General features: G+C 56.5%; 46 protein-coding genes, 1 tRNA gene, 1 pseudogene and 1 other annotated feature. Of the genes and pseudogenes, 35 read left to right on the plus strand and 13 right to left on the minus strand.

Annotation, left to right across the window (positions count from 1 at the left end):
• Positions 1-1,284: helicase-related protein (locus G3574_RS15340; protein WP_205609802.1), on the plus strand; the 1,284-nt coding region annotated here is incomplete at its 5' end.
• A 193-nt stretch (positions 1,285-1,477) separates the two neighbouring features.
• On the opposite strand, the gene G3574_RS15345 is transcribed toward G3574_RS15340, so the two are convergent.
• Positions 1,478-1,876 carry a hypothetical protein gene (locus G3574_RS15345; protein ID WP_163964769.1) on the minus strand — a complete coding sequence of 133 codons (399 nt, stop codon included), beginning with the start codon at positions 1,874-1,876 and terminating at the stop codon, positions 1,478-1,480.
• Positions 1,877-3,905: 2,029 nt separating this feature from the next.
• Positions 3,906-4,154 (minus strand): hypothetical protein, encoded by a 249-nt coding sequence (locus G3574_RS15350; protein WP_163964771.1) that lies wholly within the window; start codon positions 4,152-4,154, stop codon positions 3,906-3,908.
• Positions 4,155-4,244: 90 nt separating this feature from the next.
• Between G3574_RS15350 and G3574_RS15355 the strand changes: the two genes are divergently transcribed.
• The 7 genes from G3574_RS15355 (at position 4,245) to G3574_RS15385 (ending at position 9,288) form a co-directional block, all read left to right on the plus strand.
• Entirely contained in the window at positions 4,245-4,949 is a 705-nt protein-coding gene (locus G3574_RS15355) for a hypothetical protein (RefSeq protein WP_163964774.1), read from the plus strand.
• A gap of 110 nt (positions 4,950-5,059) precedes the next feature.
• Positions 5,060-5,509 (plus strand): helix-turn-helix transcriptional regulator, encoded by a 450-nt coding sequence (locus tag G3574_RS28820; RefSeq protein ID WP_163964776.1) that lies wholly within the window; start codon positions 5,060-5,062, stop codon positions 5,507-5,509.
• A 3-nt stretch (positions 5,510-5,512) separates the two neighbouring features.
• On the plus strand, positions 5,513-5,815 hold the full coding sequence (locus G3574_RS15365) for a hypothetical protein (protein WP_163964779.1): 303 nt from the start codon (positions 5,513-5,515) through the stop codon (positions 5,813-5,815).
• Positions 5,812-7,449, plus strand: coding sequence for a DEAD/DEAH box helicase (locus tag G3574_RS15370; RefSeq protein ID WP_163964781.1), 1,638 nt, complete (start codon positions 5,812-5,814; stop codon positions 7,447-7,449). Before G3574_RS15365 ends, G3574_RS15370 begins: the two co-directional genes overlap by 4 nt.
• Positions 7,446-8,381 carry a DUF7146 domain-containing protein gene (locus G3574_RS15375; protein WP_163964784.1) on the plus strand — a complete coding sequence of 312 codons (936 nt, stop codon included), beginning with the start codon at positions 7,446-7,448 and terminating at the stop codon, positions 8,379-8,381. The genes G3574_RS15370 and G3574_RS15375 overlap by 4 nt, the downstream gene beginning before the upstream one ends.
• Before the next feature lie 27 nt (positions 8,382-8,408).
• Positions 8,409-8,939: a DUF5681 domain-containing protein gene (locus tag G3574_RS15380; protein ID WP_205609803.1), complete on the plus strand. Its 531-nt coding sequence runs from the start codon at positions 8,409-8,411 to the stop codon at positions 8,937-8,939.
• The gene (locus tag G3574_RS15385) at positions 8,923-9,288 is read left to right on the plus strand and encodes a hypothetical protein (RefSeq protein WP_163964786.1); all 366 of its coding nucleotides are present in this window, start codon (positions 8,923-8,925) and stop codon (positions 9,286-9,288) included. Before G3574_RS15380 ends, G3574_RS15385 begins: the two co-directional genes overlap by 17 nt.
• An 81-nt stretch (positions 9,289-9,369) precedes the next feature.
• Here G3574_RS15385 and G3574_RS15390 read toward each other — a convergent pair whose 3' ends face one another.
• Entirely contained in the window at positions 9,370-10,830 is a 1,461-nt protein-coding gene (locus G3574_RS15390; protein ID WP_163964789.1) for an MvaI/BcnI family restriction endonuclease, read from the minus strand.
• A gap of 449 nt (positions 10,831-11,279) precedes the next feature.
• Between G3574_RS15390 and dcm the strand changes: the two genes are divergently transcribed.
• The 8 genes from dcm (at position 11,280) to G3574_RS15430 (ending at position 24,512) form a co-directional block, all read left to right on the plus strand.
• Positions 11,280-12,638, plus strand: coding sequence for a DNA (cytosine-5-)-methyltransferase (gene dcm, locus G3574_RS15395; protein ID WP_163964791.1), 1,359 nt, complete (start codon positions 11,280-11,282; stop codon positions 12,636-12,638).
• A 3-nt stretch (positions 12,639-12,641) separates the two neighbouring features.
• Entirely contained in the window at positions 12,642-13,133 is a 492-nt protein-coding gene (locus G3574_RS15400; RefSeq protein ID WP_163964794.1) for a very short patch repair endonuclease, read from the plus strand.
• A gap of 1,376 nt (positions 13,134-14,509) precedes the next feature.
• On the plus strand, positions 14,510-14,893 hold the full coding sequence (locus G3574_RS15405; RefSeq protein ID WP_163964798.1) for a hypothetical protein: 384 nt from the start codon (positions 14,510-14,512) through the stop codon (positions 14,891-14,893).
• Positions 14,890-16,509: a hypothetical protein gene (locus G3574_RS15410; RefSeq protein ID WP_163964801.1), complete on the plus strand. Its 1,620-nt coding sequence runs from the start codon at positions 14,890-14,892 to the stop codon at positions 16,507-16,509. Before G3574_RS15405 ends, G3574_RS15410 begins: the two co-directional genes overlap by 4 nt.
• Positions 16,497-18,218 carry a nuclease-related domain-containing DEAD/DEAH box helicase gene (locus tag G3574_RS15415; RefSeq protein ID WP_163964804.1) on the plus strand — a complete coding sequence of 574 codons (1,722 nt, stop codon included), beginning with the start codon at positions 16,497-16,499 and terminating at the stop codon, positions 18,216-18,218. The genes G3574_RS15410 and G3574_RS15415 overlap by 13 nt, the downstream gene beginning before the upstream one ends.
• 2 nt (positions 18,219-18,220) lie before the next feature.
• A complete protein-coding gene (locus G3574_RS15420) occupies positions 18,221-21,883 on the plus strand; it encodes a helicase-related protein (protein WP_163964807.1) in 3,663 nt (1,220 codons plus the stop codon).
• An 11-nt stretch (positions 21,884-21,894) separates the two neighbouring features.
• Positions 21,895-23,850, plus strand: a complete 1,956-nt coding sequence (gene drmB / locus G3574_RS15425) for a DUF1998 domain-containing protein (RefSeq protein WP_163964810.1) — start codon at positions 21,895-21,897, stop codon at positions 23,848-23,850.
• Positions 23,851-23,891: 41 nt separating this feature from the next.
• The gene (locus G3574_RS15430) at positions 23,892-24,512 is read left to right on the plus strand and encodes a hypothetical protein (RefSeq protein WP_163964812.1); all 621 of its coding nucleotides are present in this window, start codon (positions 23,892-23,894) and stop codon (positions 24,510-24,512) included.
• A 328-nt stretch (positions 24,513-24,840) separates the two neighbouring features.
• Here the strand turns inward: G3574_RS15430 and G3574_RS15435 are convergent.
• Both G3574_RS15435 and G3574_RS15445 read right to left on the minus strand, forming a co-directional pair.
• A pseudogene (locus G3574_RS15435) lies at positions 24,841-25,589 on the minus strand (transposase).
• Positions 25,190-25,308: a sequence feature (AL1L pseudoknot), on the minus strand. Its footprint overlaps the pseudogene before it by 119 nt.
• Before the next feature lie 556 nt (positions 25,590-26,145).
• On the minus strand, positions 26,146-26,541 hold the full coding sequence (locus G3574_RS15445) for a transposase (RefSeq protein ID WP_163964817.1): 396 nt from the start codon (positions 26,539-26,541) through the stop codon (positions 26,146-26,148).
• 163 nt (positions 26,542-26,704) lie between these two features.
• On the opposite strand from G3574_RS15445, the gene G3574_RS15450 reads away from it, so the two are divergent.
• The 3 genes from G3574_RS15450 to G3574_RS15460 all read left to right on the plus strand — a co-directional run bounded on the left by G3574_RS15450 (position 26,705) and on the right by G3574_RS15460 (position 29,665).
• Positions 26,705-27,634 carry a hypothetical protein gene (locus G3574_RS15450; RefSeq protein WP_163964821.1) on the plus strand — a complete coding sequence of 310 codons (930 nt, stop codon included), beginning with the start codon at positions 26,705-26,707 and terminating at the stop codon, positions 27,632-27,634.
• Between the two features lie 437 nt (positions 27,635-28,071).
• The gene (locus G3574_RS15455) at positions 28,072-29,040 is read left to right on the plus strand and encodes a DUF262 domain-containing protein (protein WP_163964823.1); all 969 of its coding nucleotides are present in this window, start codon (positions 28,072-28,074) and stop codon (positions 29,038-29,040) included.
• Complete coding sequence (locus G3574_RS15460; RefSeq protein ID WP_163964826.1) at positions 29,030-29,665, plus strand: MAE_28990/MAE_18760 family HEPN-like nuclease; 636 nt, start codon at positions 29,030-29,032, stop codon at positions 29,663-29,665. The genes G3574_RS15455 and G3574_RS15460 overlap by 11 nt, the downstream gene beginning before the upstream one ends.
• Positions 29,666-30,162: 497 nt before the next feature.
• Here G3574_RS15460 and G3574_RS15465 read toward each other — a convergent pair.
• Together G3574_RS15465 and G3574_RS15470 are read right to left on the minus strand one after the other, a co-directional pair.
• Positions 30,163-30,239: transfer RNA gene (locus G3574_RS15465), tRNA-Pro, on the minus strand.
• 82 nt (positions 30,240-30,321) lie between these two features.
• Entirely contained in the window at positions 30,322-31,332 is a 1,011-nt protein-coding gene (locus tag G3574_RS15470) for a Bug family tripartite tricarboxylate transporter substrate binding protein (RefSeq protein ID WP_163964829.1), read from the minus strand.
• 116 nt (positions 31,333-31,448) lie between these two features.
• On the opposite strand from G3574_RS15470, the gene G3574_RS15475 reads away from it, so the two are divergent.
• From G3574_RS15475 to G3574_RS15490, 4 genes are all read left to right on the plus strand, one after another.
• Entirely contained in the window at positions 31,449-32,573 is a 1,125-nt protein-coding gene (locus G3574_RS15475; protein ID WP_163964831.1) for a M14 family metallopeptidase, read from the plus strand.
• Positions 32,574-32,593: 20 nt separating this feature from the next.
• Positions 32,594-33,058: a CYTH domain-containing protein gene (locus G3574_RS15480; RefSeq protein WP_163964834.1), complete on the plus strand. Its 465-nt coding sequence runs from the start codon at positions 32,594-32,596 to the stop codon at positions 33,056-33,058.
• 181 nt (positions 33,059-33,239) lie between these two features.
• A complete protein-coding gene (locus tag G3574_RS15485) occupies positions 33,240-34,127 on the plus strand; it encodes a DUF3034 family protein (RefSeq protein WP_163964837.1) in 888 nt (295 codons plus the stop codon).
• Between the two features lie 10 nt (positions 34,128-34,137).
• Entirely contained in the window at positions 34,138-34,626 is a 489-nt protein-coding gene (locus G3574_RS15490) for a group I truncated hemoglobin (RefSeq protein ID WP_163964840.1), read from the plus strand.
• 27 nt (positions 34,627-34,653) lie between these two features.
• Here the strand turns inward: G3574_RS15490 and G3574_RS15495 are convergent, their stop codons facing one another.
• The 6 genes from G3574_RS15495 to G3574_RS15520 all read right to left on the minus strand — a co-directional run bounded on the left by G3574_RS15495 (position 34,654) and on the right by G3574_RS15520 (position 41,990).
• On the minus strand, positions 34,654-35,901 hold the full coding sequence (locus G3574_RS15495; RefSeq protein ID WP_163964844.1) for a DUF2863 family protein: 1,248 nt from the start codon (positions 35,899-35,901) through the stop codon (positions 34,654-34,656).
• 262 nt (positions 35,902-36,163) lie between these two features.
• Positions 36,164-36,409: a hypothetical protein gene (locus G3574_RS15500; protein ID WP_163964846.1), complete on the minus strand. Its 246-nt coding sequence runs from the start codon at positions 36,407-36,409 to the stop codon at positions 36,164-36,166.
• A gap of 149 nt (positions 36,410-36,558) precedes the next feature.
• Positions 36,559-39,270: an aconitate hydratase AcnA gene (gene acnA, locus G3574_RS15505; protein ID WP_163964849.1), complete on the minus strand. Its 2,712-nt coding sequence runs from the start codon at positions 39,268-39,270 to the stop codon at positions 36,559-36,561.
• A 91-nt stretch (positions 39,271-39,361) separates the two neighbouring features.
• The gene (locus G3574_RS15510; RefSeq protein WP_163964852.1) at positions 39,362-39,835 is read right to left on the minus strand and encodes a hypothetical protein; all 474 of its coding nucleotides are present in this window, start codon (positions 39,833-39,835) and stop codon (positions 39,362-39,364) included.
• 70 nt (positions 39,836-39,905) lie between these two features.
• Complete coding sequence (locus G3574_RS15515) at positions 39,906-40,877, minus strand: HpcH/HpaI aldolase/citrate lyase family protein (protein WP_163964853.1); 972 nt, start codon at positions 40,875-40,877, stop codon at positions 39,906-39,908.
• A 123-nt stretch (positions 40,878-41,000) separates the two neighbouring features.
• Complete coding sequence (locus G3574_RS15520) at positions 41,001-41,990, minus strand: malate dehydrogenase (RefSeq protein ID WP_163964856.1); 990 nt, start codon at positions 41,988-41,990, stop codon at positions 41,001-41,003.
• Between the two features lie 362 nt (positions 41,991-42,352).
• Between G3574_RS15520 and G3574_RS15525 the strand changes: the two genes are divergently transcribed.
• From G3574_RS15525 to G3574_RS15580, 12 genes are all read left to right on the plus strand, one after another.
• A complete protein-coding gene (locus tag G3574_RS15525) occupies positions 42,353-43,144 on the plus strand; it encodes a GntR family transcriptional regulator (RefSeq protein ID WP_163964857.1) in 792 nt (263 codons plus the stop codon).
• 208 nt (positions 43,145-43,352) lie between these two features.
• Positions 43,353-43,763: a succinate dehydrogenase, cytochrome b556 subunit gene (sdhC, locus tag G3574_RS15530; RefSeq protein WP_163964859.1), complete on the plus strand. Its 411-nt coding sequence runs from the start codon at positions 43,353-43,355 to the stop codon at positions 43,761-43,763.
• Between the two features lie 23 nt (positions 43,764-43,786).
• On the plus strand, positions 43,787-44,161 hold the full coding sequence (sdhD, locus tag G3574_RS15535; protein WP_163964887.1) for a succinate dehydrogenase, hydrophobic membrane anchor protein: 375 nt from the start codon (positions 43,787-43,789) through the stop codon (positions 44,159-44,161).
• A 3-nt stretch (positions 44,162-44,164) separates the two neighbouring features.
• Positions 44,165-45,943 carry a succinate dehydrogenase flavoprotein subunit gene (gene sdhA, locus G3574_RS15540; protein ID WP_163964862.1) on the plus strand — a complete coding sequence of 593 codons (1,779 nt, stop codon included), beginning with the start codon at positions 44,165-44,167 and terminating at the stop codon, positions 45,941-45,943.
• Positions 45,944-45,988: 45 nt separating this feature from the next.
• Positions 45,989-46,699 carry a succinate dehydrogenase iron-sulfur subunit gene (locus G3574_RS15545; protein ID WP_163964865.1) on the plus strand — a complete coding sequence of 237 codons (711 nt, stop codon included), beginning with the start codon at positions 45,989-45,991 and terminating at the stop codon, positions 46,697-46,699.
• 100 nt (positions 46,700-46,799) lie between these two features.
• Positions 46,800-47,069 (plus strand): FAD assembly factor SdhE, encoded by a 270-nt coding sequence (locus tag G3574_RS15550; RefSeq protein ID WP_163964868.1) that lies wholly within the window; start codon positions 46,800-46,802, stop codon positions 47,067-47,069.
• 73 nt (positions 47,070-47,142) lie between these two features.
• Positions 47,143-48,456 carry a citrate synthase gene (gltA, locus tag G3574_RS15555; protein WP_163964871.1) on the plus strand — a complete coding sequence of 438 codons (1,314 nt, stop codon included), beginning with the start codon at positions 47,143-47,145 and terminating at the stop codon, positions 48,454-48,456.
• A gap of 517 nt (positions 48,457-48,973) precedes the next feature.
• Positions 48,974-50,131 (plus strand): hypothetical protein, encoded by a 1,158-nt coding sequence (locus G3574_RS15560; protein ID WP_205609805.1) that lies wholly within the window; start codon positions 48,974-48,976, stop codon positions 50,129-50,131.
• A gap of 120 nt (positions 50,132-50,251) precedes the next feature.
• Positions 50,252-50,533 (plus strand): hypothetical protein, encoded by a 282-nt coding sequence (locus tag G3574_RS15565; RefSeq protein WP_163964874.1) that lies wholly within the window; start codon positions 50,252-50,254, stop codon positions 50,531-50,533.
• A gap of 12 nt (positions 50,534-50,545) precedes the next feature.
• Positions 50,546-52,462, plus strand: a complete 1,917-nt coding sequence (locus tag G3574_RS15570) for a S8 family serine peptidase (RefSeq protein ID WP_163964877.1) — start codon at positions 50,546-50,548, stop codon at positions 52,460-52,462.
• Positions 52,463-52,829: 367 nt separating this feature from the next.
• On the plus strand, positions 52,830-55,685 hold the full coding sequence (locus tag G3574_RS15575; RefSeq protein ID WP_163964880.1) for a 2-oxoglutarate dehydrogenase E1 component: 2,856 nt from the start codon (positions 52,830-52,832) through the stop codon (positions 55,683-55,685).
• A 60-nt stretch (positions 55,686-55,745) separates the two neighbouring features.
• Positions 55,746-56,078: biotin/lipoyl-containing protein (locus tag G3574_RS15580; RefSeq protein ID WP_328804793.1), on the plus strand; the 333-nt coding region annotated here is incomplete at its 3' end.

The following is a 56,078-nucleotide window of genomic DNA, read 5'->3' on the forward strand; positions in this document are numbered from 1 at the left end:
GAAGTGACCGGTCGATCCATTATGTCCATGATGTCGATTGTGGACACAAACCAGGCGTGCCACACCGGTCGAATCATGCCGACGGCACATCACTTCGTCCAGACGGCTCTCAAAGGACGCTTACTGCCTAACCGCCCACGCGATTTGTTTAATCTTCTGCGTTCAGTCGGCCATCCCGCTGCACGCAGTTTCCTTTCATTTGCGAAGCGTTATTGTGGTGCCTATCGAAATGACTACGGATGGGTAACTGACGGGGCATCAAATCTTCACGAACTGAACCTTTTGTTAAAAGAGGTTATGTTGCGTCGTAAAAAGGACGAGGTGCTTTCATTACCACCAAAGATCCGGACGTGGGTACCAGTCGAGCCGGCTGGTGACACAGCCTTGGACGCCTATGCAGAATTTCTGTCGTGGCTGGCGGCGTCTGACCCTTCACGGCCGAACGACAGAGAGTTCTTGGGGCGTCTCACTAAGATGCGGGTCGCGCTACACAGAGCGAAGCACGCAGCCTGCGCCGAGCGGATCAGAGACGTACTACAGAGTGGTCAGAAAGTCGTCGTGTTTACTTGTTATAGCGATGGTCTTTTACGCCACCAGAAGGCACTTGGAGCTACAGCTGTCAGGATTACGGGCGCAGAGAACGGGGAGCAGCGTATGGCAGCGGTGGATGCGTTCCAGAACGACCCGGCAGTCCGCGTGATGTTGTGCAATCTTATTGCCGGGGGGGTCGGGATCACGCTGACTGCAGGTACTCATGTTATCTTCCAGGACCTTGACTGGGTCCCCGCCAATCATTTGCAGGCGGAAGACCGATGCTACCGGTTAGGTCAGGAAAATCAGGTGACAGTCGAATACCTGCTGGCTGACGGGACGCTGGATGGATATATCGCAGAATTACTTGAAGCGAAAATGCAGCTAATCCAGGTTATCGAGTCTGACGAAGTCAGGGACATGTCTGTCCTAACAGAGTTGCAGCAAAAGCTTCATTCACTGGCGCCAGCTTTACTGCAAGAAATAAAAGCAATGAATACAAAGGGCGTAACAGCGGCTCGTATTCAGGAAATCGGTGAACTGGTTTCTGCGCTGGCAAGTGACAGTCCGGTTTGTGAGGCGGGATTCTGGGAATTTCCGAGTTCAAGCAACCCCGAAAAAACATACAGAGTGATATTTGGTCGGGCTGGCCATCTGGAATGCACATGCACCGGTTTTCGTTATCGGGGCGAGTGTAGCCATGTCCGGGAAGTACGGAAAAACGCTATTTCCTCGTCAGGGGAGAATCGGTAACAGATCAGGCAAAAGTAGTTTTATAAATACTGCCTGGGTTCCGCTCCGCCTAAGTTGTATCACTCCAAATATATCTGGAGTGGAACTCAAACCTCAGTCTGACCCAGTCAATGGCATTCAGCATCTGAGCTCAAAAGTATGCAGACATTTATATCCGACCCAGTGAGCAGGCCCGTCATTATGCGCTAGGCTGTTAGGTTTGCAGGCTCGTGTTTCTTGATTCCTGTTTTTCACGAAGTGCGTCGAGCGCGCGCATGATGATCGCTCGGTCATCGTCCCCTGGGTATTCCTCTTGGAGGCTTTCAATCTTCTTTATATCTTCCCGCGTGAATTCGAACTCTCTCCTCACTGGAAGTCCGGATTCAAGGCTTACCCACTCGGCGGGCGGTATTTCATTAATCTTCCCGCGTGCGGCGTACAGACCGACGATCTCCGGTTCGGCTGGATATTCCTTTCCAACGACATCCATAGCGTACTCCTCCCAAAACCTTTTAAGCACTCCGGTAGGTGTCAGGTGTACCTGTTCATAAAAAACGTCATAAACGTTTCCGCCTGCAACAACCACAATCAAGTAATTCGTCGATCTCATCATCGCCTCCAGTTAATAACATCAAGCCGTATTCAGAAACACAACCCGTATTGACGTCTAAAACTATAGCCGTACTCAAAAGTTCATGATCGATGTACTTCACGTCTCACAGCACTAAGTAATTCATGATTCATGAAGTAAATCCGGCATCGGATAAGGTTTGCGTAGACTACGAAAACTGACCTGAGTTTCAAATAAATTGTTACTACGACCAGAGTGGTATCACTACGACCAGAGTGGTATCACTACGACCAGAGTGGTATCACTACTACCTGAGAGGGAGCGACATGAACAATAAAAATAGTCGCGTATCACTGCATTCCAAGAGAGATCTGCTGGGATGCGGCAGCTTATCGCGCTGTGTGCACCGCCAAGGCGTGTGGATGGGGGCGGTTGAAAAGCCATCAAACAAAGTTTTGGATATGTAAGAAGTGGAGTCAAATATATTTATTGTTGCAGCTGTGAATCGTGCTTTGGCGCAGGTTTATGGCAAGCGCTGAGGGGCTGTCGGAGACACGCCTTCCGGGTAAAAGCAGCGAACATTTTCATTTGTCGCTGTGCCCGTCTCTTCCTTGGAGTGCGCTACTCGCCCTTAACGTTCTCTCTGCATCAGGGGTCTTATTCATTCGGCAACTAGTAGCGCTTTCCAGCGTCGCAGAGCCGACGGCTGACCAGTTCGAGGTCTGCATCGCGTCTCAAGCTGATGGCACGTATTCGGTCTATGTCGAAGGCGACTAGGACGAACCCCAGCCAGTCGTCTCAGTCCAAGATCACTCGACATTGCAAGCCAGCTCTTAGCTTCTGAGAATACGAGCCCTAGGCAGAGATAGCCCAGAGGTTGCGATGAACCCAAGGGTGCTGATGAAGCCCATATCTATTGGAAGCAGCTTCCCGCGAGCATAGAACGATGATCTGTCAGCGCCACACGACCATCAACCGCACCCTCACAAGGCTTCGACGCATGGTTGCAATTCTCGGGGATGCACGCCGCATCATGGAGTTTGCTGAGCACTGAATTAAAAAAATATCAGGGGCGACATGACGTAGGTTATGCCGTTCTCCCCGAGGGTTATTAAAGAACTCTTATGCGACCTGAGCCGCCATTGAAAGGGTTGGATCGCGCGGAGTCCGATTTTCCAAGCGTCTGCTTCTGGGCCGGTCTCGTGACTGACGGCTACGGGACGATTTTTGCGTCTCAGGATTCATAATCGACAGGCCGTCATGTGCTCTTTAGAAGCCCCTTGCAAATGCAGGGTCGTAGGCGGCGAACGATCTTGGGTATAAGTAGAACGGCGATGAGAGTGACACAGTGGATTATCTATCGTGCTAAGTTTTACTTGGAGCGCCGTCTTGCTAAGAGTTTGACACTTCGTCTTTTTCCCTCAGTACTTTTAACGCGATGTAATGCCAGGATATTCCAGTATTAACTGTCAGTAAAAATTCGCTTTAGCCTATTTTCAAACATCAATTCAACTGTTTGCCTGCACTCTATTCTCCAGGTATTCTGACAACGTCCACATGCATCCATGCTCTTCTTGGACACATCCTGTCATGTACTTATTAATGGGAATAATATGAAAAACCTTACCGGTGATATGGTTGCATTTAGTCGGAAAAAAGGCGAACAACACGGATCAATTCAGGCCATCCTTATGCAGGTCCATATATCCAGCAATGACACGAATCCGTGGCCCGTTCATTATTTAATTGAAGGTGATCAAAGTCAGTACCAGCATGATGAACGGTACGGGAGCGATGATGATCATTGGACTGCTCTGCAGATTTGCGCTCCGCATGCTGAGGCCCTTTGGCCATCAGCAAATAGAACTTTGGTAGCACCTCACCAACTCGTCGGTTTTTTTGCTGGCGGTGGGTTTGCCTTCGGCAAGAAGGCTAACGGTGTAAGCAGGAGTTCACGCATTCAGTTCCGTCATTTCACAGATTTGGCTCCGACAGCGTGGCCAACTGAGTGTCGTGCTCGGCCGCTGCGCTCTCTCATCTCGAGACGATTACGCGTTTGCGTGGGCGTACGCTAAATAGGCGGTTTGTTGGGCAACGGAGCGCGTTCAGTTTGATCAGCGACGGCAGCGCTGACGATCCAGTGAAGCACCGGCGGGTGACAAACACTCCACCTGGCAAGTGATAAAGAGGTGCTCTGGCAGCGGTGACCGATCTGGCTAAAGTGCCACTGATTATGATGCCGCCCAAGATATTCATCCCCGCCCACATAACGAGTCAATGTATTGACGCATGCCGTTTCAGAAAGCAGCACTTTCATCATGTGTGTAGCTTAAAAGCGCAATGCCCGACGTCGCTTATGTGACGGGCAATACCTGAATAATTTTCGAATATTATCAAAAGGAGCAACTTGATGAGGTATTTAGACCTTACTGGCCTTGATCGGTGTGCAGTTTTTGCGAGCGTTTTTTCTGTAATGTTTCATCCAGAAGATCCATACAGACGAAACGCTCTGAAAGCATGGCTTGAAGTAAATGTCAATTTTTGTCAAGGAACGCTTGAGGAGATATCTCCTGAGACTCTGCGCTTCCTGATTGAGGCCGGCGACAGAGGAGCAGGAAGTGACCTGAGAAAAAAAGACCCGGGGAGACCTGCAGCGGGCCATGCTCTCATCGCGCTCCTCACCATGAAAGCGGCGCATATTAAAGATGCCGGTTTAGATAAGGCTTTTTACCTTGTTAGTGAAATATATCGTGGTGAAAAAGATTACGACGGCAAGCCACTTCGTGTTCGCCGTGAAAGCATGCGAAAGCACTGGCGTAGTTATTCATCAGTGGCTCATTTGTGGGCTGCTTATCTTGTACTTTTAGCCGAAGCAAAAGAAGGCGGTTATCTGAAGGATGTGTGGCGGTGGCTGGATTGTGAAAGACTGGTGGCAGTTGCAAAAACAATACAGGACCAAGCCGAGCAGTGTTCACTCCCACGTCGTCAGGGTCCGCTTCGTCGTGACAGTGCTATCCGTATCGTTGGAATAGCCGGCGAGCCTTGGCGTCCTGATGAGCTGTCGCTTAATCAACGGCAGTTGCTTTCTGAGTTCACATCCCGGTCTAATCAATAGTGTCGGCCAACCGGGGGAAAGTAACTTTCCCCCATTACGCTTGGTGAAGCGGCTCATTAGGATACCTCCACGTTCCCGGGCTGGCTGGGAACAGCGATCAGGAGGTACACATGACTAAGCAAGGCTCTAAAGCACCGGCAATTCTTCGCCGGAAGAGTGTTGAGGAAAGAACCGGTCTTTCCCGTTCAACTATTTATCAGCGTATCTGTCAGGGAAAATTTCCGCGGCAGGTGGGTTTAGGCGGCCAGCGAATTGTGGGGTGGGTGGAGAGTGAAATCGATCGTTGGATCGAAGAGCGGATTGAAGAGAGTAAGCAGACGGTCTCTGCTCCTACTGACGTTCCTGCGACAAATAACCGGGGTTCTGATACCAAGGCTCTCCCACAGTCATATATCGATTGCTTCAGCGAGCCAGTTCTGCTCACTGGTTACGATCAGTCGACTATTTTAAGTCACCTTAGAGATTGTCCTGATTGTCAGGAATATTTGACGAAGGGCGCCTGTCCTGCGTTTCTTAATGTTCTGCTTCCTATGCTCGGCTGCAACTTGGCAAAGGACTGAGCTATGCAAGAAATGTTCGTAATTAAGAACTGGAATTCGTTCCAGCACTACGGCAAACGTAATCCTCCCTGGATCAAACTTCATCGGGCGGTACTGGACGACTATCAGTTCTGCACTTTACCTGACCCGTCAAAGGCGCATCTCATGCTGTTATGGCTGTATGCCAGTCAGAATAACGGGCGAGTGCCTGCAGACGTCCTGTTCCTCGAGAAGAAGCTGAGTGTTACTGATCTGGATCTCCGGATTTTTGTCGACCGTGGCTTTCTGATTCCAGAAAATTGCTCCAAACGAAATGGTGCTTTATGACTGACGATTTTAATGCTAGCAACCTGCCGGCGTCATGCAGCCGGTTGTACTCTGAACCAGAAGAGCCTGCAAGCAGCTCAGGTACATCACAGAAGAGAAGAGAAGATCCGGAAAAAACCTCCTGCCATGCTGATTCCCTCAGCCCGGTATCGGGCGGGGAGATCGTTTTGCGCCCGTATCAGGCGGAGTCTGTACAGCGCTGCTGGTCCGCCATGGACGGAGGGATACGGCGGTTACTGCTTTATTCTCCGACCGGGTCAGGCAAAACAGAAATAGCGATGTCAGTAATAAAAGGCGCGCTAGCGCGGGGGAAGCGCGTGACCTTCCTGTGTAACCGTATTCATCTCGTTGACCAGACGTGCCGGCGTGCGCTTCAGTCTGGTATCGCCTTCGGCGTGATTCAGGGTGAGAACACTGCCCGTCTGTATGAACCGGTAATCATTGCCAGTATCCAGACAGTAGCGAGACGAGGCCTGCCGCAGGTCGATTTACTTATCATTGATGAGGCGCATGCTGTTTCAGGATCTGAAGACTTTCGCAAGCTGCTGCGGCATGCTGAGTGTCCGGTAATTGGTCTTTCTGCTACTCCGTTCTCACACGGACTCGGGCAATGGTGTCATGAGGCAGGAGGCCCACTCTTTGAGCATATGATTATCGGTTCTACGATTCGTGAGCTCATCGACGAGGGTTATCTGGTCGACTGTGATATTTATGCGCCGTCAGAACCTGATCTCAAAGGAATAAAGACGGCACGCAATGCTTTCGGAGAAACGGACTATACCGACGCCGGAGCTGCGCGCGTCATAAATACGCCAGTACTGATCGGGGACATTGTGAGGCATTGGTTAAAACTGGCGCACGGTACACCAACCGTTTGTTTCGCTGCCAGTATTGCGCACTCGAAGCATATTGTTGAACAGTTCATGGCTGCTGGTGTGCCAGCTGAGCATATCGACAGCTATACTGATGATGCAGAGAGGCAAGCAATCCTGATGCGTCTCAGAACCGGTGAAATCAAGATCATCAGTAATGTTGCGATCCTGGCAGAAGGCTGGGATTTCCCGGCGTGTGCCACGCTCATTCTTGCCCGTCCAACCCGGAGCCTCATCCGTTATCTCCAGATGGCCGGACGTGTGTTACGCCCTTACCCGGGCAAAAACAGGGCGCTTATCCTTGATCACTCCGGAACAGTTGCGCGTCTCGGTTTTCCTACCGACGATATTCCGCTTGAGCTGGACACAGGAAAGCAGAGCAGGGCAGGGGGCAAAAACAACTGTGAACGACCTGTGCCAAAAATTTGTCCCCTATGCAAATACATGAAGGCAGTCGGGGTGCGCATATGTCCTAAGTGTGGATTTGTTCCCGAGCGCCAGCCAAGGGTGGATGTGGTTGATAAAGACCTTGTCAGAATTGAGAAAGAGCCCGCGAGGATTGGCAGGCAGGCGTTCTACTCGCAGCTACTTGCTATTGCCAAAGAAAAAGGGTACCAGACGGGCTGGTGCAGACACCGATTCCGGGATCGTTTTGGAAACTGGCCAGGAAGAAGCGTGAAAGATGTTGTGGCAGAGCCGACAAAGGAAGTCAGGGATTTCCTGACTCGACTCCGTATCCGGGATGCGAGGTCAGCGAAATGACTTATACCAACAGCTTCCAGATCGCTGGAACAGCGCAGAAAGCGATAGGACGGTGGTCAGGCATTCTTCAGGAACTTGGGATATCACCCGAATTCCTGAGCAACAGACATGGACCATGTCCGGTTTGTGGTGGTAAAGACCGGTTTCGTTTTGACGACAAAGAAGGGCGGGGGACATGGTACTGTTCACATTGCGGAGCCGGTGATGGCTTCCGGCTTCTCCAGTTATTTTTCCGGTGGGACTTCAGACATGCCGCAAATGAGGTGGATCGCGTCATCAGCACTGCACCCCGTATGCCTGTTGTTACTCAGAGAACAGGCATATATCACTTCCGGCTGATGCATGAGACATGGAATTCGGCAAAGCCAGTGACTTCAGGAGATCCTGTCTGGAAATATCTGAATAAGCGGACAGGTATTGAGATTGTCCCGGCTGATATTCGCTTCCATCCCGCTCTTCGGTATACCGGAAATGACAAGAAAACTTTTGGGGTATACCCTGCGATGCTGGCCCTGATGCGTTACCCGGATGGCAGTGTAGCTTCTGTTCACCGGACATACTTAACATTACAGGGTACCAAAGCGCTCGTAGCAGAACCGAAAAAAATTATGCCGGGTGGTCCGCTTAAGACTGCATCAGTGCAGCTAAACTGTGCCGGGCGGGTGCTGGGGATTGCTGAGGGCATTGAAACAGCACTTGCTGCCTCGCGCCGCTTTTCCATTCCTGTCTGGGCCGCGGGCAATGCGACTCTGCTGAAAGGCTGGGTTCCGCCTGCCGGTGTCCGTCAGGTCCTGATTGCAGGCGATAATGATGCAAGTTATACCGGACAGGCAGCTGCGTTCGATCTTGCACGGCGGCTGGTTAGCAAGGGATATGAGACGGACATACAAATTCCAAGGCTGACGGGAACGGACTGGGCTGATGACCTGTGAAAAGGATAGTTGATGCCCTGAGTCGTAGTGCGCGGGTTCATCAGTTCGAAACTAACACAAGAGGCCGTATTTCAGATAAGTAAGGAACGGTGGTTCAATTTTACTGTTCCTGCTTTTGCAGGAGATTTGCAGATGGGTGATTCAAGGAAAAGCAGTAGATGGAAACCTGGCGAATCCGGCAATCCGGCGGGGAAGAAGCCCGGCACAGGTAAAATTAGCCACCTGCGTGACGCGATTGCAACGGAGCTGCCCGAAATTTTGCATAGTCTGATCAGGCAGGCAAAGGCAGGTGATGTTCAGGCTGCAAAAATACTTCTTGAAAAAGTGTTGCCCTCACTCCGGGCCACGGAAGCAACTATTGAGGTCGCTCTGAGTACCGGGGATCCGCTTTCAGCACAGGCACGCTCAGTTCTGCATGCGGTTGCCAATGGGGAGATCGCGCCCGGACATGGTGCGCAGCTGATGGCAAGTCTTGGGATGGCAGCGAAGATCGGTGAGATGGATGAACTGGTAAAAAGGGTTGAACAGCTGGAGGGCACAAATGCACGCGGAGCTTAAAAGGAGAGTACGGATTCTGGAGAGAAGCCACGCAACTGATTGTGAAATCGACAGAGAAACCGCAGTAGGAGCTGCGGTCCGGCAGTTGCGATCTGATTTAAATAATGCACTGCTGGAAGCCGAAATTTTGGAAGTCGCACCCGTCGCTATCTGCAAAGGCGTATGTCAATCAGGATCTGAGTCATTCGGCGACAGGGTCATCAGGCTTTATGAGCGGATGTCAACCGGAACTGAGACAGAGCAGGATAAGAAGGCCCTTGCCAGCCTTTCGTCGCGTAGTCTCGGGACGCTTGATATGGGCCCCCACGACTTTATTGAGATGTACTGGCGTATTTTCAGCTCTATATGAAATATTTTGCGGCCAGTTGTTTATCCCCGTTCACGTGGTAGCGACTAATGCCGTTGGACGATCCTATGTGCTTGCGTACTATTATGCAGACACGGGTAATGCCTTGATATGCGGATTGGATGCAGCAACTGATTTGAACTCGACGATGGAATAAAGCGCTTGCGCCGCTTTGGTGATGTCATTCACACGCCATTGGGCCCGGCGTTTATTCTGCCCATGGTCAGTTGCGTGCAGTTTCGGCGCAGGATCGAGAAAAATCACACCGTCGTTAATAGCCTGGAGCAGGCGTTCTGCAGACGTGTCGCGGCACCACATTACCTTCGTCCCGAATGTCACAGTATATACATAGCCGAGTTCCCTAGTCGCTACATCTGAATTCGGTAATTTTTCAGCAGGAATATAGACAACTTCGTTGTGCTTGGCGCCCCAGCAGTTCATCAGACGCTCAAGGCTCCAGCTCGCTGCAACTTCATCATCGCCCGCAATCAGCGCGACTTCAATGGAGTCCATTTTGGGGGTAAGGGGTGTATCAGGGTTGTAAGGAAACGCCTTTATTTGTTCGTCTTCAATCCTGAATTCGCGAATCTGAAGCGTAAGTTTTGATTTGGGACAGTACTTGTTGGCGCGGTGAATTCCTGTAAAACGTAAATCACCATTAGCGTCACGGTAACCGTATTTGTTCATAAAACCGACAAAATCTTTCGCATAAAGGCCTCCGTCAGGCTCAGGCGTAAATAATGTGACTTTTACCTGTGTATGGGTCTTTAGTTCAATACCGAAGAGGTCGCCATCGCTGCCGGAATTCGGGACAATGCCAAGCTCATGCTCAAGTGTGTATCCGCAAACTTGGGTGCCTGAAAAAGGTAGACTCCGCCCGTATGCATCAAGGCGGCAGCCGGGTATTGATCGTCCTAATACCGTAGCAAGCGCCGCTTCTAGTTTTGCGGTGTTTCCTTGGTTGATAGTAAGACGTTTGCATGCACGCGCACGTTCAAACCCTGGTAGTGCTTCGATCTCTCTTTCAAGTTTGGCGGATAGGCGGAAATAAACAAGTCCGACGCATTTTCCGCGTGGAGTTCTTGCAAGCACAAGAAGACGCTTTTCTGCCGAATGTTCTTTCGTGTACCCGACTGTAAGCGACTGTGGAATTGTATTGTTGACCGTTTGAAATCCTGAGAGGCGTGCTTCCGGATACTGAGGATAAATGATCGCCTTTACGCGCCTAGCTGGAATCAGCGCTCCATCCCTTTGTGCCCAAGAAAAGCTGTTGAAGACCGCTTCAGGAATACGTGTGCCGGGGGCGGATCGGCCCTTTGTCTCGCTTGTACTCATCCCACGTTCCGCTAGGGTGAGGTCAAAAAGATCATATAAAAGGCCAAAATCTGAGGCCAGATAAATCTGGTTCTTATCATTTGCATTTCGCGGCAAAAGTTTCAGCAGTGCAAGATCTGCGCCGAAGCTAGCGCACTTTGCTGCAATTTCTTCTACTGAAGCGGCAACGTGTTCAAAACTGGAAGGAAATTTAACATCTGAAGCGTCCATAGAACTTTCCAATTTGGTAATTCATGGCGCGATAGTAACATTTCCTAAATGAATTGAAATGCGGGAATTCGTTATCATTCCTGTAAAAGAGTCAGAATTAAAATAAAAATCTTTGAATACAGTTACTTAAAGACGTAATACTAGGAAAGGCTTGGTGCCTGCTTGGTGCAAAGAGGATCTTTTCTGGAGCGCATATATGGCCGCGACCTAGGAGGTGCTGAGGAATGAGGTAAATCCCGATTACGCAGACTGACAAACTGCCATAAGTATTGACAACGGCGTAAACACTTGGGCCTATACCGGACGTCTGCCAACGAAGCGCTATCCGCTTTTCGAGTAACCTTATACTTTGAAAAAGCGCAAATACTGAAAAAATGTACAGTAAACTGATGCCAAGAAAGGGAGAAATAGGTGATAATCCATCACATGATTGACCCAGCTAAGAGCCTATGGACTACTTAAGTGACGACCTTGCACTGCTCACTAGGGTGCTAGAAATATACGACCAAAAATATGTTGCTATATACCTGAATAGCATTTCAGGCCGGGACTGGTGCAGAGAGAATATCAACAGGCTTGTAAATGGCAAAGACAAAAACCGTGAGCTAACAAGACGCGAGTTTGACGCACTGGCTCAGTTACTACCACCACCGCCAGCGCATCATCCCGAATACGATTTCGACTTTATTGATCTCTTTGCCGGTATAGGCGGCATTCGGCGTGCCTTTGATCAGCAGAGAGGGCGCTGTGTATTTACAAGCGAATGGAATGAGCCGGCAACGCGTACCTATAAAGCAAATCATTATTGCGATCCTGATTCACACACCTTCAATGACGACATTCGTAAGATAACCCTGAGTGACCAGCCTGAGGTATCAGAAGAAGAAGCGTACCGGAATATTAATCAAAAAATTCCTGATCATGATGTCCTGCTTGCCGGTTTCCCTTGCCAGCCTTTTTCCATAGCGGGTGTTTCGAAGAAAAACGCTCTTGGTCGTGCGCATGGATTTGAATGCAAAACGCAGGGAACTTTGTTCTTTGATGTTGCCCGTATCCTTAAGGCCAAGCGTCCGGCTGCATTCCTGTTGGAAAACGTCAAGAACCTGAAAAGTCACGATAAAGGTCGTACCTTCAGGGTAATTACAGAAACACTGGATGAACTTGGGTACTGGGTCGCCGATATGGAAACGACTGGTTCTGTCGATCCAAAAGTCATTGATGCAAAAAACTTTATCCCTCAGCATCGCGAACGGATTGTGTTAGTAGGGTTCAGGAAAGATCTGAACGTGCATGAAGGATTCACTCTGCGAGACATTCGACAGTACTATGCCAAAGAAAAGCCTAGGCTTGGTGATATCCTCGACAAAGCTGTTGACTCAAAATATATTCTTACACCAAAGCTTTGGGAGTACCTCTACAATTATTCTGCTAAGCATAAAGCAAAGGGTAATGGATTTGGTTTTGGCCTGGTAGGAGAAAACGATATCACCCGTACTTTATCTGCACGGTATTACAAAGACGGTTCGGAGATTCTCATTGATTGTGGATTTGATCATTCAAAAGAGCTGCATCATCCGGACAATATGAAGAACCGTCCACGTAGACTGACGCCACTGGAGTGTGCACGTCTTATGGGGTTTATTGATAATAACGGAAACACATTCCGGATTCCTGTCTCGGACACGCAGGCTTATAAGCAGTTTGGTAACTCTGTAGTCGTTCCTGTCTTTACCGCTGTTGCAAAGCTTATGAAAGACCGAATCCTTGAGGCTAAGACAAAACAAGGTGAAGTAGCAATAGCAGCATAAACAATGGTTGATGTACATAACCCGACTGTACGCTCGCATAATATGCGAGCGATACGAAGCAAGCATACCAAACCAGAATTGCGGTTTCGCGAGCTGCTTGATTCTGCGGGTATTTGCTATGAAGTTCATTCCAAGGATCTTCCAGGTACTCCGGACATTGTTTTGCGTGACCTGAAAATTGCGATGTTCGTTAATGGTTGCTTCTGGCATGGACACTCGTGCTACTTGTTCAAGATGCCTGAAACCCGGCGTGAGTTCTGGCAGCCAAAGATTGAGGGTACGAAAGAGCGTGACAGGCGTAAGTGCGAGTCGTTAATTCAGGAAGGATGGCGGGTGTTGATAGTTTGGGAGTGTGCACTGAAAGGCAGACTTCGTTTACCTGTGGATGACCTGATCGGCAGCTTACAGGCTTGGATTGCTGCAGATGCGGATAAAAGAGACTACCAAATTAAAAATATAGAATGCGCATCGGAGCCGAGTAATCACTCTCTTTAAAATTTTTGAGTTCATCCGACGATATACGTCCCCCTTTAGAACCGGCCAGACAAGGTTTTAAAATTCTAAGATTCAGATTGCGGCGCTGGACGTTGTTCTCGCCCCGTACTACCCTATCTTAGGACGGTTACCTGTGAGAAATGCCTGCGATACTACCCATTCGCCATGAATTAAGCTTCCGGCATAACATTCTTTTTTCGACCCTAAGTCATTCGCCCGGTGGTGCGCATCGTCGTGTTCAACCGGCTCGAGCTTCCAGCCGTCGTAGTGCCCCACTGCCACAAGTGAATGGCAAACGATGCCAGCTCGCTGGATACTGACGCCGGCATATCCAGACTTCATCTGTCTTGCTGAAAGTCCACACCTGCCTCAAGAATACAACTGCATTAATGCAGAAAATTTGCTTTTAGGAATCATCGTCGGACATATGACGATTAGAGACAATTGAGAGTACGGTATTCAATCTTTAATCTTTGCTTCGGAGCTCATAACAGTTACATCTTGTGGTGTGATTGAGGGTAATCAACCCCCCTGAACGCTGGTAGTTAGAAAATATATACCGCCAGATACCCTTTTTATGGGATTTTCCGAGACTTTGGCGCATGACATTATTGGTAGGGTTTTTCGCACGCAAATAATGAATCCTGCGCTCTAGCGAACTGAGGAACCACGAGGGCATGCGATTAGGCAACTTAATTATCTAATCAAGAGAGACAATGCTCAGTCTGCCTGTAAGCGATCCTCACCGTAAACGGCTCTCCGTTACTGGGAAAACAATCCTTCCACTGACGTTGTTTCGGGAAGGGAGCGACCGATGGCAGCCGATCCCTTACTGGGTCAATTTCCTTATGCAGCTCGGATACTGCTGGATCCGGAATCAATCTTCAGAGCGACGTATCTGCTTGGTTTCCATGCCGTGCGAATCCGCCTCAGCAGGTCTGGTCACCTTGGGGGCGATGCGCTTCCGACTCGCTGAGACAGGTGCGGACGACCTTGCCTCTCATTTTGCTCGTATCAAAGAACTTGCAAGGACCCGGAATCACCATCGCGGCCTATGCGATATGCGCAGTGCACGCAAGCAACATGGTCGCGGTCCGTATTATGTAGACGAGCTGGACGAGACCGGGTTGGTATGGGTAAAGACGGCAGGACGATCCGGAACAAGGGTGGCAATTTCTGAGGTAACTGCCGCTTGCTGGAGGTTTGAGGATGAGCCCCAGGTGCAGACATTCACGGGCTTACCGATAACATACGGCGAAAGTTATAACGAACTCATATCGGGTGCCCCTCCGGTTTGCCCCGAAAATCTGCGGCGATCAGATTCGTTGATTTGCATGGCAGGTAATGCCCGAGGGGAACGTACGACCCGTGGTGTAATGAGTCAGATACGGTTTGGTGGCGACAAGTGGGAGTTAGGCTTAGATGAATTGCTGACGGTTCGCGAATGGGCCCCAACTATAGTTTCCCGGGTCTCGCTATTCAATACACGCACCGGCGAGATTGACAGGCAAACCCGCTTCCCGAGGCTTGTTGTTGCCGACGGTGACCTGGCTTTTCTGAAAGTGCTCGGAAATGATTTGTTTAATGAAGCAGATATTCTTGCTGTCATACCAAGGACACTCGATCGTCAACGTCTGGAAGACATAGGTGCACGGCTGTCTCAACTGGAGCAGTGGTATGCTCACGAGCCTGAACGAAACGGAATTCTTCCATTGCCTCCGGCTGGAATTGCAATAAACTCTCTGAAAAGAGTGCAATGATGGGGTTAACCGCATCCAGCATTTTTGAGTTTCTGAATAAAAACTCAGTTATACATCTCGACCGATACGAGGTATTTGACAGGAAATTCAGCCTGCTTCGGAAAAGTGTCCGGCAGATAATCGGGAATTTCCGTGAAACCGATGATAACGACGGTCATGAGGCTGCTAACCAGTTGCAGAGCATGCTTTCTGAGTGGCTCACTCTGCCTTTGCCGTTCGACACATCAGTAATAGAAAGGCTCAGCTGTCTCGGCTCGACTTCATATTTCCGACAGCGCTGGGGACACCAAATGGGCACTTTCTATGAGGCCGCGCAACAGGCAGCGCATGATCTCGTGGGGGAAGAAAATCCAGTCGAATGCATCGTACGGGAACATCTTCTCAGGATGCAAAATGAGCAAACGAACTTCCGGATTTTCTGTCAGCGGCCAGCTGTGCCGATATTTAATCAGGTAGTCACTGCGGGAGGTGGCAATGCTTTGAGAATGGATTCTTTTATACACTCGCCTTCAGGGTACCGTGATTCCCCGCCTTTTGATGAACTACTTAAAGTCGGACCACTTCGTTCCAGAGGCTGGGGGGCTATTCCTGATGCAATCCTGACCGCACCCCGGTTTAGAAAACTTATTCAGGTAGTATGGTCAGGTTGTAAAGACGAGCCGGACTTCGGGTACGACCCTGTTACTAGGTCCGCCGCTACAGACGACTCTCAGCACAACCAGAATTCGCAAAGCAGTATTGCCTGTCACCTGAAAACAAAATGGATGCCGACATCTATAAGAAAAGGTGATGACCCGGATTACATTCCGGATGAAGATGAATTTCAGCTTTTCAAAACATGGAATCAGGAACGCATCCACAACGAACGTCGGGCAGTTTTAGTTCAGATTGATGAAGGGCAGGGAATACTTTATCCACCCCTGTCTAAGCTGCTTTGCTTCGATCCTATGGAGCCGGACAGCTCGTGTATTACCTATCATATCCCTGGTGAAACACATGTTGAAGACACATTCATCATTAGACCTGTACTCGATGATCCAAGAAGCACTGGAGCTCGTGCCAGGCATGGCCGGTTAAGCCGGGCATGGAAAGAACAACTCAGAAAGAAGTATCGGGCAAATCCCAGAGGTTTGATCAGAGAACTCGACAAGCAGGGACTCCGGTTGCTGAGACTCGATGTTGCATTAATCCACTGGATGAAACCTCCAACGACTGTTATCCATGCTCCGCAGCAAAAGAGACACTTTGAGATCCTGCTTCGTGTCCTCGCTCCGGATTTTACAGAGTTAAATTCCCGGGGTTATTCAACAGAAGCTGTATATGAGCATGCGTGGAGAGAAATATGCCATAGCCGAGGCGAAGCTATACATGCAGGGTTTATGAATAACGTACAGACAGAGGAGCAGTTCTGTTCGATTCTTACTGCGATGATTCCTCAGATACGGGCGACTGCGAACGCTCAGGATGGGTTTTCTCTTGCCCTCCCTGATGGACATCCTCTGGAAGGCCTTGCACTGTTCAATAGGGTACGCGCTGTAGAAGAAGGCTTTCGGGTGCCATCCTCTGAGCTGCATCTGGCTCATGAACTGAGTAAAGCAGAGCAGTGGCGCGCCTGATTCCTGCATTTACCGACGAACGGACACCGCCTGGTGAAAGAGACGTCTTTACTATGCTTGCGGCAGGCCCTGACGACTGGACGGCCATCCATTCACTCGACCTTGCGCCATGGAACCGCGGCCTGCGCACAGAAATCGATTTTGTGATTATTGTTCCTGATACCGGGATAATATGCATCGAGGTCAAGTCACACTCAAAAATTGATTTCGAAGATGACCGATGGATTCCGGCAGAGATAAAACGGTCACCTTTCAAACAAGCTGCTGACGGCCGCTATACATTCTACCGACGCCTCGTTGCGCTTCTACCCCAGTTTCAAAATTTGCCTGTAGTCCATGGCTGTGTCTTTCCGAACGCTCGTTTTACGCTCCCGCCAAATCTTTCGGCGCAGCCATGGGAGCTAATAGATGGAGTCCGGTTCCGGTCATATTCCTCGGGGATGGAATTCTGCGCCGATCTGAAACAGCGAATGCAACGTAGTATTGAGGCCGATCAGAACCTGCTTCCACTTAAGGTGCGGTTATCTGGGTCAGAGAAAGACAGGATCGTTGAGGCATGCATCCCGGTCCATAAGCGTCAGCCCGGAGCCCGCGAAGAGATCCAGCAGCGCGAACTGGAAATCGGGCGCATTCTCCGTGAACAGCAGAAACCAGTACTCAGGCTGGCCAGCCTTAATCAGAGACTAGTTGTTGATGGCGCAGCTGGAACCGGAAAAACACTCATCGCCGTAGAAGTCGCCCGACGTGCTGCTCTGGCGGGAAAACGCGTAGCGTTGCTATGTTTTAACCGCCTCGCAGGCGACTGGATCCGCGCAGCCGTCACACAAAACGCTCCCGCTATGCCGAATCTGGTCGCTGGCAGAGCAATACGCGTTATGGCAGAGATGGCAGGGATCAGGGTTCCGGAAAATCCTCATCAGAGGTATTGGGATGAAGAACTGCCTTTGCTGATTGAGGATAAGCTGACTGATCCTGACTTCAGCGCGGATGCCAGCTTCGATTATCTGGTGCTTGACGAAGCACAAGACCTGCTCGGACGTCCACGATTGTGGAACTGCCTTTGCCAGTTTCTCAGCGGCGGAGTGAAAGAAGGGAACTTCGCGCTCTTTGGTGACTTCAGTCATCAGGTCCTTGGAGAGAAGCATCTGATGGACAGTTCACTGCAGGCTCTCCTCGAAACGGCCCGGCCTACGCGATGGCTGTTAGCCGAAAACTGCCGGAACTACCAGATAGTCGGAGATACCGCATTGCGGCTAAGTGGGTTTGGTGATTCAGTTTACTCCGGATACATGAGAACCGGAGGCAGCCTGGGAAATTATGACATCTCGTTTTATAACGAAAACGCTGATCAGCTTGAAAGTCTCAGGACTTGGCTAGCGGATTTCAGAAAGGCCGGTTACAAAGCATCTGAAATCGCGATTCTGTCGTTTTGTGCAGATGCTTTTAGTGCGGCGTCACGGCTTGCTGCAGATGGCTGCGCTGTTTATCCCGCAGGAAAATCTGCTGACGGCACTCTGTACTCAACTATTCACGCATTCAAAGGCCTTGAACGCAAAGTCATCATTCTCACTGATCTGGCTCTCGCGGGGACTGAATTCCAGAGGCACCTTTTCTACACAGGAATGACCCGCGCAACCGAGTCGGTTCGCATCCTTTGCCATAAGAATTCAAAGATCGTCCTTCGGGGATGGCTCAGAAATCAGGAATAAAAATGAACGAGAGATCGGAACTGATTGCATGGATCCGGGGTGAACTTGTTGGCCCAGGCTGGCTGCTTGGAACACCCCGTCTCATTGACTTTAATACCTCAAAAGAATTTATTGACTCTGAACCGAACCGGCGCGGCCCTCTGGCGTGGCGCCCCGATGCAGATTCAGATCCCTGCGAAGTACTTTACTACGACCGGGAAACACCTCACAGAAAATATGGCGCCGGGCTGCTGCATCCCGCTGATACCTATACAAGGAGCGCATCATCGCCTGATGCAGCAGCAGCTCATGAAAGTGATACCTTGGGTGTTGATGGCGGCATTGAGCCCAATACTCCCGCAGAAGGAATTGAAAATGCTCCGGATGAACAGTCTGCTACGTCAGATGGGCCGCTTGCAGAAGCTCAGACAGATGACTTTGAAGTGACCAGCCCTGATACGCGTAGTCCCTCGACCATGGGCATTACATTCTGTGCAACGCTCGCTGCTGATGGCATGATAGTCATCAACATCCCCCGTGAAAAGCGGTTTGCTTGGCAGACTGAGGGAAGCAGTCCCTTTCCGCTGAATGGGCGCTATGAGCAATGCACCCGCCGCTGGACCGACGATAAGGGGCATATCCGGGATTCACCAATGTGGCGTCGTCGTCCCGCTGTACTTCCGGACACCTTGGTCACAATTTCACGTTCTGAACTTGTAGATGGCAGGAAAGTGTCGTACCAGATACCGGTTACCGAAGGGTGTCCAATGGCACTTCGGCTCGACGCTTTCCCGCGCGCGATTCACGGCAGGGAAGGTAGCTGGCTGATTACCGTCGTCCTTCGTAATTCGACACTAAACGTTCATGCCACCGCGAAAGAAACTGTTCTGTATCAGGCGTACTTCGAAACGTTCGTGAAGAACGGAACGCTGGACCGCTATCCTGAAAGTCAGCGCCCGTTTTCTCAGCTCGACCAGGAAGAGCAGTCTTTATCTCTGCTTTACCGGGAATCGGCAACTTGGGGAATCGGACATGGATGCGCAGCGGGATGGGATTCACGCCCAGGTGAAACTCCGGATTTCCTGTATGCCGATGTCATGCCAGCAGTCGAACTTCCGAGCATGACAGCCGATATCGTGGACGCAGATGGAAAACTGATCGAGCTTTCGATGCGCACTCTGGCTGGGTTGCCAGAAAGCGGTGAGGGCGAAGCTTGGAATTCGCTGGAAAATCTGCTTACAGAATATCAGAGGTGGGTTGAAAACAAGGAGCAGGAAGCGAAAAGGCTGCCATCTCATCTCGTTCCGGTTGCCGAGCGCCACATCTTGGCTTGCCGGACCTGCCTCAGGCGTATCGAGGGCGGGATAAAATTGCTTCGCCAGTCCGAACAGGTGAGGCGGGCATTCCGGTTGACGAATCTTGCAATGGTGCTGCAACAAGTGGGAACGAAGCAGTTAGACAAGCGCCCTCTGGAATGGCATGCCTCAAGACGGGTTGTGATGCCAGCATCGGGTGGTAAATCAGCTTGGAAAATTTACGCAGAAAACGGCATTCGAAGCGGACTGGGAACGTGGAGGGCATTTCAGATTGCGTTTTTGCTGATGTCGCTCGCGGGCGTATCGGAACCAGACTCTGAAGACCGGGAAATCGTGGATCTGATCTGGTTTCCGACTGGTGGCGGAAAAACTGAGGCCTATCTGGGTGTGATGGCGTTTTACATGTTTCACGAACGCCTGATAATGGAAAAAGGATCGGGCCTCAGTCGTGATGGCACAAATGTTCTGATGCGCTATACACTCAGGATGCTTACCACACAGCAGTTTCAGCGAGCGGCTGCGCTCATTTGTGCGATGGAGTACCTCCGTCGGCATCCGGACAGTCATAACAATGGAAAGATTCCGGGACAGAGATTTTCACTCGGCCTCTGGATTGGCGGGGATGGGTCTCCAAACAAGATCAGCGAAGCAAAAAGCCAGTTAGGCCAGTACAAAAAGGATCAGCTGGAAGGAAATCCCTTGGTCCTGATAGAGTGTCCGTGGTGCAGAGCAGCCATTGGACGCTATGACGGGATACGTCCTGCTGGCATCAAAGAAACGGAATGGAATGCGAAGCGGCTCAGGGGTATAGGTGAAGTTTCTGAAGAGGGGCCGCTGCTTCTTTGTTCTGATCCTCTCTGTGAATTTGGGGGCGAGAGGCATGAATCATGGTTGCCGGTTGAGGTTATCGACGAAAGAATTTACCGGCATCCGCCTTCTCTAATTATTGCCACAGCAGATAAGTTTGCCATGGTGGCATACCGTCCGGCGGCCGGGGCGATTTTCGGACGTACAGTTGACGGAAACTGCCCTGAGCAGGTCAGGATGCCGCCAGGTCTGATCGTGCAGGACGAACTGCACCTTATCTCAGGTCCGCTGGGTACAATGTGTGCCCTGTATGAGGGTATATTCGAGCGACTGTGCTCAATACCGGGGAAGGACGGGCTAATACGGCCGAAGCTGATTGCGTCCACCGCAACAATCCGGGGCGCTGATGAACAGGTAAAAGCGCTCTATGACCGCCGCCAGACGAGCCTTTTTCCAAGTCCGGGTCTGCTGATGGGAGACTCATTCTTTGGTCGCTATGCGCGTCAGCAATATCCGGATGGCGTACTGATGCGCGGACGCCTGTATCTCGGTATTCATGCATCTGATTATGGCTCTATTCTGACCACACAAGTCCGCGCATTCTCGTCAGCTTTGTTCCGGCCTTTCCTTTTTGCGCCGGACAAGCGTGATGCATGGTGGACCGTGCTTGCTTTCTATAACAGCATCCGGGAGCTTAGCGGAGCAAAGACCCTTTTCGATTCGGATATTCGGTCACGTCTGAAGTTCCTGTTCAACCGGGAAGGGATCGACCCACAAAAACGACGGAACCTCCGTATCGTTGAGGAGCTCACGAGCCGGCTCTCACAGGCTGAAATCGTCGGAATGATGGACAAGCTGTCAAACTGTTATTCCGAAGAAGCTCGGGAAGTACTAGACGCCTGTCTTGCATCAAACATTATCGAAGTTGGCGTAGATATCGACCGGCTGTCCTTAATGGGGGTCATTGGGCAGCCTAAGACAACGGCACAGTACATTCAGGTCACCGGCCGGATCGGACGCAGATGGTGGGAACGTCCCGGTCTCATTCTTACCGTATATAACCCTTCAAAAAGCCGGGACCGCTCTCACTTCGAGCAGTTCCACAGTTACCACCGGCGGCTTTACGAACGCGTTGAGCCCACCTCTGCCACGCCTTTTGCCATCTCTGCTATCAGGCGCGGGCTTGCCGGCGCGATGCTGACTTGGGCCCGACAGCAGATTAATGCCCCGGTCCAAGATTGTCATGCATATGGCAGGGCGCTCGATCAGGCAGTGGACTTGCTTGTGGAACGATGCGGGTCAGTCCAGATTGAAGAAGACGTCGAACGTTCGATTGAAGAAATACGCGCAGTCGCAAACACGCTTAAAGCAAAATGGGGACGAAATCCACAAAAATGGGAAGAGTTTCCGCCTCAAAAGGATGGCGAATACCTGATGCTGTGGCCAGGTCAGTTTGCCACTCAGCTGCAGCAGGGACGCGGCATGGTGATACCTAGCAGCATGCGTCAGGTTGACGGAAGCGCAGAACTTACTATCACACCGGGATATACCCTGAAGATTTGAGGATCGGTAAAATGGGAAACAAGCAAATACGTGTTGGTCAGCTAATAGCCCCGTTTGGCCCTGGAAGCATCTATACCGACAGGCGTGGAATTCCACATGTGGTATGTGGTCTTGACTACTGGTTTATGAAATCTGACGCGGCGCGCGGAATGATACAGTGCGAAGACAGATCCGAGTTCGAGAAATTCGAACCACGGCTGTCTGCACTGCTTCGTGTAGACCGGTTTTTTTCACCGCCTGATTTCCGTGCGATACGACGCGGTGAGGAGGCACCACCCAATGCCGCACTACAGATTCCTGCGGTACGGTTCCCGACATGGTACCGCCACACCGCAACTGGTGAAATGCGCAAGTTCAATCTCGATACAGTTAAGCTGGATACTCCCCCAGGAGGGCGCTGGCAGCCGGTCAGGTTCGTATCAGTATGTGCAGGAGGCCATCTTAACGAATTTCCTTGGAAAGAATGGATCGGATGTACATGCGTCTCCAACACCGGCCTGCGGATTACCGACCGCGGCGGTGCAGACCTCAGCAGCATCCGCGTGCAATGTATGACCTGCCCGCCCGGGTCTTCTGGATACAAGGGTAATAGCCTGTCAGGAACTACAGTCAAACCTGTCCCGGGTGAGAAAAGTGCATTTGAAGAGGCAAAGATATCCTGCCCAGGTGAAAGACCGTGGCTTGGACAAGGAGCAGAGGAGTGTGGCTGCTCGCACCCACTTATTGGCGCACTGATAAACCAGACGAACCTATATTTCCCAAGGACTGTTGCAGCCATTCTTCTGCCCGATATTAGCCAGCAAAATGACGATGTTGCGGAAGTCCGGAACGAAATTGAGAAAGATACAAGTGCGTGCGCGATTGCGCTGACCGAATGGAAAATGTCAGAAGAGGAAGAACGACGCGACATCGCGTTCAAGTTTCACCGCAAACTTGAACGTCGAGGAACAAAGGTTTCGGAAGACATAGTCTTTGAAGCGCTGAAGAGCCTGTTTGAGCCTGGCTACTTTAATGGTAACAAGGTTGTAAGTCCTGCCGTGCCGGAATCGGACCTCCTTGCATTCCGTCGTCAGGAATTCAATATCATCCGCAATGAAGTGAATGACGCACTTCATGTCCCAAACCTGAGGGTCATTCCAGCCGTTGTTCCCGACAGATTGACCACCGTGATCTCTAAGGTAAACCTTGTCGAAAGACTGCGTGAAACCCGGGCGTTTTTTGGTTTCAGTCGCTTGGAGCCGGAGCCCTTAGCGGATCAGGAGATGCCGGACACTGCGATCAAACAGCTGTTTCGCCGGCCACCAACGGAAATACATGAGCGGTGGCTTCCGGCGATTGAGGTTTTTGGAGAGGGAATCTACATCGAATTGTCGGAGGAGCGTATCCGGCAATGGCAGGTCGAAAACAGTTCGTGGTTGACTGACCGGCTCGATGACGGGTTTATCACCCGTCTGCAGGCGATTCCACAGGTACTTGCACCATCCGGAGCGACCGGAAGAGACTGGGCATCGCGGTATCTGCTGGTTCACAGTCTGGCCCACATGCTCATCAATCAACTCGTGTTCGAGTGCGGATACAGTACCGCTGCCCTACGTGAGCGGCTTTATGTTTCCGCGGACAACTCAGCCCCCATGGCCGGCATTCTTATTTATACTGCCGCTGGTGATTCTGAAGGCACGATGGGCGGTCTGGTCAGACTCGGCCGGCCGGATCGGCTCGGTCCGTTATTCCAGCGTGCGATCAGCAGAGCGTCATGGTGTTCGGCTGATCCCGTATGTTCAGAGAATCTCGGTGGCCAAGGCTCACGTCTTGCAAATCTTGCTGCATGTCATTCATGTGTACTTCTTCCTGAGACCTCCTGTGAAACGATCAATCAGGGACTCGATCGAGCAATGCTCGTCGGCACTCCTGATAACCGAGCTCCAGGTCTTCTGTCAGAGTTTTTAGTAGTACGTTTTGATAATTAGTACGACAACAATCGTCGCGTCTTTCCTTAAAGGTTATCAAAATGACGGAAACGACAAAAAATTCAAGAACATTCCTGCTTGGCGCGGGCCAGCTTACAGAGAGTCCTCCAAAATTAAAACCAGGCGTACTCAATGACCTGACATACAAAAAGAAGAAGTCAAAGATAGTTTGGAAAGGAAAGTCCGCTGATCAGGAAAATGAACCGGCATGCAAGAAGCAGCGCTCAAAAAAAAGTCGGCAGCCGCCAAAACTAGGGAACGAGCTTCCCCGAATACTTCGGCTGCCCCTAGAAGTTACGACTGAGCAGGAAGCTCTGTTGGCATTGAAAGTAGCACACACAAGTGATGTAAGCGAAAGAATTTTTAAAGCAAGAAAGTTGGAGCAGTTATGTGATGGTAACGAGTTGAATACCAAGGTTGTTACGATACGCTCCATTGGTATAGAAATCAGCCAAGGCCAGATAATAAGGTATGCACAGAGCAGGAGACTTAATTTCAATCCAAAAACTGACAGGGCATTTCTTGTTTTTACTGAGAACAAATGGCTTATCGAGGCAAGGTGCTTGCCACGCAAAAAGAAAAAAAGTAAAAGCAAAGTTTATAGTTACCCTACCGTCAACATAGTAAGCGGTGGGCTCCCATCTCTCGGCAAACGTCGTTAACAGTTTAATATTTGGCTTCTTGGGCAGAGGCTCAATCCGAACCAGCATGTACAAGAGAGCGTCCAAAATTCCGCTAAAGGCCGGAAATCTTGCCGCGCTACATCCATCAACACGATGTCAAATACATCGAAGAAGTCGATAGCGAAGTGCTTGACACCGGCGTGGTGACGGGCTTGAGCCCGAGCAGTTTGGCAAAGTACCGCGCTTCTGCAACGGTATAGCAGCTGCCATTATCCGACAGCCATTCAATCTCTAATGGCGGACCACCTGTTCCCAAACTGAACCACGCTGGCAATCTTAGAAGCTGGTTGGTTTAAGTTAATACTGGTTAAACAGTACCAGTTCTGAGTTGCTTGAAGTATTTTGCGTCGGCTTCGGCGGGCGGGGTATAGTCCAGCGATTCCATGAGCCCGTGGTAGTTATACCACGCCACTCATTCTTGGGTTGCCACCTCGACGGATTGCTTGGTCTTCCATGGGGCGCGTCGATGGATCAGTTCTGCCTTGTACAAGCCGTTGATCGTTTCAGCCAGCGCATTCTCGTAACTGTCGACCCGGCTGCCAACCGATGGCTCGATCTTTGCCTCGGCCAGTCGCTCGATGTACCGAATGCTAAGATATTGCGCTCCCCTGTCGGAGTGATGTATCAGAGTTCCATCGTCCCCGAGTTGTCGGGCTTAGAGCGCCTGTTCCAAGACCTTGCACAGCGGTTCGACTCCATACGTATCGCGATGGCAATCGAAGAAATACTTCAGGACTTGAATCGGCGGCCGAGCTTAGCCTAGGCGAAAAAAGCGCTGGCCACCTTCAGGATTTCGTTGACGCGGCGCAGCTCCTTGACTTCCCTTTCCAGCGCCTTGATGCGCTCCCGCTCGTCGGTGCTGACCCCGTCCCGTACGCCACGGCCGATTTCATCACGCTTGATCCAATCCAGAAGCGTCTGGGCCGTGCAGCCGATCATCGGTGCAATCTTCTCGACTGCAGCCCACATCGACGGGTGTTCGCTTCGCTGCTCGCGCACCAGGCGGACTGCGCGCTCCCTGACTTCCGGGAAAAACTTGATCTGTTTTTTGTTCATGGCACCATTCTCTCAAATATCGGTGCCTCCACAAAATCCGGCGCGGTTCAAACCGGTATTCCACTGCATGCATCATCAAGTCACCCACCAGACCGGAATCGATTCCTTTTTGTTTGCTACCCAGCTCATTACTTTGCGGTCACAGGAATCCAGGGCAAAGGCGACTCTGACCCGTTCCCCGTTGCCGCAAGACAGCTCAAAGCCATCCGAGCACCAACGGGTGTTGCTCGTCTCAACCGTACTCTTGCCGTCATGGCGCCGCTGGCTCACTGGACTCTAGCCATGCCGGTACAGCAACAAGTGATGATCACGCGTGACACGGCACACCCGCTCATGACTGAGGGGTCGTCCGTCCTGCATGCCGTTCATCCGCAGCATGCCCCAAACCCGCCGATACCCATAGTGGCCTGATCATGGACCACCGTCCGAATGGCTTGCAGCGTTACTGAATCGTCGGCCTTGCTTCGTGCCTTACGCCGGTCGATCCAATCCTCACGACGCTGCTTCCTTGCCACGACGTTGCTTCGCGCAACACCTAGGGCTTCACAGACCAGTCTCACTGGTCGTCCCCGGACAAGACAGGCGAGCGCGCAATCCACTTTTTTCCTTCGGCGAAGTCCACCGCTTCCTTGTGGATGTCGTTTTGCAGCGTTTTGCGCCCCAATGCCGCCTCTAGCTGCTTCATACGCCACATCGCTTCCTGCAGGTCCGAAGCTGGCACCACTGGGTCATTGGCGCCAACGGCCACCAAGGAGCCCCCGGTATAGGCTTTGCACCACTGAACAAGATGGCTATCAGTGATGCCCGCTTCGCTTGCCACGAGCGACACCGACCGGCCGGGCTCCATCGTGCGCCGCACCTGCTCCAGCTTCTGCTGCGGTGTCCAGCGCCTACGGCGCTCGGTTGCGGTGATGACTCCGACTTCCTGCTTTCTCCTTGAAGGTATGGGCATATCTATAGTCGTACTCCTAAGTGCTAGTTTAAGAAATACCCATGGTCCCGTCATCTCGGGGCTACTTCAAAAATAATTTCTTTTTCATAACTGTTTGCATCATGTAAGATCTTTCTGTTATCACTTGAATTTATTTTAAATGTCATCCTTATCCCTAAGGAATATGCAGGACTATCTGAGCCATTCAATAGCAAGTTTGAATCAGAACAAACTGTATGGCTTATTAGCGGAGGTTGAATTTCGTGCCTACCTGACAGGACTTGGTTATGGAGGTCAGGTTTCCGTTGGCGGTTGGGTCGCTAGAAGTACTTCAAATGGGGCAAATCGTTTCGGACAAAATACTATTGTAATTTTTCCTGAAATTATCCAACCGGGGAATGTTTATCTTCCAGGAGGAGTCCTGCCCTCGCCACCTGCGGGGCTGCATACGATCTGCGCAGCATTCCACTCAATTGGTATTCAAAGCTATTACCTTTATCCACAAATAACACGACTCAATGATTCATCCTCAATAAGTTGGACTGCAACACAGCTTGGATTGCTTACAGCTCCACAGACTGCTTTTCCCTCATCGACACTTACTGGATTCTTGCCACGGGCGCGTCGGTACAACTTCTTAAAAAATAATACTTCAGTAAGCTCTATTCCTCATCATGCAGTTCCGGATGAATTTTCGAAGGAACATGCACGAGTTGCATTGCAGTCAGCATTTATGACGGAAATTTCAGACGTTGATGGTGTGTTCTGGGGGCGGCAGCATACTTATCCAGTTGAAATTAAAGAGAAGACAGCGGCGTATGACAAAAAAATTGGGCACTATTTCGGGCTTGATCATAGTCCATTTGTAAAACTTACGTTCTTCGCTGCTATGAAGGGCATGATGAAGTCAATTTTTGTCGTTAGAGAAATTGACAATACGACGACAAGAGACCTAGTTCAGTGGTGGTTTATCACATTTGAAGATATGGCTAGATACGCATCTTGGAGCCCTCGAGGAGGCGGAAGAAATATGGGAGGAGGTACATCCTCGACAGTGATGATTCCAAAAGACTATTTTCTCCCGCTCAATGCAAAAAATTTAGCAACGCTTTGATAAAATCAGAATAACGATGTATTAGTTTCGATCGGGAATTTTCATGGGTTGCCTCGCCAGCTTTCGAGCTGAAAGTGCTACGCTATCATTAATAAATTCGTGTCTAATGTTCTACAGCCGACGTGTCTAATTTAGCCTTCAAGAAAAAGAGTTAAATGTTCTCTTGCTCAAATAGCGGCGATCACTTTAAAAAAATTAAATATATTTTGTGCGAGCCATTTGTTTCTTTGAAATTGAAATTTAAAAGAATACTGTGTCATCGAGTTCTAGTTAATCAATCAACGATTTACTAGCACACGGAATCTGAATTTCATAAAAATCGGATCGCTGTCGTAAGAAGCCATCCCGAACCTGTTATGACGAAAATCGAAACCTTTATCACTAATAAAAGAAATTCTCTCAAAACTGACAGGCTTGACATGTCATTTGGAGAACTCATGAACATGTTCGAAGACGGGGATTTATTTATTACCCCGGAGTACCAACGTGTTTTTCGATGGTCAAAATTTCAGCAGACCAGATTTATCGAGTCGGTAATTTTAGGAATTCCTATCCCGCCGATATTTGTGGCTGAAGACAATAAAGGGAAATGGGAGGTCGTTGATGGGCTGCAGCGTATATCAACAATCCTTTCATTCTTCGGGCTTCTAAATGAAATGCCAGATAAGAATAACTTGGTGCTTACCGAAGGTGAAATCGTTAGGGAGCTTGAAGGGATATCCATTGAAACCTTGCCGCTTAAACTAAAGACTTCGATAAAAAGGTCAGTATGCCGAGTTGAGATCGTTAGATGGGATAGTCAAGAAGACATAAGATATGAATTGTTTAACAGACTGAACACAGGCTCTAGTCCGCTATCTGATCAGGAAATCAGAAATTGCATATTTCGGTCTTATCCAGTCGATCTTAATCAAGTTCTTCGTGATCTCGGGAAAAGAGCTGATTTCATTTCACTTATTAACCCGACTCAACGTAAAAAAGAAGAAATGTTTTTAGAAGAACTTGTATTACGTTACTTTGCTTTCAAAAACATTCAAGGAGAAATCAAGACAACAGTGCCCCAATATCTAACTGAATTCATGAAGACCGTTTCCAAAGGAGAATTGGCTTTTGATTTGGAGAAAGAGAAGACTGAGTTTATAGAATTCGTGAAATTTTTAAGCGGTAATTTCGGTGAAAAGGTCTTTAGACCAAAAGGAATTTTTGCACAGCACATTTACGATTCTTTAGCCTATTCTATTCCTCGTACATTTGGTGGTGTTCAAGGAAATGAGCAAAAAATCGTAAAAGCCATTAATTTGCTTCTCATAGACACCAAATATAATGAGATTGGGACTGCTGCATTTTCGAATACTCGAATTAGAGCGAGAATGGACAGGGCGATGGAGATATTCAGTGGCGCATAAAGTAGTTGTCGAAATATTGGAAAATAATAAGTGGAGATTCGGTGAATTTGCCAGGGTTAAAACTAACTCTGCCAAGGTTGATGAAAAATTTTGGTGCAGGCTCTGTATTCCAGTGATTTACGCGCATTGGGAGGGGTTTGTAGTTGATTCGCTAAAAGAGATGCTTAAATATTTAAATAGCCTTAAGCTGAACCCATCTTTAGTTCCAACCAATTTAGTCGTATTTTGCTTAGGCGACTCGTATAGAAGTTTATCGGGCAAACAGTCTTTTGAACAGCGTATTGAATTTACAAAAAAGTTTAATAAACTCTTATCAAATACACTGTCTTTTGCGACAAAAATAGAGACGAAATCGAACTTAAAGAGCGACGTTCTCAAAAATGTTTGTGGTGTTTTCCGTTTTGACTTTGACCGCTTTAGTGACGTTGTCCACGAACTGGATCGTTTAGTTCACTTAAGGAATAGTATTGCTCACGGTGAGAACGCAATAGTTCCAGATATGCAAAATATACTGAAGTACATTGATGCAGTTAGTAACGCTATGGATCTGCTTATTGAAGAAATCGACAGTTTTCTCAATGATGAAAAATATCTCGATGTAGATGATGTTGTGAAACAAGTATGAAGAAGAATTTTTCTTTTTTAATCTCAAACTAACTTAGTGGTCAGCGGAGCCAAATGGTCATTGAGAGCTAAAAATTTGGTCTAGCTGCCTTCAAAATGGATCAAAAAGTTCACCAACTGCCTCCTTTTGTTCAGATACAGACGCAGAACCACCTAGCGTATGCCTCGCCTGAAGCGGTGGGTTGAACAGCTCATCATATTTTGGTACTGGCACACTACGCTCCTACAAGACGATTCCTCAAATTTTATATAGCACGCACGGGATGAGAACGCTGTATGCGCGAGATATTTAAATAATTTCAGGTTATTGAAATGATTCAAGTAAAAATTTCGTTGCTCAGTATTACATTTCGCCAGCACCTCTATAGGTCTCAGACCTGAATGTCGGTAGTAGCTAGCTTAGTCAACACGTTTCGTTAAATCCGGACATGCTTCGGACACAGACGTTGGAAACGAAAAAGCCGCACTAGGCGGCTTTTCGTAAGTCTTTGATTTGATTGGTCGGGGCGAGATGATTCGAACATCCGACCCCTTGCACCCCATGCAAGTGCGCTACCAGGCTGCGCTACGCCCCGACGTAAGCTCGGCATTATAGCAACACTCCTCGCTTTGCGCCACCCGGTATCGCTGAAGCAAGAAAAGCAACTCGTCCCCCGTTCAATCCAGGGTCGCGCCAGTGCGGCGGACCACCTCTTGCCATTTCTTCGCTTCCGCCCCCATCCATGCTCCGAATGCTTCCGGCGTGCCGCCCGCGGGTTCCAGCGCAACGTTGTGCAGGCGTGCCTTGACGTCGGGCATGGCCAGGATGGCATTGATTTCCCGGTTCAGGCGCTGGATGATTTCCGGCGAAGTGCCGGCGGGAACCAGCACGCCGTTCCAGGCCAGCGACTCGAAGCCCAGGAGGCCGGATTCCGCCAGGGTGGGCGTGTCCGGCAGCAGGGAGAAGCGAGTGGCGCCGGATACGGCGAGTATCCTCGCCTTGCCCGACTTGGCATGGGGGACGATGGCCGAAGGGACGCTGAACAGCATCTGCGTATCGCCGGCGATCAGGGAGGTGGCGGCGGGCGGTGCGCCGTTATAGGGAATGTGAACCACGAAGGTTCCGGTCATGTTCTTGAACAATTCCATCGTCAGGTGCGAAGACGATCCATTGCCCACCGAGGCGTAGTTCAGCTTGCCGGGATTCTTCTTCAGGTAGGCGATGAGTTCGGCGACGTTGCGGGCGGGCACGCCCGGGTTCACCGCGAGCACGTTGGGCTGCGAACTGGTGAGCACCACCGGGGAGAGATCCTTCAATGGCTGGTAGGGCAGGCGCGTCAGGAACTGGGTGGACGCGAGCGGTCCGTTGTAGGAAAGCAGGATGGTCTGGCCGTCGGGCGCGGCCTTGGCTGCCGTCGTGGTGGCGATGGTGCCCGATGCGCCGGGAATGTTGTCCACGATGAGGGGCTGGCCGAGCCGCTCCCGCAGCCTGTCCGCGAGCAGGCGCGCGATCACGTCGAGGGAAGAACCGCCGGGCGCGGCCACGATGAAGCGGATCGCCTTGGTCGGCCACGCGCCGGCCTGCGCGGGCGGACTGGCAAGGGCGGGCAGGGCAGCTCCGGTCGACGCGATTGCCGCAATTGCAAGGAAGACGGTACGCCAGGAACGGAGGAGGCGAGGGATGCACATGGTCTTTGCGGGAAATCCGGAAAAGCCGCAGAATAGCATCAACCTACAACAACGACTCCATGCCTTCCCGGAAAGCCGGTGCGTCCGCATCGTTGCCCGGGAGTCCGCATTGCCCCATGTCCATCAAAATCAGCCATCAGTTCGACGCCGGATCCATTGACGTCCAGCGTGCCGACACGCCTGGCGACATCCAGCTCAAGATCCGCAACGATACCAATTCGGAATTCCTGCAATGGTTTTATTTCCGCCTGCAAGGCGCGGCGGGACAGGCGTGCGAGATGCGTTTCCTGAACGCGGCGCAGGCAGCCTATCCGCAGGGATGGGAGGATTACCAGGCGGTGGCGAGCTATGACCGCGAGCACTGGTTCCGCGTACCGACGCGGTACGAAGGCGGCGTGCTGCGCATCAGCCATACGCCCGAACACGACAGCATCTACTACGCCTACTTCGAGCCTTATTCCTGGGACCGGCACCTGTCGCTGCTTGCGACGGTCCAGGCCGCGCCCCAAGGCAGGGTGGAAGATCTCTGCGCGACGCTCGATGGCCGCGATCTCAACCTGGCGGTGATCGGCAATCCGGGAGCCGCGAAGAAGACCGTCTGGATCATCGCCCGCCAGCATCCCGGCGAAACCATGGCGGAATGGTTCGTCGAGGGCCTCATCGAGGCGCTGCTCGACCGCGCCAATCCGGTGGGCCGCAAGCTGCTGCAGCAGGCCGTGTTCTACATCGTGCCCAACATGAACCCCGACGGCTCGGTGCGCGGCAACCTGCGCGTGAATGCTGCCGGCGCCAACCTCAATCGCGAATGGGTGGCCCCGACGCTGGAGCGCAGCCCGGAAGTATTCGCCGTCAAGCGCAGGATCGAGGAGACCGGCGTGGACCTGTTCCTCGACATCCATGGCGACGAGGCCTTGCCCTATGTTTTCATCGCCGGGTCCGAGATGCTGGACGGCTTCAGCGCCGAGCAGATGAGCGACCAGCAAACCTTCCTCGACGACCTGCGCCGCGCCAGTCCCGACTTCCAGACCGAGTTCGGCTACGAGGCGGCCAAGTACCGCGAAGAGATGCTGCAGCTCGCGTCGAAATACATCGGACACACCTACAAGTGCGTCTCGCTCACGCTGGAAATGCCGTTCAAGGACAACGCGATCCTGCCCGACCCCGAGGTGGGCTGGAATGGCGCGCGCAGCAAGCGCCTCGGCGAGGCGATGCTGCAGGCCATCCTCGGCGCCGTGCGCTAGTTTCCTGGGCGGGGAGCTGCATGGGCATCGAGATCGAACGCAAGTTCCTGGTCAAGGGGGAAAGCTGGAAAGCGCTGGGCGCGGGCGTGCTGCTGCGCCAGGGCTACCTGTCGCGTGCGCCGGAGCGGGTGGTGCGCGTGCGCATCGAGGGCGAGGCCGCGATGCTTACCATCAAGGGCAAGTCGATCGGCGCCGCGCGCGGCGAATGGGAATATCCGCTTCCCTTGCATGACGCCGAGGAATTGCTCGACCGTCTCTGCGAACGTCCGCTGATCGAGAAACGCCGTTACCGCATTCCCCATGCCGGCTGGGTCTGGGAAGTCGATGAATTCCTCGGCGAAAACGCCGGCCTGGTGGTCGCTGAAATCGAACTCGACCGGGAAGACCGCGACATCGACAAGCCGGACTGGATCGGTGACGAAGTCACCGGCGATCCGCGTTACTACAACTCCAACCTTCTCTCGCTTCCTTTCTCGCGCTGGTAAGCAGGCGATCTCTATTGCTTGCCATTTCAGGCCGGTCGCCCGCACTGCGCACAAACGTTGTATCACCCGAGAAAATTTTCACTAGGGAAACAACGAATCCTTCCAAAATTGTCGAAAATGACTATCATCATCTATCTTTAGGGCAATTTTCGGGAATGCCATTTTGCGAAGGAAAACCAACATGAGGTCGAAGCGATGGAAAGGCTTGGCCGTGCTCCATGTCGCCGCGCTCGCCACAATTACGACGGCGGCAGTCGCGCAAGACATGGGCAAGCTGCTCGCCACCGGGGGCGTGAGCCAGATCGAAGGCGCGGGCGGCGGCGGATTGACGCCATGGGCGCTGATCACAGGCTACGGCACCCGGGACAGTGTCGGGGCCAATGTCCACGCCACCCTCGTGCGTACCCAGGACTACGAGCTGAAATCGGCTGGGGTGGCCGTCGGGGTCGGCGATCGACTTGAACTCAGCTTGTCGCGCCAGCTCTTCAAGGGCACGGGCGCCGCGCTCGACGGCGTCGGCCTCTCGCAGGACATCGCCGGCATCAAGCTGCGCCTGGCGGGTGACGCGGTGCTGGAACAGGATTCGCCACTGCCCCAGATCTCCGCGGGAGTCATGGCCAAGCGCAACGGCGGCGTCACCGGATTGCCGGGCGTGAGCAGCGTCACCCAGCTTGGCGCCCGTCGGGAAAGCGGCATCGATTACTACGTGTCCGCGACCAAGATCCTGCTGGATCACAGCCTTCTGCTCAACGGCACGCTGCGCTTCACCAAGGCCAACCAGATGGGCCTGCTCGGTTTCGGCGGGGACCGCCGCGACGACTACCAGCCCATGCTCGAAGCCTCGGCCGCCTATCTGTTCAATCGCCAGCTCGTCGGTGGCGTCGAGTACCGCATGAAGCCCCACAACCTCGGGCTGGATAATGAAAAAGATTACTACGACGCTTTCCTGGCATGGTTTCCGAACAAGAACCTGTCCCTGACCGCGGCCTATGCCTGGCTGGGAGACATCACGGTTCTCAATCCGGTCCGGCAGAAGGGCTTCTACCTGTCGCTGCAGGCGGGATTCTGAGGAGCGCAGCATGACACGCCAATTCCAACTCACTTCATCCGCGCTCGCGCAAGCGGCCGCCATCCTCGCGTTCTGCCTGCCTGCCGCGGCGCATGCGCAAACCGCCCAGCCCACAAGCCCGGCCATCCAGCAGGCATCGGCAGACGATGCCGTGTACCAGGGCCTCGGCGGAAAGGCGGGCATCGACAAGATCGTCACCGCCTTCCTGCCCATCGTGCTCGACGACGGCCGCATCAAGGACAGCTTCAAGGACGTCGACATGCAGCGGCTGGGGACCAAGCTGGGGGAGCAGTTGTGCAACCTGGGCGGCGGGCCGTGCAAGTACACCGGCAAGGACATGCAGGTGATCCACGAGGATCTGCGCATCACCCGCGCGCAGTTCTACGCCCTCGCGGAAGACCTGCAGCTGGCGATGGAGCGCCAGGGCGTGCCGTCACGCATCCAGAACAGGCTGATGGCGAAGCTAGCGCCGATGCACCGGGACATCGTCACCCGCTAGATCGCGGCGCGAATGCCCGGCCGGCGGTCAGTGGAAGTGGCCGGTATTGCTCGGCACGTCTTCGGGCATTTCCGCGTGCACAAGCTCGCCGTCCTGGTCGGGATAGAGCGGCGCGCCGCAATCGTCGCAGAACTCCATGGGGAAGCGTTCGTTGTGGCGCTTGATGTGTGTGACGCCGCAGGCGCGCAGCAGGGCGACGATCTCTTCAATGGGCGTGCGCAGTTCCTCGGCAACGGTTTCGGGCGCCATCACGCTCTCGAGCGAAATGACGGCGCTTTCCTCTTCATCTTCCTGCCCGTAGAGCGGCCAGACCACGCCGTAGACGACTTCGGGCATCTGCCGCAGCGTGAAGCCGACGCGGTATTCGTCCACGCGGCCGCTGACCGGATCTTCCGAGAAGCCGCCGATGATGGCGCGCAGGCCGCTGGGATCGACGCTCAGGGAATTGGTCAGGAAATGCACCGCCGCGCGGATGGAAGCGGGGCGGATCAGCTTGTCGGCTTCGCGGCAGGCGATGTAGTACGCCTCCGGCATCAGCAGTTCGACGCCGCAGCCCGGCAGCAGCGATGACAGGTTCGGTCCCGCCTGCTTGCGCCAGGCGGACAGGGCATGCATGCGCTCCGCCGGGTTCATGCTGGCCTGCCAGCGGAAGAGGGGCGAGCCCGCGGGCGTGGCGACGGCGGCGATGAGGTAGCGGGTGTCCGCCAGGAAAGGCGCGGTCTCTGGCGAGTTCACGGGCTGGCGCGGCACGCTGCCCTTGACCGCCGCTTGCGCCATGCGCTGCGTCAGCGCATAGGTCTCGACATGCGAACGCGGCAGCTGGTCGATGGAGTAAAGCGTCGGCGCCAGGGCCAGCTTCGCATTGTCCGCCAGCAGATGGCCATGGAGCTGGGCGATCAGGGCCGCGCGCGTGTCTTCGGGTATCGGGCCCGAGGCGATGGTGAATCGAGTCCACGCGAGGATGGGAATGGCGATCAGCAGCACGTCATGCAGCACCCCGTCGTGATCGATGCGGCAGGATTCGCTGCAGGCTTCGACCGCCTCCATCAGCGCGTCGTAGGCAGTGAGATCCGTGCGGAACAGATGCTCGAGCGTGGCGTCGATGGTGTCCTGGTGGTCGTTCTTCAGCAAACGTTGCAGCACGGAATCGAGTCCGTGCTCCCAATGGCGTTCTTCGAGGCGGCTGGCGGATTGCGCGGAGCCTTGCGCAAGGGCCGCAAGCTTCTGGCTGTCGGCGGAGAGCCGGTTGGGCGAACTTTTAGAAAAACGGCGCATGACAAATGGACAAGGGGGCGGGGTTGGCTATTCTAATTGATTCAATGAAAGGTGCGCGTTTCAGAAAACCAGGGGATGGGGAACATCAATATCCGGGTGCCGGCAACGCCGACTGGACATAGTGTAGTACTAAACGCAGGAAGAGGGCGCTGCGGCGCGCACCGGACTGAAGCCAGCGCAAGGGGCCACGCCGCGACCGAGGTGTGCATGAAAAAAGGCCGTGGCGTTGGCCACGGCCTGGATGCGGAGATCGCCGCTGGGCTTACTTGGAAGCGGCGGGTGCGCTCGAGGCGGGCGGCGTCGAGGATTCGGGAGCGGACGCGGCAGGAGCGGCCGGCGCCGTCGGTGCGGTTGCGGGGGATGCCGGCGTGGCGGGCGCCGATGCCTCGTGCGACGACGAAGTGCCATGGCCAGCTTCGCCCTGCATGTCGACTTTCTCGCCGCCTTTCATGATGACGAACAGAGCGGCCAGGGCGAAGACGATGAAGGCCGCAAAAATTTTCCACATGGTATCTCTCCAAGAATAAAGGGAAGCGCAAGGACAAAGCGCCGGAGGACCCGGCGCTTCCTTTGACTGCAGAATAGCGGTGCTTCCTTACGCCTGGCTTGCAGCGCGGCGCCCGGCCCGCCGCAATCGGTCCGGGCCGGGCATGCGCATCATGCGGCGATCAGCTGGCGCAGCACGAAGGGCAGGATGCCGCCGTGCTTGTAGTAGTCGACCTCGATCGGCGTGTCGATGCGCAGCAGCACCTGCGTGCGCTGCGTCTCGCCATTGGCGCGGTTGATCACCAGCGTGGCCTGCTGCTGCGGCCGGATCTCGCCTTCGAGTCCGACGAGGTCGAATGTTTCGTCGCCCTTGAGGCCCAGCGTCTGCGGGCTGTCGTCGCCGAGGAACTGCAGCGGCAGTACGCCCATGCCGACGAGATTGGAACGGTGGATGCGCTCGAAGGAACGCGCGATCACCGCCTTGACGCCGAGCAGTTGCGTGCCCTTCGCGGCCCAGTCGCGAGACGATCCGGTGCCGTATTCCTCGCCGGCGAATACCATGGTCGGCACGCCTTCGCCGATATATTTCATCGCGGCATCGTAGATCGACATCTGTTCGCCGCTGGGCTGGTGGATCGTCAGGCCGCCTTCGACGCGCGATCCGTCGGGCTTCGCCGGAATCATGAGGTTCTTGATGCGCACGTTGGCGAAGGTGCCGCGCATCATGACTTCATGGTTGCCGCGGCGCGAGCCGTAGGAATTGAAGTCGGCCTTGAGCACGCCGTTTTCCAGCAGGTACTTGCCGGCTGGGCTGGTTTCCTTGATGGAGCCGGCGGGAGAGATGTGGTCGGTGGTGATGGAATCGCCGAACACGCCCAGCGCGCGCGCGCCCTGGATGCTGCTTGCCGCAGCCTTGGGCTGCATCTCGAAGTCCTTGAAGAAGGGCGGCTCGGCGATGTAGGTGGATGCCGGCCAGTCATAGACGTCGCCCTGGGCCACGCCCTTGATCTGTTCCCACAGCTTGCCGGGCGCGGCCTGCACGTCGGCGTAGTTTTCCTTGAACAGCTTGCCGTTCATCGCGTATTTCATCAGGGCATTGACTTCCTGCGACGTCGGCCAGATGTCGCCGAGGTAGACGTCGCGGCCGCCCTTGCCCTTGCCGACGGGCTGGGTCATCAGGTCGCGGGTGATGTTGCCGGCGATGGCATAGGCCACGACCAGCGGCGGCGATGCCAGGAAGTTGGCGCGGATGTTCGGGTGGATGCGTGCCTCGAAGTTGCGGTTGCCGGAGAGCACGGCGGCCGCGACGAGGTCGTTCTGCACGATGGCTTCGTTGAGCGGCGCGGTGAGGTCGCCGGCATTGCCGATGCAGGTCGTGCAGCCATAGGCGGCCACGCCGAAGCCGAGCTTCTCGAGGTAGGGCAGCAGGCCGGCGGCTTCGAGATACTTGGTGACGACGCGCGAGCCGGGCGCAAGCGAGGTCTTGATGTGCGGTGCGACCTTCAGGCCGGCTTCCACGGCCTTCCTGGCGAGGAGGCCGGCGGCGAGGAGCACGCTCGGATTGGACGTGTTGGTGCAGGAGGTGATGGCGGCGATCAGGATGTCGCCGTTCTTCACCTCGATGCCGTCCGAGGTAGTGTAGGCGGCGTTCAGGTCCTCGGGCTTCTTGTTGAAGCCGTTTTCCTGCACGGGCTTGGAGAACAGGTCGATGAAGGTCGACTTGACGTGGCCGATCTCCATGCGGTCCTGCGGACGCTTCGGTCCGGCGAGGGAAGGCGCGACGGTGCCGAGGTCGAGGTCGAGCACGGTGGTGTAGTCGATCTCGCCGGCACCCGGGATGCCGAACATGTCCTGCGCCTTGAAGTAGGCCTCGAAGGCGTCGATCTCGGCCTTGGTGCGGCCGGTGCCGCGGAAGTATTCGATGGTGGCTTCGTCGACCGGGAAGAAGCCCATGGTCGCGCCGTATTCGGGGGCCATGTTGCCGATGGTGGCGCGGTCGGTGACGGTCAGCGAGGCGGTGCCTTCGCCGAAGAATTCGACGAACTTGCCGACGACCTTTTCCTTGCGCAGCATCTCGGTGATGGTCAGCACCAGGTCGGTGGCGGTGACGCCTTCGCGCAGCTGGCCGGTGAGGTTCACGCCGACCACGTCCGGGGTGAGGAAGTATACGGGCTGGCCCAGCATGCCGGCCTCGGCCTCGATGCCGCCGACGCCCCAGCCCACCACGCCGATGCCGTTGATCATGGTGGTATGCGAATCGGTGCCGACCAGGGTGTCGGGATAGACCACGCCGTCCTTCTGGTGGACGCCGCGGGCGAGGTATTCGAGATTGACCTGGTGCACGATGCCGAAGCCCGGCGGCACCACGCCGAAGGTATCGAAGGCCTGCATGCCCCACTTCATGAACTGGTAGCGCTCGTTGTTGCGCTGGAATTCCAGTTTCATGTTGAGGTCGAGGGCCTTCTTGTCGCGGAAATAATCGATCTGCACGGAGTGGTCGACCACCAGGTCGACCGGCACCAGCGGCTCGATGTTCTTGGGTTTGGCACCCATCTTGCCGGCCACGCCGCGCATGGCGGCGAGGTCGGCAAGCAGCGGGACGCCGGTGAAGTCCTGCAGCACCACGCGCGCCACGACGAAGGGGATTTCATCGGTGCGCGGCGCGGTGGGATTCCAGTTGGCAAGCTGGCGGACATGCTCTTCCGTCACCTTCTTGCCGTCACAGTTGCGCAGCACGGACTCGAGCACGATCCTGATCGACACGGGCAGGCGGGAAACATCCACGCCCAGGCTTTCGCCGAGTGCCGGAAGGGAGTAGAACCTGCCTTTCCGGGAGCCCGAGACCGGGAATTCCTTCAGCGTGTTCAGAGTATTGCGGGACATAAAGTCGCTCCTTAAATTATTAGAACTGAACGGTAAAACTGAATCGGATCGTGTTTCGCCCATCGGCGCGCAGCGGTCATGCAGGCCGCGCTTACTTTGGCGTGTTGCCCTCACCTTTCGATTCGGAGACCTTGGGCGCCGATTGCTCGGCGTTCTTGCATTCGTTGGCGAGCTGCTGGCCCTTCTTCGAGTCGAGCAGCATGCCCTTGGCGGGAATGCCGATCCACACCAGGCCGTCCTTGGGATTCTCGAAGCGGTTGGCGCCGGTGCTGGTGCCCACGCGGGTCAGCTCGTGCATCTGCTTCTTCCAGTGGATCGAGATCTTCTGGTCGTCGTCGGGCGCGTGGTACAGCGTGACCTTGTTGCCGAGCTCGCAGTGGTAATCGACGGCCTGCATGCCGGCCATCTCGGGCGCCTTCTCTTCATGGACATGCGCCTCCTTCTTGTGGACGGGCTTCTTCGCGGCCTTCTTGGCCGGCGCCGCGGCGGGCGCGGTGTCGGCGGCGATGGCTGCGCCGCCGAACAGGCCGGCGGTCAAAAGGATGCATGCGGTCAGGTGTTTCATTGAAATTGTCTCCACTTACTACAGGACTGCGCGCCGGCTGTTTTGGTTTCGTGCCGATCACGCAGAGAGGTCATAAAAAACTCCCCGCAGATTCCGGAAGGGGCATGCCTGCTGCCCGCGCGCGTTGCAGGATCATCCAGTAATAGCGGTAGCTGGCACGATCGTGCAGCTTGCCGTTGTGCTGGATGGGTCCCCATTGCGCGTTCTGCGCTTCCGTCAGGATTGCCGCCGCCTCGTTCACTTCGGAGCTGCGCGGCGACAATGCCTTGAGTATAGGTTTGATCTGGTGCGGATGGATACTCCACATGCGGGTATACCCGAATTCCGCCGAGGCGCGTGTGGCATCCGTGGCGACAACCGCCGTGTCCTTGATCTCGGTGGTGACGTTGTGCGACGGGACCTTGCCGTGCGCATGGCAGGCAGCCGCGATCTCCAGCTTGGCGCGCACCACCAGCGGATGGGTGAACTGGCCCGGCGAACGCATGGCGGTACCGGGCACCGCGCCGTAGTGCGCCGAGACGAAATCCATGATGCCGAAGGACAGGCATTCCACCTGGGGCAGGGCGGCGATGGCATGCGCATCCCGCAGCGCGCCATGGGTCTCGATCAGCACGTGTACCGGCAGGTCGGCCCTGCCGGCCTTCTCGGCATGCTTGTTGACCGCCTTGATGGCTTTCTTGACATCAGCAAGCCCGTCCACCTTGGGAATGACCACGTAGGCGAGCCGCGCGGCGGCCGTGCCGCAGATGATGGCGAGATCCTGTTCGAAGCAGGGATGGGAAACGTCGTGCACGCGCGCGCCGATGCGCTGGAAGCGGTTGTCTTCGCCGTTAACGGTGGCGGCCACCAGCTCGGCATGGGCTTTCTCGTTGCCGGCGGCGGCGCCGTCCTCGCAGTCGAGCGTGATGTCGAAGACGGGACCAAGCTCTTGCTGCAGGGCGATCGACTTCCGCATCAGCTTTTCGGAGCCGGCATAGTGATCGCAGGCCGGGATGGTGACCGGTTTGTATTTGCCCTGGAATAAGACCTCGGATGGATGCATCTGGATAGCGTATCAGAAATTTTCTGCGGAAATGGCAGTGAAAATGCGTCGAGGAGCGGGCGGCGACCAGGCCGTCCGCCAAAAAAGAACGGCGCCTGACGCGCCGTTCTTGTCCGGGGCGGCTTAGCCGACCAGGTGTTTCACGCCGTCGCGCTCTTCCTGCAGTTCCTTGAGCGTGAGGTTGATGCGTTCCTGCGAGAAAGCGTCGACCTGCAGGCCCTGGACGATCTTGTACTCGCCATTCTCGGTCGTGACCGGGAAGCCGAAGACCATGCCTTCCGGAATGCCGTAGGAGCCGTCGGACGGGATGCCCATCGTGGTCCACTTGCCGTTGGTGCCAAGCACCCAGTCGCGCACGTGGTCGATCGCGGCGTTGGCGGCGGAAGCGGCGGAGGACAGGCCGCGTGCTTCGATGATGGCGGCGCCGCGCTTGCCGACGGTGGGCAGGTAGACGTCCTTGGTCCAGGACTCATCGTTCACCAGCGCCTTGGCCGGCTGGCCGTCGATGGTGGCGTGGGTGAAGTCGGCGTACATCGTCGGGGAATGGTTGCCCCAGACGCACAGCTTCTCGATGGCGGTGATGGGCTTGCCGACCTTGGCGGCCAGCTGGGACAGGGCGCGGTTGTGGTCCAGGCGCAGCATCGCGGTGAAGTTCTTGGCCGGCAGGCTGGGGGCCGACTTCATGGCGATGTAGGCATTGGTGTTGGCCGGGTTGCCGACCACCAGCACCTTGGCGTTGCGCGAGGCGACGGCGTCCAGCGCCTTGCCCTGCACCGTGAAGATCTGGGCGTTGGCTTCGAGCAGGTCCTTGCGCTCCATGCCGGGGCCGCGGGGACGGGCGCCGACCAGCAGGGCGACGTCGACGTCCTTGAACGCCGTCATCGGGTCGCTGTGGGCGGTCATGCCGGCCAGCAGCGGGAATGCGCAGTCGTCCAGTTCCATCATCACGCCCTTAAGCGCCTTCTGTGCCTTCTCGTCGGGGATCTCGAGCAGTTGCAGGATGACCGGCTGGTCCTTGCCGAGCATGTCGCCGTTGGCGATGCGGAACAGCAGGGAGTAGCCGATTTGGCCGGCGGCGCCGGTGACAGCGACGCGCATGGGGGCTTTAGCCATAGTGAATCTCCAGAGTGGGAATGAAATGGTGATGGAACCGCATGAAAATTTCAGCAAGCCCGTAATGATACCGTCGAACGCGCCCGCAGTCATGGACACGACCGCCGGCATGGCGGCGCAGGGCCCGCTTCTCCGTTCCGGGAACGAAGGCTTGCGCGCGTGCCCTCTGGCGCCAGTGGCTGGCTCCGTTTCGCGTCCGCGAGCTTGCTTCCCCGAACGATTGCAAACCGCTAAAATGTTGCCCGCGAGTGTAGGCTTTTCGCCAAGCTCCTGTCAATGACTATCATATATCTTATATAAGACATATCACATAGAAGTTTTTTCTAGACGGCAAACGGGGTTTTGTGGTGAAATCGGGTTCTATGAGCTCCGTCCCGACCAATTTGCTGAATAATGGCGCCCCAGCCGGCGCCGCGGGGACGTCTTCCCCAGGAACGTCGCCGACGTTCAGCCCCCTCTACCAGCAGATCAAGGCGCTCATCACGCAAAGCCTGCAGTCCGGCGAATGGAAGCCCGGCGAACTGATTCCCAGCGAGGTCGAGCTCGCGAACCGGTTCAAGGTCAGCCAGGGGACGGTCAGAAAAGCCATCGATGAACTCGCGGCGGAGAACCTGGTTGTCCGCCGGCAAGGGAAGGGCACCTTTGTAGCGACGCACCATGAGGCGCGCGCCCAGTTCCGTTTCCTTCGCCTGATGCCCGATGCAGGCGATCCGCATTCCGCCGATAATAAGATCCTCGATGTCAAGCGCCTGCGCGCGCCCGCTGAAGTCGCGCGGCAGCTCGACATGAAATCGGGCGACTCGGTGATCTTCATCAAGCGCGTCCAGTCCTTCGACGGCGCGCCCACCATCGTCGAGGAGCTTTGGCTCCCGGGCCTGATCTTCAAGGGCCTGACGGCAGAAAGACTGATCGAGTACAAGGGGCCGATGTACGGCCTGTTCGAGACCGAATTCGGCACGCGCATGATCCGCGCGACCGAAAGGATCCGCGCCGTCGCCGCCGATGCGGCCACCGCGGAACTGCTCGGCGTGCCCGCAGGCGCCCCCTTGCTCAGCGTGGAACGGGTGTCGTTCACGTATGGCGACAAGCCGGTGGAAGTCCGCCGCGGCCTGTACCTGACCGACAGCCACCATTACCAGAACGAACTCAGCTAGTCCTGGCAGGGCCATCCGGCGCCACGGCACCGGGGTAGGGCGGAATGGCAGCGCGGAGCGCGCCTCGTCCGGGTCCGCGCGCGGCGCTGGCGGGCGAAGTCCGGCGGAGAAATCCGCCGACTTTCCGGGCAACATGAAATATGAAGTTGGTGTGCTGCACAAAAATCAGCGAAAATGACAGGATTACTACGCTCTGGGAGTTCAAACTATGTCTGAAGCCGTAAAGAAGCCACGACGGCAATTCAATGTGATGACGTTTTCGCAGGTGGGCAACTACCGCCTGCCGCTGCCGGCCTACGTCTCCATCCTGCATCGCGTCAGCGGCGCGGCCATGTTCTTCCTGCTGCCCTTCACCCTCTACCTGCTCGACAAGAGCCTCACCTCCGAGATCTCCTTCGACGCCCTGCGCGGCTTCACCGCCAACTGGTTCGTCAAGCTCGTCATCCTCGGCCTGGTCTGGTCCTACCTGCACCACTTCTGCGCCGGCGTGCGCCACCTCTTCCTCGACATGCACATGGGCATGGACAAGGTCTCCGGCAAGCAGACCTCCGCCGCCGTGTTCGCCGTCAGCCTGCCGCTGACCCTGCTGGTGGCCCTCAAACTGTTCGGAGTCTTCTGATGGAACACGGTATCGCCAAGGACATCGCCGGCAACAACATCGGCCCCAAGCGCCTCGTCGTCGGCGCCCATTACGGCGTGCGCGACTGGCTCGCCCAGCGCGCAACTGCCATCGTCATGGCCCTGTACACCGTGCTGCTGCTGGTGTCCTATCTCACCAGCGACGGCAGCGCCGGCTTCTACAACGCCTGGGCCACCATCTTCGCCCGCCAGTGGTTCAAGATCGCCACCTTCGTCACCTTCCTGGGCCTGCTCTACCACGCCTGGGTCGGCATGCGCGACATCTGGATGGACTACGTCACCAAGTCCGTCGCCCTGCGCCTGGCATTTCACCTGGCCACCATCGCGTGGCTCATCGGCTGCGCCGGCTGGGCCGCGCAGATCATCTGGAGACCGTAAATCGTGGCAGCCATCAAGCAATCCCTTCCCGTTCGCCGTTTTGACGCCGTCATCGTCGGCGCCGGCGGTTCCGGCATGCGCGCGTCGCTGCAGCTGGCCGAGGCCGGCCTGAACGTGGCCGTGCTTTCCAAGGTCTTTCCCACCCGTTCGCACACCGTGGCCGCGCAGGGCGGCATCGGCGCCTCGCTGGGCAACATGACCGAGGACAACTGGTACTGGCACATGTTCGACACCGTCAAGGGCTCGGACTACCTGGGCGACCAGGACGCCATCGAGTTCATGTGCCGCGAAGCGCCCAAGGTCGTCTACGAGCTCGAGCACTTCGGCATGCCGTTCGACCGCAATCCCGACGGCACCATCTACCAGCGCCCGTTCGGCGGCCATACCGCCAACTTCGGCGAGAAGCCGGTGCAGCGCGCCTGCGCCGCGGCCGACCGCACCGGCCATGCGCTGCTGCACACGCTGTACCAGCGCAACGTGCGCGCCAAGACCCACTTCTTCGTCGAGTGGATGGCGATCGACCTCATCCGCGACGTCGACGGCGACGTGCTGGGCGTGGTGGCGCTGGAGATGGAAACCGGCGACGTGATGATCCTCGAAGCCAAGACCACGCTGTTCGCCACCGGCGGCGCGGGCCGCATCTTCGCCGCCTCGACCAACGCCTTCATCAACACCGGCGACGGCATGGGCATGGCCGCGCGCGCGGGCCTGCCGCTGGAAGACATGGAGTTCTGGCAGTTCCACCCCACCGGCGTGTCCGGTGCGGGCGTGCTCATCACCGAGGGCGTGCGCGGCGAGGGCGGCATCCTGATCAACGCCAACGGCGAGCGCTTCATGGAGCGCTATGCGCCCACGCTGAAGGACCTGGCGCCGCGCGACTTCGTGTCGCGCTCGATGGACCAGGAGATCAAGGAAGGCCGCGGCTGCGGTCCGAACAAGGACCACGTGCTGCTGGACCTGCGCCACATCGGCGCCGACACCATCAAGAAGCGCCTGCCGTCGATTCTCGAGATCGGCCACAAGTTCGCCAACGTCGACGCCACCAAGGAACCGATTCCCGTCGTGCCGACGATTCACTACCAGATGGGCGGCATTCCGACCAACATCAACGGCCAGGTGGTCGCGCCGAAGAACGGCAACCCCAACGAGGTCGTCAACGGCATGTACGCCATCGGCGAATGCGCCTGCGTATCGGTGCACGGTGCCAACCGCCTGGGCACGAACTCGCTGCTGGACCTGGTGGTGTTCGGCCGCGCTGCCGGCAACCACATCGTGGCCTCGAACCTGAAGCAGAAGCTGCACAAGCCGCTGCCGGCGGGCGCGGCGGACATGGCGATGGAGCGCCTGGCGCGGCTGGAGACGAGCACCGGCTCCGAGCGGGTGCAGGACGTGGCCAACGCGATCCGCAGCACGATGCAGCAGTACTGCGGCGTGTTCCGCACCGACGAGCTGCTGCAGACCGGCGTGCAGAAGATCCTCGAGCTGGATGAGCGGCGCAAGCATGTGTCGTTCAAGGACAAGTCCAAGGTGTTCAACACGGCGCGGGTGGAAGCGCTGGAGCTGGACAACCTGATCGAGACGGCCAAGGCGACCATCATCTCGGCGGCGGCACGCAAGGAATCGCGTGGCGCGCATGCGCACCGGGATTACGAGAAGCGCGACGACGAGAACTGGATGAAGCATTCGCTGTTCTACTCGGAAGGCAACCGCCTGGACTACAAGCCGGTCAACACCAAGCCGTTGACGGTGGAGACGTTCAAGCCCAAGGCGCGTACGTTCTAAGGCGCGTTCCAAGACAGCAGACAAGCAAAGCAAAGGTAAAAGAGCATGGCTCGCACCCTCAAATTTCAGATCTACCGGTATGACCCGGACAAGGACGCCAAGCCGTACATGCAGGACCTGACGGTGACGCTGCAGGACACGGACAAGATGCTGCTGGACGCATTGCAGCGCATCAAGGCCGACGTGGACGATTCGCTGGCGCTGCGGCGCTCGTGCCGTGAAGGCGTGTGCGGTTCGGACGCGATGAACATCAACGGCAAGAACGGGCTGGCGTGCACGACCAACCTCAACGAACTGACCGAGCCGATCGTGCTGCGGCCGCTGCCGGGGCTGCCGGTGATCCGCGACCTGATCGTGGACATGACGCAGTTCTTCAAGCAGTACCACTCGATCAAGCCGTACCTGATCAACGAGACGATCCCGCCGGAGAAGGAGCGGCTGCAGTCGCCGGAAGAGCGCGAAGAGCTCGACGGGCTGTACGAGTGCATCCTGTGCGCGTGCTGCTCGACGTCCTGCCCGTCGTTCTGGTGGAACCCGGACAAGTTCGTGGGACCGGCCGGCTTGCTGCAGGCGTACCGGTTCATTGCCGACAGCCGCGACCAGGCTACCGGCGAGCGGCTGGACAACCTGGAAGACCCGTACCGGCTGTTCCGCTGCCACACGATCATGAACTGCGTGGACGTGTGCCCGAAGGGACTGAACCCGGCGCGCGCCATCGGCAAGATCAAGGAACTGATGGTCCGCCGCGCGGTATAAGGAAAGGCGGCAAGGCTCGCCTTGCCGCCCCGGAATCTTCTTCCATCGTCCGCCATGGCGGAAACGACGGATTGTATTGCCCTAGAGAGACACTCCAGCCATGTCCATCACGCACCAAGCCGATCCTGCCAAGCGCGCGCGCCTGCGCTGGCGCGCCCGCCGGGGATTGCTCGAGAACGATCTCCTCATCACGCGCTTCCTCGATGCGCACGAGGAAGCCCTGAGCGACGACGAGGTAGATGCCTTCTCGCGCCTGATGGATCTCTCGGACAATGACCTGATGGATCTGCTGCTGGCCCGCAAGGAACCGGACGGCGAACTGGACCTGCCGCAGGTCCACGCCTTGCTGGCGCGCATGCGGGCCGCCTAGCCAACGAATCAAGACGGTATTGCTTTACTTTTCTTTCACCAATAGAAGCACCTCCTGACACTGAGGAAGAGCCATGACCAACTCCGAAACCAAAGCAACCCTGTCGTTCTCCGACGGCTCCTCGCCGCTGGAATTCCCGATCTACAAGGGCACGATCGGCCCGGATGTCATCGACATCCGCAAGCTCTATGGCGCGACGAACAAGTTCACCTACGACCCGGGCTTCATGTCGACGGCGGCTTGCAACTCGACGATCACCTACATCGACGGCGACAAGGGCGAGCTGCTGTACCGTGGCTATCCCATCGAGCAGCTCGCGGTGAACTGCGACTTCCTCGAGACCTGCTACCTGCTGCTGAACGGCGAACTGCCGAACGCCCAGCAAAAGAAGACCTTCGTCGACACCGTCACCAACCACACCATGGTGCACGAGCAGATGCAATTCTTCTTCCGCGGCTTCCGTCGCGACGCGCACCCGATGTCGGTGCTCGTCGGCACGGTCGGCGCGCTGTCCTCGTTCTACCATGACTCGCTGGACATCAACGATCCGCATCACCGCGAAGTCTCGGCCATCCGCCTGATCGCCAAGCTGCCGACGCTGGTCGCCATGTCCTACAAGTACTCGATTGGCCAGCCCTTCATCTATCCGCGCAACGACCTGTCCTACAGCGCCAACTTCATGCGCATGATGTTCTCGACGCCTTGCGCCGAGTACGAAGTCAACGACGTGCTGGTGCGCGCGCTCGACCGCATCCTGATCCTGCACGCCGACCACGAGCAGAACGCCTCCACCTCCACGGTGCGTCTGGCAGGCTCCTCCGGCGCGAATCCGTTCGCGTGTATCGCGGCCGGCATCGCCTGCCTCTGGGGCCCGGCGCATGGCGGCGCGAACGAAGCCGCGCTCAACATGCTGGAAGACATCCAGAAGCAGGGCGGCGTCGAGCGCATCGGCGAATTCATCGCCAAGGTCAAGGATAAGAACTCCAACGTCAAGCTGATGGGCTTCGGTCACCGCGTCTACAAGAACTACGACCCGCGCGCAAAGCTCATGCGTGAAACCTGCCACGAAGTGCTCACCGAACTCGGCCTGCACGACGACCCGCTGTTCAAGCTTGCCATGGCCCTGGAAAAGATCGCCCTGGAAGACGACTACTTCGTCCAGCGCAAGCTCTACCCGAACGTCGACTTCTACTCCGGCATCGTCCAGCGCGCGCTCGGCATCCCGGTCTCGCTGTTCACCGGTATCTTCGCGATGGCCCGTACCGTCGGCTGGATCGCCCAGTGGAACGAGATGATCTCCGATCCCGAGCAGAAGATCGGCCGTCCCCGCCAGTTGTACGTCGGCGCCGCCAAGCGCGACGTGCCGTCGATGGACAAGCGCAAGTAATCATCGCGGCCGCCCCGGCGGCTGCATGGCATTCGAAGACGGGCCTGCGGGCCCGTTTTTTTTCGCCTCATCCTTCCCCGTTCCCATTCCATTCCCGATCACGGCGACCAGACGACAGCCCGCCCGCTGTTAAAACGAAGATTCAACAAGCGCGCAAAACCGCCTATCAAAATCATCGTACCGGCTGCGGAAGGTCCGCGCATGGTGACACTTCACCGCCCCGCTTTCAAGCACGGAGCGACGACATTTGAGACGACTCAATCGCACGTCGAGTGTGCTTGAAAAGCAAACGGCGCTCGCCAACACTGCGTTGGCGCTGGCACCGCCCCGACCGGATCATCAGGCAATGCCAGCGTCACCTGCGCAATGATCAAATGTCGCCTGTTCCTGACTGACGGTTTTTGATCTGCGCGCCATACCAACAACATCGTCATGCGCAACCGCGTCACGCGCCGCGATCGAACGCTGGCCATTGGCTATCGGCTATCGGTCCGACCGCGGCAGTGGGGCAGGGGCCATGCGAACGACTACCTGGAAGGAATCCGACGTGAATGAAACCATGCAAAACTATTCGGGCATTTCCGCAAACATGCTGGGCGCGGGAGCCGGATCGCAGTTCGCACCGCAAGGATTTTTCGGCAGCCTGATCGGCGCGCCGCTTGGCGGATTGGCTGGGCGCGGCATCGGCAGCCTCTTCGGCAATGCGAACCTCGGTTCGCAGATCGGCAATGTCGCCGGCGGCATCGGCGGCGCCTTCCTGCCCTTCAGCGTCGACCCCACTGCCCTGGCGTATGCCCAGCAGCAGTTGTCGCCGCAGGGCTGGTTCGGCAACCTGCTCGGCCAGGTCGGGCAACCACTGGGCGGCGCAATCGGCGGCTTGTTCGGCAATGCAGGCCTCGGCTCGCAGATCGGTAACATCGCCGGCCAGATCGGCCGCAGCGTCCTGCCATTCAACGTTGACCCGGTGAGCATGGCGTATGCGCAGCAGCAGCTTGCGCCGCAAGGATGGTTTGGCAACCTTCTCGGACAAGTCGGTCAACCGCTGGGCGGCGCGATCGGCGGCCTGTTCGGCAATGCCAATCTCGGTTCCCAGATCGGCAACGTCGCCGGCCAGCTCGGCCGCGGCTTCCTGCCCTTCAACGTCGACCCGGTAAGCATGGCCTACGTCCAGCAGCAGCTTGCGCCGCAAGGATGGTTCGGCAATCTGCTAGGACAGGTCGGTCAACCCTTGGGCGGCGCGATCGGCGGCCTGTTCGGCAATGCCAATCTCGGTTCCCAGATCGGCAACGTCGCCGGCCAGCTCGGCCGCAGCTTCCTGCCCTTCAACGTCGACCCGGTAAGCATGGCCTACGCCCAGCAGCAGCTTGCGCCGCAAGGATGGTTCGGCAACCTGCTGGGACAAGTCGGGCAGCCGCTCGGCAGCGCGATCGGCGGGCTCTTCGGCAACGCCAACCTCGGTTCGCAGATCGGCAGCGTCGCTGGCCAGATCGGCCGCAGCATCCTGCCCTTCAATGCGGACCCGATGGCCGCCGCCTTCGCCCAGCAGCAGGCGCTGCAGCAGATGCAGCAGGCGCAGCAAGCCCAGCAGGCGCAGCAGGCCGGCATGTACCCTGGCTACCAGAATGCCTATGCCTCCGCGCAGGGCGCGAATGCCGGCAGCCAGATGGTGCATTGAAGGCATGAGCGCACCGGCGATGCGTTGAAACACGAACGGCGCGCCAGGCGCCGGTAATCAGGGAGGAAAGTGCCACGCGCCCTCCGCCAGGGTGCGCGGCACGTCACGGAGGGCAGCATCATGACCACGGCAGAATCCATTACAGGAAGCGGCCGCTACATCATTCGCTCGGATGACGTCCAGCGGCTCAACCAGGTCGCCCAGGCGGCGGCCATCGACCCGAGCATGTCCCTGGTCGACGCAATCGGCCCGGCCGGGCAGCCTCACACACTCGTGATCGACATGCCGCATGAAACCGCGGCGTCCCTGGTCCGGCAGTTCCGCGACGCGCAACCCCGGGTCATCATCGAGCCGGATCGACCCCTGTCCCTGTTCGACGGGATGCAGGGCGAAACCGGCTGAGAGGAAATTCCAATGGCAAAACCAACTGAACAAGGCAACAATCCGCAAGACGCGCAAACATCGAATGGCGATGGCGCGACGCCGCCTGGCGCCAAGCCGGGCGCGCGTCCTGCCGGCGCCGCATCCGTTCCATCCACCGATGCGCCTGCGGGCCGCAAGGTGGGTCAGCGCAAGTCGCAGTACCTCGTCGCGGCCCGGCAGAATCCGGCGCTGCAGATGATGGGCCTGCAGCCTCTCTCCTTTGATGTCATCGAACAGGCGCTGCGCGGCTCGCCGGACATCGAGGTGATCGACACGGTCGGGCCGAAGAACGTGGTCGGCGCCCTGGCCGACGGACTCGGGGGCAACACCTCGGTGCTGGTGGCGAGGATGACCGACCAGAAGGCCTTCATGCTGCACCAGCAGGCGCAGGGCAGGCTGGTGGTGGAACGCGACCAGCCGCTGGCGATCCTCGACCCCGCGTTCCAGCCGCCCCTGGTGTCGGGCGCCACGTCGATGTCGGGTCCGGTGCTCAATGCCGCCATCGTCGTGCTCGGCCGGGACAACGCCCCGCTCAAGGGCGCCGAGGTCTACCTCTTCGGCAGCATGCTGCCAGCCACGGCGGTGACGGACGAACGCGGACAGGCCACGCTGACGCTCTACGGCGAAACGGTGCAATCGCTGCGCGGCCTGTACGTCAAGCCGAAGAGCGACTACTGGAGCTTCTACCAGCAGAATCCGGACATCAGCATCGACGAACCGAACGTGGTCGGCCTGCGTCCGCTGTCCGACTGGCCTTCGCTCGCCAGCTTCCCGCGCCAGCAGGCGTACGGCTGGGGACAGCGCGCCATGCGGCTTGACCAGCTTCCCGGGCAATATCGCGGCCAGGGCGTGAAGGTGGCGATCATCGACTCCGGCGCGGCCGCGCTGACCCATGACGACCTGAAGCAGATCCGCGCCGGCTTCGACATCGTCGACAAGAAAACCAACCCGGACGGCTGGACGACCGACATCATCGCCCATGGCTCGCATTGCGCCGGCATCATCTGCGGCGCGGACAATGCGCTCGGGGTGCGGGGCTTCGCGCCGGATGCAGAGGTGCATGCTTGCAAGCTCTTCCCCGGCGGGCAGACCAGCCAGCTGATCGATGCGCTGGAGTACTGCATCGAGAAGCAGATCGACGTGGTCAACCTCAGCCTCGGCGGCGCGGAGCCGTCCGAAGCGCTGGAGCAGCAGATCCTGCGCTGCAAGCGGGCGGGCATCGCCTGCATCGTCGCGGCGGGCAACTCCGGCGGACCGGTGCAGTATCCGGCGTCGTCGCCCAACGTGCTCGCGGTGTCGGCGATCGGCAGGCTGAACGAGTTTCCGTCGGACAGCTATCACTCCCAGACGGTCACGTCCTATGTTGACGCGGACGGGTACTTCGCCGCCCGGTTCAGCTGCTTCGGGCCGGAGGTGGCGGTGTGCGCTCCGGGCGTCGCCATCACCTCCTCGGTCCCGGACAACAACTATGCGGAGTGGGACGGCACCTCGATGGCGGCGCCGCACGTCACCGGGCTCGCGGCCCTTGTAATGGCGCATCATCCCGACTTCCAGGGCGCCTACAAGAACCGCGGACCGGAACGCGTCGAGCGGCTGTTCCAGCTCATCAAGATGAGTTGCAGGCCCTTGACGCTCGGCGATGCGCGGCGCACCGGCTACGGCCTGCCTGACGTCCTGGCCGCGGTGGGCCTGCAGGCGCAGGCCGGCGCGGTGGCCAATGCGGCGAGCGGCTTCAAGACCGCGCACGCGGTGCCGATGATGGAGCTGTCCCTGGCGCCGCAAGCCTGGTTCGGCGCGCTGGCGGGGCAGGGGACGATGGCCCGCGGCATGCTGGGCGGGCTGGACCCGGCCTATGTGCTCTACATGCAGTCCGTCATGGCCCGGCCGCAGTTCTATGGCATGACCTGACCGTCCTTCCCGCAGCGGTTGGAACCGGGAGCCGTCGTCCGCGCAGCGGCCGGTGGCTCCCGGAAATAGGCACTCGCCGGCCGCTTTCCCGAGCGCGCACAAAAGTTTCTTCCGGGATGCCCCTGATAGGAAAATGGATTCCGGTTGTGCTATGCTACGGCTTCCAAATTCTGGTACCGCCTTCGAGCCTGTCTGAAAACCCGCTGCATTCCTGCGCAGCGACGCGACATCGGTTTTCAACCAGGTTCCCAGGTCACGCAGCCCTTCCCCCCACAACTTGATGTGCAATCCGCTAACCGGTCAGGCCGTGTCGCGGAAGGTTAGATTAACCCGCTAATCTCGCGAAACGCGAAGAAAGGTGAGCAAGATGATGCAGCAGTACTTCTCCAATTCGTATCTGTTTGGAGGCAACGCACCGTACGTCGAAGAACTGTACGAGGCTTACCTCAACAATCCCGGTTCCGTTCCCGAAAACTGGCGCGCCTACTTCGACGCGATGCAGCACGTTCCCGCCGTCGACGGTTCCAGCAAGCCAGACGTCGCACACGCTCCCGTCATCGCCTCGTTCGCGGAGCGCGCCAAGCAGGGCCCCATCCGCACCGTCACCGCTTCCGCCGACGTCGAGATGGGACGAAAGCGCGTCGCCGTCACGCAGCTCATCGCCGCTTACCGCTTCCTGGGCAACCGCTGGGCCAACCTCGACCCGCTGCAGCGCCAGGAACGTCCCGCCATCCCCGAGCTCGAGCCGAACTTCTACGGCTTCGCGGATGCCGACATGGACACCCAGTTCAACATCAGCAATACCTACTTCGGCCAGGAAACCGCCTCGCTGCGCGACATCATCCAGTCGCTGCGCGACACCTACTGCCGTTCCATCGGCGCCGAATTCATGTACATCAGCGATCCCGCCCAGAAGCGCTGGATCCAGGAGCGCCTCGAGTCCGTGCGCGCCACGCCGAACTTCTCGGCCGACATGAAGAAGCACATCCTCGATCGCCTCACCGCGGCCGAAGGCCTCGAACGCTACCTGCATACCCGCTACGTCGGCCAGAAGCGCTTCTCGCTCGAAGGCGGCGAAAGCTTCATCGCCTCGCTCGACGAAGCCATCCAGCGCGCTGGCGCCAAGGGCGTGCAGGAAATCGTGATCGGCATGGCCCACCGCGGCCGCCTCAATGTGCTGGTCAACACCCTCGGCAAGATGCCGCAGGACCTGTTCGCCGAATTCGAAGGCAAGCATGCCGACGACCTGCCGGCGGGCGACGTGAAATACCACCAGGGCTTCTCCTCCGACCTGTCCACCGCGGGTGGCCCGGTCCACCTGTCGCTGGCCTTCAACCCGTCCCACCTCGAGATCGTCAACCCGGTCGTCGAAGGCTCGGTCAAGGCGCGCATGGAGCGTCGCGGCGACAAGGACGGATCCCAGGTCATGCCCATCCTCGTGCACGGCGACGCCGCGTTCGCCGGCCAGGGCGTGGTCATGGAAACCCTCAACCTCGCGCAGACCCGCGGCTACGGCACGGGCGGCACGCTGCACATCGTCATCAACAACCAGATTGGTTTCACCACCTCCGATCCGCGCGACTCGCGTTCCACGCTGTACTGCTCCGACGTGGTCAAGATGATCGAAGCCCCGGTCTTCCACGTCAACGGCGACGATCCCGAAGCCGTCGTGTTCGCGACCCAGCTCGCGCTCGACTTCCGCCTCGAATTCAAGCAGGACGTGGTGGTCGACATCGTCTGCTTCCGCAAGCTCGGCCACAACGAGCAGGACACGCCGGCGCTGACCCAGCCGCTGATGTACAAGAAGATCGGCAAGCACCCCGGCACGCGCAAGCTCTACGCCGACAAGCTGGCCGCCCAGAATACCATCGGCGGCGAAGACGCCGACACCATGGTCAAGGCCTACCGCGACGCGATGGACGCGGGCAAGCACACGGTCGATCCGGTGCTGTCCAACTTCAAGAGCAAGTACGCGGTTGACTGGATGCCCTTCCTCAACCGCAAGTGGACCGACGCTGCCGACACGGCGGTGCCGCTGGCCGAGCTCAAGCGCCTGGCCGAGCGCATCACCAACGTCCCGGAAAACTTCAAGCCGCACCCGCTCGTCGAGAAGGTCCTCGCCGACCGCGCCACCATGGGCCGCGGCGAGTTGAACCTCGACTGGGGCATGGGCGAGCATCTCGCCTACGCCTCGCTGGTCGCGTCCGGCTATGCCGTGCGCCTGACCGGCCAGGACGCCGGCCGCGGTACCTTCGTGCACCGCCACGCCGTGCTGCACGACCAGAACCGCGAGCGCTGGGACGCAGGCACCTACATTCCGCTGCAGAACGTCTCCGAAGGCCAGTCGCCGTTCAACGTCATCGACTCCGTGCTGTCGGAAGAAGCGGTGCTCGGCTTCGAGTACGGCTACTCCACCGCCGAGCCGAACACCCTCACCATCTGGGAAGCCCAGTTCGGCGACTTCGCCAACGGCGCCCAGGTCGTGATCGACCAGTTCATCAGCTCCGGCGAAGTGAAGTGGGGCCGCGCTTCCGGCCTGGTCATGATGCTGCCGCACGGCTACGAAGGCCAGGGCCCGGAGCACTCCTCCGCCCGTCTCGAGCGCTACCTGCAGCTCTGCGCCGACAACAACATGCAGGTGGTGCAGCCGACCACGGCCGCCCAGATCTTCCACCTGCTGCGCCGCCAGATGATCCGCCTGTTCCGCAAGCCGCTGGTCATCATGACGCCGAAGTCGCTGCTGCGTAACAAGGACGCCGGCTCGCCGCTGTCCGAACTGGCCAAGGGTTCCTTCCAGACCGTGATCGGCGAAGTGGACGAGAAGATCGATCCGAAGAAGGTCAAGCGCGTGGTCGCCTGCTCCGGCAAGGTCTACTACGAACTCGTGAATGCCCGCAAGGAACGCGCCGCCACCGACGTCGCCATCGTGCGCATCGAGCAGCTCTATCCCTTCCCGCACAAGGCCTTCGCGGCCGAGCTCAAGAAGTTCCCCAACTTCAACGAGCTGGTGTGGGCGCAGGACGAGCCGCAGAACCAGGGCGCTTGGTTCCAGATCCAGCACAACATCTTCGAGAATCTCGAAGACGGCCAGAAACTCGCCTACGCGGGTCGTCCGGCCAGCGCATCGCCTGCCGTGGGTTACTACGACAAGCACTACGCACAGCAGAAGGCGCTGATCGACACCGCATTCTCGAAGCTCAAGGGCTTCATCCTCACGAAATAACGACCCGGCGGCGCGCTAGAAGCTGGCGCGCCGCCCGAACAACCCGAAACGGAGAGTTACATGGCAATTGTTGAAGTCAAAGTCCCCCAGCTGTCGGAATCCGTCGCCGAAGCGACCCTGCTGCAGTGGCACAAGAAGGCGGGCGAAGCCGTCGCCCGCGATGAAAACCTGATCGACATCGAGACCGACAAGGTCGTGCTCGAACTGCCCGCGCCGGATTCCGGCGTGATCGTCGAAGTGATCAAGGCCGACGGCAGCACCGTCGTGTCCGGCGAAGTCATCGCCAGGATCGACACCGAAGCCAAGGCCGGCACCGCCGCAGCGCCCGCGGCCGCACCCGCGCCCGCTGCTGCCCCGGCCGCCGATCCGGTCGCCGCCGCCATCGGCCAGCTC

The sequence above is a fragment of the Noviherbaspirillum galbum genome, from assembly GCF_010974945.1.
GTDB classification, from domain to species: Bacteria; Pseudomonadota; Gammaproteobacteria; order Burkholderiales; family Burkholderiaceae_D; genus Noviherbaspirillum; species Noviherbaspirillum galbum.

Bases quoted from the DNA above. Each gene is read 5' to 3' on its own strand.
- G3574_RS28820 (WP_163964776.1), top strand. From the start codon at position 5,060: ATGACTAAGCAAGGCTCTAAAGCACCGGCAATTCTTCGCCGGAAGAGT.
- G3574_RS15420 (WP_163964807.1), top strand. From the start codon at position 18,221: ATGAACGAGAGATCGGAACTGATTGCATGGATCCGGGGTGAACTTGTT.
- G3574_RS15405 (WP_163964798.1), top strand. From the start codon at position 14,510: ATGAGTCAGATACGGTTTGGTGGCGACAAGTGGGAGTTAGGCTTAGAT.
- acnA (WP_163964849.1), bottom strand. From the start codon at position 39,270: ATGTCCCGCAATACTCTGAACACGCTGAAGGAATTCCCGGTCTCGGGC.
- G3574_RS15500 (WP_163964846.1), bottom strand. From the start codon at position 36,409: ATGTGGAAAATTTTTGCGGCCTTCATCGTCTTCGCCCTGGCCGCTCTG.
- G3574_RS15475 (WP_163964831.1), top strand. From the start codon at position 31,449: ATGTCCATCAAAATCAGCCATCAGTTCGACGCCGGATCCATTGACGTC.
- G3574_RS15345 (WP_163964769.1), bottom strand. From the start codon at position 1,876: ATGATGAGATCGACGAATTACTTGATTGTGGTTGTTGCAGGCGGAAAC.
- G3574_RS15545 (WP_163964865.1), top strand. From the start codon at position 45,989: ATGGCTCGCACCCTCAAATTTCAGATCTACCGGTATGACCCGGACAAG.
- sdhC (WP_163964859.1), top strand. From the start codon at position 43,353: ATGTCTGAAGCCGTAAAGAAGCCACGACGGCAATTCAATGTGATGACG.
- G3574_RS15570 (WP_163964877.1), top strand. From the start codon at position 50,546: ATGGCAAAACCAACTGAACAAGGCAACAATCCGCAAGACGCGCAAACA.
- G3574_RS15495 (WP_163964844.1), bottom strand. From the start codon at position 35,901: ATGCGCCGTTTTTCTAAAAGTTCGCCCAACCGGCTCTCCGCCGACAGC.
- G3574_RS15455 (WP_163964823.1), top strand. From the start codon at position 28,072: ATGAACATGTTCGAAGACGGGGATTTATTTATTACCCCGGAGTACCAA.
- G3574_RS15390 (WP_163964789.1), bottom strand. From the start codon at position 10,830: ATGGACGCTTCAGATGTTAAATTTCCTTCCAGTTTTGAACACGTTGCC.
- G3574_RS15365 (WP_163964779.1), top strand. From the start codon at position 5,513: ATGCAAGAAATGTTCGTAATTAAGAACTGGAATTCGTTCCAGCACTAC.
- G3574_RS15490 (WP_163964840.1), top strand. From the start codon at position 34,138: ATGACACGCCAATTCCAACTCACTTCATCCGCGCTCGCGCAAGCGGCC.
- G3574_RS15515 (WP_163964853.1), bottom strand. From the start codon at position 40,877: ATGCATCCATCCGAGGTCTTATTCCAGGGCAAATACAAACCGGTCACC.
- G3574_RS15510 (WP_163964852.1), bottom strand. From the start codon at position 39,835: ATGAAACACCTGACCGCATGCATCCTTTTGACCGCCGGCCTGTTCGGC.
- G3574_RS15400 (WP_163964794.1), top strand. From the start codon at position 12,642: ATGGTTGATGTACATAACCCGACTGTACGCTCGCATAATATGCGAGCG.
- G3574_RS15445 (WP_163964817.1), bottom strand. From the start codon at position 26,541: ATGCCCATACCTTCAAGGAGAAAGCAGGAAGTCGGAGTCATCACCGCA.
- G3574_RS15575 (WP_163964880.1), top strand. From the start codon at position 52,830: ATGATGCAGCAGTACTTCTCCAATTCGTATCTGTTTGGAGGCAACGCA.
- G3574_RS15385 (WP_163964786.1), top strand. From the start codon at position 8,923: ATGCACGCGGAGCTTAAAAGGAGAGTACGGATTCTGGAGAGAAGCCAC.
- G3574_RS15430 (WP_163964812.1), top strand. From the start codon at position 23,892: ATGACGGAAACGACAAAAAATTCAAGAACATTCCTGCTTGGCGCGGGC.
- G3574_RS15525 (WP_163964857.1), top strand. From the start codon at position 42,353: ATGAGCTCCGTCCCGACCAATTTGCTGAATAATGGCGCCCCAGCCGGC.
- G3574_RS15350 (WP_163964771.1), bottom strand. From the start codon at position 4,154: ATGATGAAAGTGCTGCTTTCTGAAACGGCATGCGTCAATACATTGACT.
- G3574_RS15550 (WP_163964868.1), top strand. From the start codon at position 46,800: ATGTCCATCACGCACCAAGCCGATCCTGCCAAGCGCGCGCGCCTGCGC.
- G3574_RS15520 (WP_163964856.1), bottom strand. From the start codon at position 41,990: ATGGCTAAAGCCCCCATGCGCGTCGCTGTCACCGGCGCCGCCGGCCAA.
- G3574_RS15480 (WP_163964834.1), top strand. From the start codon at position 32,594: ATGGGCATCGAGATCGAACGCAAGTTCCTGGTCAAGGGGGAAAGCTGG.
- dcm (WP_163964791.1), top strand. From the start codon at position 11,280: ATGGACTACTTAAGTGACGACCTTGCACTGCTCACTAGGGTGCTAGAA.
- G3574_RS15355 (WP_163964774.1), top strand. From the start codon at position 4,245: ATGAGGTATTTAGACCTTACTGGCCTTGATCGGTGTGCAGTTTTTGCG.
- G3574_RS15470 (WP_163964829.1), bottom strand. From the start codon at position 31,332: ATGTGCATCCCTCGCCTCCTCCGTTCCTGGCGTACCGTCTTCCTTGCA.
- gltA (WP_163964871.1), top strand. From the start codon at position 47,143: ATGACCAACTCCGAAACCAAAGCAACCCTGTCGTTCTCCGACGGCTCC.
- drmB (WP_163964810.1), top strand. From the start codon at position 21,895: ATGGGAAACAAGCAAATACGTGTTGGTCAGCTAATAGCCCCGTTTGGC.
- G3574_RS15375 (WP_163964784.1), top strand. From the start codon at position 7,446: ATGACTTATACCAACAGCTTCCAGATCGCTGGAACAGCGCAGAAAGCG.
- G3574_RS15485 (WP_163964837.1), top strand. From the start codon at position 33,240: ATGAGGTCGAAGCGATGGAAAGGCTTGGCCGTGCTCCATGTCGCCGCG.
- G3574_RS15370 (WP_163964781.1), top strand. From the start codon at position 5,812: ATGACTGACGATTTTAATGCTAGCAACCTGCCGGCGTCATGCAGCCGG.
- G3574_RS15410 (WP_163964801.1), top strand. From the start codon at position 14,890: ATGATGGGGTTAACCGCATCCAGCATTTTTGAGTTTCTGAATAAAAAC.
- G3574_RS15565 (WP_163964874.1), top strand. From the start codon at position 50,252: ATGACCACGGCAGAATCCATTACAGGAAGCGGCCGCTACATCATTCGC.
- G3574_RS15560 (WP_205609805.1), top strand. From the start codon at position 48,974: ATGCGAACGACTACCTGGAAGGAATCCGACGTGAATGAAACCATGCAA.
- G3574_RS15450 (WP_163964821.1), top strand. From the start codon at position 26,705: ATGCAGGACTATCTGAGCCATTCAATAGCAAGTTTGAATCAGAACAAA.